This is a genomic window from Paenibacillus sp. FSL R5-0407, assembly GCF_038009185.1.
Classification (GTDB): domain Bacteria; phylum Bacillota; class Bacilli; order Paenibacillales; family Paenibacillaceae; genus Fontibacillus; species Fontibacillus vini.
Map to the genome: position 1 here is coordinate 749731 of NZ_JBBPAX010000002.1, position 55270 is coordinate 805000.

Below are 55270 nucleotides of genomic sequence, written 5' to 3' on the forward strand. Positions count from 1 at the left end.
TGAAACCGCCAAACAACGGCAGGAATCCGAGGATAAAATCCGGTTCATTACGGAGGAAGTGTTGTTCCCTCTCCGCCAGCGTGTCATGGACCTGCAGCAAATGCTGGTCGTGAACCAGCAAGGCATTATGGCGATCGAGGTCGTCATCCGCAATAACAAGGAGCTGATTCGTGGCGTTGACCGGGCCAAGAACGTGACCGTCTCCGCGTTGAAGATTTCCGTCACGGTCGCCAGCGCTCTATACAATCAACGAATCGTTCTGAAGAAAATCGAGCTGCTGAACCAAACGACGGACCAACTGATCAGCAGCACATCAAGAATGCTGAAAGATCAAGGCGCTGCCATCCAGAAGCAATCGCTTGAAACGAGCATTTCCGTGGATACGCTGAAGCAGGCCTTTGCCGATGTGCTGTCGGCCTTCGATTCGATCAGTACCTATAAGCAGGAAGCCCTGCCTAAGATGCGCGATACGATCATCCAGTTCCGCGAAATGGCGGACAGCGGTGAGCAGCAGATCCAACGGCTCGAGAAGGGGCAGCGATTGGGGCTATAAAAATAGCACTTATTTCAACAAAAAACAGGCATCCCGCTTGCGGGAATGCCTGTTTTTTTCTATGCGCTCGGCGAATAACCTATGCCGACCAGTGGCCCGGCCGTTCAAGTCCCGGAGGCAGCTTGGTCGCGGCGTCACCCTTAGCCGCATTTAACTGAACCTGGGTAACGAAGAGACTGCCGGTAAGATCGGCGCCCCGGATGTCCGCATCGCGGAAATCCGCTCCGATCAGGTCAGCCGCTCGTAAATCGGCTCCACGAAGATCCGCCGCAATCAGATAAGCCCCGCGAAGGTTGGCGTATCTCATGTCGGCTCCCTTCAGGTTCGCCCCGATGAGATCCGCTCCCCGGCCCAGCTTCTTTTTGGGCGGATTCAGCGGGCCTTTGTGCCGGCGGCGGGCTTCGCCCCGGACCAGCTCGCTCGTTTGCAGCAGCAGTGAGTTGACCTCCGCCCGGTGCAGCCCTACCTCTACCCGCAACAGCTCGTCCGGGCTCAAATCGGTAAGTCGCAGCGTCTCCTCGAGCGCGGCCTGAAGCTCCCCGTAAATGGACTGCGCAGCTGGCATCATCAGGGCTTCCGTCAGGTACCAAAGCAGCTCATGCAGCTGCCACATCACCGGAAACACTTCGTACATTTGCTTGGCCGATTCCGGAGCTTGGCGCCAATGTTGCCCGCCGAAGGTATCCTGGGAAACTTTTTGCCCGGCGCCGAAGCAATCGTAAACCGTGCAGCCGCGGAAGCCCCCGTCCCGGAGGGTCGTATGAACACCGCAGCGGAAATCCGATTGCAGATTCGGGCATGGCGTACCCGCATCCTTATCGGCCGCAAAGTCTGACGATACCGCAAATGGCAGCGCCACACAGCATAAGCCGAAGCAGTTCTCGCAGTCGCCCTGCAGCTTGGAGTTGTTCATTTTATGTAAAGCCCCTTTATGTTCCCTATCAACAGTCATGTGGAATAATCTCCTTATGTTTCATTGCTTTCCCTAATTTATGCATACTCTAATCTTACGGCAAAACAATGGTAGATTAACAGGTAAATTAATTATATTCAATCTTTACTTTTCTCGAACTAGTCCGTACAAATCGAGATGAACTTCTCAGCCAAACCTTATTCAAAAAAAAAGCACGCACCGTTTGAAGGTACGTACTTTTTCTGAATAATTAAATTTCTACGGAGTACAAGTCAGATAGGTTCCTTTATTCCCAACGATGATATATTGTTTTCCGTCCCAGATAATTCCGGTCAAATATTCTGAAGTGCCCGAATGGACTTTGGTCCAAACCTTTCCGTCTTCGGATCTCAGTATCAATCCTCCCGCGCCTATTGTCATGAACTCATTGTTTCCATAGATTACTGCACTAAGTGTGTCTTCTTCCTTGGAGTTATTATCCAGATTTCTCAAATAGTATTTTTCGTATTCTGTCCAAGCCGGAAACTGAGCCTTTATCCATTTGCCATTCTCAAGATAATATAGCATGATCGTTGCGCTATCGTCCAAATACTGATACTTCACGGTATGATTGTTGCCTTTGACAATAATTGGTTCATCTTTAAGGCTTTGCGGATTGGGAGGACTAATGTCTTGCCAACCGCTTACGCCAGGTTCAATCTTATATTTATCCCCGTAATGCGTTCTGGCGATAAAAGCCTGTCCGTCCCATTTTACATCTACCGGATGATCCAATTCAGACATGATTTTGGTGGCCGGGACCCCTGTATCCTGAGCATTCTTATCATTATTATAGATAGACAAAAAATAATTGCTCATGATAGATGCCCATTTCCAGTCTTCCTCTTCAGCTGCCAAGGCAAAATCCTTGCCGTTGTAACTGGCGCTCTTCACGACGTACTGTTTTGGGATATAAAATGGATTCTTCCAGTTCAATGCATCCGGAGATGTCAGAAATAACCCATTCGAACCATAAATGTAATAGGTTCCTGATTCGTAGCCGATGCCTGAGAAGTCCAAGCTAATGGATGACGAGACACCCTCAACATATTGTTTTTTAAATTTTTTCAAATCCCCGGATGTATAAATCCCGCCAAAAGAACTTACGGAAATATATTGATGTCCATCCCAGATCGTTTTAAAAAATTGGATTCGGTCCGGGTTAATATCACTTATGGTAAGATCCTTAGGATCCTCAATGCTCTCTTCCCGATAACTTGCAGGTCCATCGAACATATTCACGGCATTCCACGTTGTAGCATCGGTCGAGGTTAGAAGATTTCCGCCATCAGCATTAATGACATATCGGCCGTTGACATAATCCAACGCATTCGCTCCCCAAGCATCCGACCAATCCAAAAGATCTTTGGATTTTTCGAGATCGACTCCCTGAAAAGATTTGGCTTTTATTGCAGCAACCCTGGAGCGCATTCCTTCTATACGTCCCCAAACGATTACCAGACCTTGCGGACCAAAGGTTGCATCCGTAAAGGTATGATCATAGTGATTCCAATTCACCAGATTTTTGCTGGTCAGCACTTCATATCTAGAAAAAAAACAATACATGCCATTTATGTATTTGAGCTTGCTTGCGTCATAGACATAGGGAGAAATCTGTGCCGTTTTCCAGTTCATTCCGTCCTTGGAAGTGGATACGAAAGCATATCCGGTGGGGGAATAGACCCGATAAGACGATTTAGGATAGATGGGATCTGGTTTAAAGGTATAGGTATCCATTTGGGTCAATAAAACGAATTGCTGACCGTCCCAGATCACGCTTGTATTCGATTGCACTTTACTTTTGGTGAAATCCCCTTTATTCGCCTCTGTCCAGGTTGGAACATTCTTCTTGGTAATGGTTAGCGTTTGTTTACTCCACTTGACTCCATCAGTAGAAGTCAGGAGTAAATTCTGGTCGCCGACAGCCACAAACATGCCATTACCAAACGTAACAGAAAGGATACGGTTCGTTACACCGGAGGAAACAATATACCACTTTTCCGAATCCTCAGATCGTACGATCGCTCCATCTCCTCCAACTGCAACATAAACACCGTTCCCATATGCGACATCAAATAAATCACTTCCGAAAAAACCTGTGTCCTTTTTGAACACATAATCCTGTTTTGCGAAAGATTGATCAGGTAAGGCCGAAATCATTAAAAACAGGCAAATCATGATTAATACGCTCTTCATCGCCTTCATGTCTAGAACTCTCCTTTAAATAACAAAAATTGATATAAACGCCATTATCAAATTCAAGTATAAACGAATAAAAATAAATAAACATGAAAATTATCCCAGCTATAGTAACCGGCTTACCGTTAGTTCATTTTGTGATAAAATAATTGTGTTTTGTATATAAAGCTTCAAGCGATATGAATACAGAGAGGAAGTCCCCATTGGCACAGTTGTTTTTTAAATATGGAGCGATGAACAGCGGGAAATCGATTGAAATTTTGAAGGTAGCCCACAATTACGAGGAGCAGAACAAGCCGGTTCTTATCTTCACGTCCGCCCTGGACAACCGGGATGAAGTCGGATATGTTTCCTCCCGGATCGGACTTCGCAGAGAAGCGATTCCGATTGCCGAAGATACCGATATTTTCGGAATCGTGCGGGATCATAGTCCCAAATTGTACTGCGTCCTTATCGACGAATGCCAGTTTTTAAACGAAGACAGCATTCTCCAGTTGGTCCGGATCGTCGATGAGTTGGATATCCCGGTCATGGCATTCGGTTTGAAAAACGATTTTCAGAACCATTTGTTTGAGGGCAGCCGTCAACTGCTCATTTATGCAGATAAAATCGAAGAAATGAAGACCATCTGCTGGTTCTGTGCGCGGAAGGCAACGATGAACCTGCGCGTCGAAGACGGCAAACCCGTATATACGGGTGAGCAAATCCAGATCGGCGGCAACGAGTCCTATTATCCGGTATGCCGCAAATGCCATACCAACCCGCCATTGTAACGAATACCTCTTATGACAAGAGCCCCGAACCAGGAAATTCTGGTGCGGGGCTCTTTTTGATGAGACTTATTTCTCCAGCCTTACAGTGAGCAGGCCGGATCCGAAGCCTTAATTCTGCTCGGCAATCGCTTTGTAGGCTTTCAAATCGGTATACACTTCCACTTTGAGCGGATTACGTTTATGCTTGGCGATTTTGTACACATGGTAAACGAATACCGCGATATTCGCAGCCAGCGACAAAGCGCTCACTACCCACAATGCCGTTTCGCTGTGAGAGGATTGAACCGCAAACTTGGATTCCCCGACAAACATCGGGAAGGACATTGTAAACATCATCCAAATTGCCAGAGTTTGAGCCCGATGCTGCAGCCATGCTCCCTTTTTAAAGAAGAAGGCCGGAATCGTACAGGAGATGAGCAGTGCGGCCCCTGCGTAGAACGAATGGTCGGATACACAGTTATACACATAGGCGAAATTCCAAATATCATAAGCGATGATCCAAAACCAGAGCTGATCCGGCCAGATCATATCCTTGGACCGGCCCTTGCTGACCACAATCCCCATCCAGCCGGAGATCGTAATAATGTTCAGCAGCCCGGCAATTCCGTTCATAATATTCCATGGTCCGCCGATCATCATAACGCCGTCGACGATACCGTTTAAACGATATACCTGAAAATCCCGGATTACGGCTTCAAGAATATTAACTGCCAGAATGATTGCCGGAAACATCAACACATATTTGTTCTTATCCCATCCTTTGACATACCTTAAAGCCATAAATCCGAGACAGCCCGCCAGTGCGGAATAGACCTTCACCCAATGAAACCAGGTGCCGACGCTGGAACCTTCTCCGGCCGTATTTGGCCAAACAGCAATGGTTAGAACAATCGGCAGAGCGAGAAAGAGTAATATCGAAACCCATTTACTCATTCGCGCCAGTTCATTCACAAGCATTAAGCCTCCGAGCACCACAAACCACATCAGGACGGAGTACCAAGGCATAGCTTCGAATAAAAACATGCATAACCCTCCCTAACTTCTTCATGAAATCGCTTCCTGCCTTGAATATAGCGGTTTGGCGATTTGTCTTCAAATCAGGGAAAGGCTTGCCACACAAGGGCTGGCGGACTTTGCTTTCAAGATAGGTTTACACATCCTATCAGGAGTTCTTTCTATCACAAACCCACATGGGACGCGGAATTTTTAAACTTAAAGTGTAAACAAATCATCAAAGTAAAATAATCGCGTATTTCGACACATTATGACAGATCAAAAATAGCGTTCCACCAATGCCTTGGCATAAATAATACAATTCTCCAGCGTCGGAAAATTCATGATCTCCCCGGCAAAATAGATGCCGTACTTCCCTTGCGCACGTTCAAGCTGGGTATAGAATCCTCTTTGCAGTGCCGCCGTATCCACGTGCGGGAAATGGTTCCAGCACTTCATCATGTAGAGCCGGATATTCTTCCCTCCCAGGCTGGCAAGCGTGGCTTCAATACTCTCCCGCATCTCCGACTCGCTCATCCCTTCATTCTCGGCCACGTAGATGGTAAGCAGATCGCTCTCCTCCAGATCCGCCCACCTGTAATACCAAGCCATCATTCGTCCTCTGTTGCCCGGTCCCATATTACCCGGAATGTAACCCGACAGCTTGGGGATATTGTCGACCCTGTAAGCATAAACCCGGAATCGTTCGTTGAATATTTTCTTGAACAGCTTGCGGTCTTCCTCCTCCAGATCAGTCTTGTCCGGCAGGTCCCGCAGTGAGGCCGTGTAAATCACTTTGTCAAAATAGAGATTCCCTTGATTCGTCTCCACCCTCACTTTACCCGGCGCCTCCCGCGCAATACGATTCACCTCGCAGGTGAGCCGCAGATCGGATGCCCTGTCGCCCATGCATTTTACCAAATCGGTTACTCCCTGAGGCCAGGTGATCATCGGTGTAATCTCAATGAAAGACATCAGATTATCGAAATTGAGCAGCTTCATGACATAAGCAGCGGGAACCTCATCAATGCTGCCATAACCAAAAGCGCTGAAATAGTGCATGAACACCTGTTTGAGCACGAACAGCCCATTTTCATCGCACCAGCAAGCGAAAGGCTTGCAGAGGTCCGAGGGAATATGCTCCAGACCGGGAGCTTTAAGCGACTCGTATCTGCCAAACAGTGCCGGCAGCCGCTTAAACTCTTTAGCAAAATCCGACATCTGCTCCTTTGGAATCTGCGAGATTTTATACCCTTCCCTGTTAAAAAAACCGCGCTCTAGTAAAGGGCCGCTCTCTTTCAAACCGAACTCCTTCATGAGCTCCATCGTCATCTTATACGACGGCAGTCCGATTAAAGCCCCCATTTCATAGGTTTTGCCCTTATATTCAATCGAGTGGCATTTGCCGCCCACCCGGTCTTCTTTCTCCATGATCGTCACATGAGAATAACCTTTCTTGGCTAGTTCATGGGCAAGCGTAACCCCGGAGATTCCCGCACCCACGATCCCGATTCTTTCGTCCCTGACCATAAATTGTCATCTCCTTGTATATAACCAGAGCGGCAAAGGCTCCTGGACGCCACTGTAGTCGAGCACCATATCGGATGGGGTCTTCCCGGAATGGGCTTCACCCCCAAGCGGGCGTTGATAGTTATAGTAGTTCATATATTCATTCAATCGCTGATCCAGCATTTCAAAAGATTGCAGCTCCCCGTCCCGCCAAGCGGGTTTGTAAAACTCCCGGTTCAGAATCCCGGTAAACTCGTGCAGCGGCCGGAATACTTCCGGATGATCGGCGCTGCAAGCGTTGAAATTAATACCTTGCTTATGTAAATATTCCGTATACTTATGATTTCCCCGCTCCCAGGCTGTCGAGAATTCCTGGCTCTTGTTAGTGACCAGATTGTCGATTCTCAAATGAAAGGTTCTCAGCAGCGGTATGATCTTCATGCGCATGAATTCGACAAGATGAATCGTTGATTTCCGATTGTACAGCTTTACTAGCGCCAGATGAGAATAGAAATCTATAAGCACGTATTGATACACGCTTCCGACCTTCGGGAACCTGCCTATGTACTGAATAGCTTGAAAACATATATAGCCGGGGTACGCATGATTCGGATCCTTCATCTGATAATCCAACTGCGGTTCCTTTCGCTGGGTTACCGTGGGGCTTGATTCCCTGCCAGACCCTGCTTTCTTCTTCGCTCTCGCCTCGCTTGCATACCGCTCACGATCCTTCCTCCGGCTCAGTCCATGTCTCCGCAGCACGTTATATATACCGGACTCCCCCGTCTTCACTCCTTCATCCTGCAATTCATAATAAATCCGTCTTGGCCCATCCTGTGGAAAACGAATAATATATTGCAAAATGATTCTTTCAGTTTTTCTGTCCACCTGGTTTGGCATCGCCGGCTTGCGTTCTTTCCTTTCCAGGCCGGCTATTCCTTGCTGCGTATAGGCGTTATACCAGCGGTAATACAGCGTTCTTGAAATCCCGAATTCCTTGCAGGTTTTAGCTATATTGCCCCCGGTCATTCCATGTTGGATCACCTGGTACTTCTGGTTCTCATTCAAAGGTGTGTCGCCCCCTTTTCTTTACCGCCCTATTACATATCATGTTAGTGATACTGCCGGTATCCATCAATGAGATGAGTTACATATCAATCGCTGATTCAAGAGTTAAAATCGAAGAAAAAAAGGTATGACAAGAGCCCCAACCTTGGTATAGGCTTGGGGCTCTCTGATGTGTCTCCACTAATCCATATCGTAAATCGTTCCGACTTTCAGTCCGTACAGCTCGTTGTAGATTTTTTCGGCATAGGCGTCCGTCATTCCCGCAATATAATCGATAATCATATGTTCCCAAGTCCAGATCGGATGAGCCTGCTGCTGATCCCGGTCGAACCGGCGCAGCCAGTCTCCCGGAATGATCGACTTCGAGGTGACCGGATCGACAAAAGCGTCCCACAGCCGTTTGATGACCCAGGCGCTCCGCTTCTGCAAACGCTGAACCCGGAGATCCCGGATCATCGTCACCCAGGCAAAGCTCTTGAGCACGCTGACCGTACGCAGCATATCTTCGTCTTCCCTGCCTTCCCTCACGAAGGTGACCTTCTGCCAATCGCCATCGGCCACCACGCCCAAGCTCCCTACGAATAAGCTGACCCAATACGCCTTTACCTCCCGCCGGGTCCGGGAATTGTCATGGCCGCAGATCGGCATTTTCGTCTTCCAGACGTTCAGGAACGAGGTAAGCACTTCCTCCACCTTGAGCTGGATGCGGTCCGGCGTCCAATTGTCCCAGAACACATCCTCCAGGGTCATGATCTTCTCAACGATCAGCCGCTGGATATGCGAATCGAACAAAAAATGCTCGTGAACTTCGATTTTGCCCGCTTTGATTCCGTCTTCGAGATCATGGGCGGAATAGGCGATATCGTCGCACAGATCCATGAGCTGGGCTTCAAACGTCTTCTTCCCCCGGGGAAGCCCCCATAGGTCCCTTATATAGGAAATATACTCCCATTCATGCCGGTAAAGGCCCTTTTTGTTCTCCGTTCCGGGATAGGGGTACTTGTTGGTCCCCAAGAGGACCGCATCGGAAAGGTTCAACCCGTCGATGTTTTCCCGTTTCTCCAAGAACATCATGAGCCGGAAGTTATGGGCATTGCCTTCGAAATGCTCGTATTTCCGCCGGAACGCTTCGCGGGTACGCGCCTCTTCTTCCGGTGAAGCGTTTCTCCCTTTCAACTCCTGGTTGATCTTCTGCTCGATCAGATTCTCCAAAATATTCTCCAGCACCTCTTCCCCTTTATGTCCAAAAGGAGGGTGCCCGAAATCGTGGGAAATCGCCGCGCATTCCACCACTTCCGGGTCGATAATCAAGCCGGGGTGTTCCGCGGTCTCCGTCGCCACCTCCGGGTATGCCCGGATCAGGCTGCGCGCCGCCTCACGGGCGATTTGCGCCACCTCGAGCGAATGGGTCAGCCGGGTGCGGTAATAGTCCCCGGTTCCGGCGCCGAACACCTGTGATTTCCCCTGCAGCCGGCGAAAGGTCGGCGAATGGATCAACCGGGAATAATCGCGTTCGAACGTCGCGCGGTTCGTCTCATGCCCGATATTGTCCGGATATTGCCGGTGCTGTCTTAATTCCTGAATATTCATGATCTGCACTCCTTTTATCACTTCAGCCTATTATTGGCGGAATCTGGCTTTACGTTACATGGAATATGATCTGCTTATGTTATTGTAGCCGTCCAGAGGCCGAACTTAAAGCCTGTTTATAAGAACGGTTGTATAAAATTGACATATTATCCGCTCTGTAGTACGATCCACTTAGTTAAATATTTAACTAAATTACGGAGGATTTAAACCATTGACTATTCAAAAGTATGTGACGAAACAGCCTCTGGAGGTCCAGACCTTTTTCGCCATGGTGGATACGACCGCTCATCTGGTAGCGGCTTCCGAGAAGTATTGGGTATCCAAAAATCTAAACGGAGCTCGAATCCGAATCCTGGTTGAAATCGCCAAAGCGGGCGGAAATATTCTTCCTTCTGTGCTCGCCGGCCGGATCGGCGTCACCAAGGCAAATATCAGTGCCATGTTGATACCGCTGGAACAGCTTGGCTATATTCATACTGCAAGCCATCCCGAAGACGGCCGTAAACGCCGAATTATCCTTTCGGCGGAAGGCGAGCGGCTGCTGCACGATGTGATGCCGGGAAACCGCGAGACAATTGCGGAAAATATGAAGAGCCTGGACGAGGAAGAGCTGCAGCAGTTGCTAAGCCTGCTTCATAAATTGCACAAGAAACTTGATTGAAAGTTTCTTGCGCCTATTTAGTTAAGCGTTTAACTTATTTTAGCCAAAATGGAAGGATGGAAACCGTATGAAACTCATCATTACCGGAGCTACAGGCAATTTGGGGAAACATATTCTAAAGCTGTTGCTGAAAGTCGAGTCTGCTCAAAATATCGTGGCCAGCCTGCGCCGTCCGGAAGCCGGCAAAGCATGGAGCGATCTCGGGGTGGAAGTGAGATACGGGGACTACGATGATCCCGCTTCCCTTGAATCTTCTTTTTACGGAGCTTCGAAGCTGCTCTTGATCTCTTCCTCCCACCAGAACGATGAAGTTCGTTTACAGCAGCATCTTCGTGCCGTAGAAGCGGCTCAAGGAGCAGGCGTGGAACACCTCCTCTATACAAGCATCGCCCGGCCGGAACAAGGAAAACTGCCGCTGCACCAGCTGCATTTGCAAACGGAACAAGCAATTAAAGCGTCCAACATCCCCTACACTTTCCTGCGGAACGCCTACTATATGGATATCCTCAAATTTCTGGGTGTCCGGGAGGCGGCCGAAAGCGGAGAGCTCATCACCCCGCCGGGAGAATGGGTCTTCAATACCGCGGCCCGGGAAGACTTGGCTGCGGCGGCCGTAACGATTCTTACCGGGAAAGGCCATGAGAACGCAACCTACGAACTTACCGCGCCTCACACTTGGAACATGGAAGATCTGGCGAATGCCCTATCGGAGGTGACCGGACGCTCCGTCGTTTGCCGGACCTCCCCCGACTCGTCCAATCCTGTCTTTCAAATGCTCAAGCTCGCCGACATGTCTTACGTGTCGCCCGATTTGGCGAGGCTGGCAGGCTCCCCGCTCCGCTCGATCAAGGATGAGCTTAGGACGATGTTTGGGACCGCCCAACGAATATAGACGTAATGGAACTATATTGAAATAGCATACACAGCGAAGGAACCCCTGCTTCGCGCGCGTAGCTCCCGAACGCGTCCGCGAAGCCGCGTTTGGCGCATTCATGCCCAGGCGTTGCCTCAGGGCTCCTTTGCTGTTTTTTGCATACAAATGTATACCTGTTATTATTTTGTATAAAATTATAATAGACCATTTACAATAGTGTGTGTCATACAGTATGATTACATCAGGAGTTGATAATATGGCTGACGTAGCAGAAACAATACAAGGATTACTAAGCGAACTGAGACGCGGAACGATCATTATCGGGGTTCTCAGCCAGTTGTCAGATCCCCAGTACGGTTATTCGCTTGTCTCGGTTCTCGAAGAAAAGGGAATGAGCATTGATCCCGGAACCCTCTATCCCCTGCTTAGAAGGCTGGAGAAGCAGCAATTGCTGGAGAGCAGCTGGGATACGAACGAAGCCCGCCCCCGCAAATATTACGTGCTGACGGAGTTCGGTCGTGCTGTATATTCGGGATTATGCCGGGAATGGCGAGAGCTCACCGCAAGTATGGAGAAAATTGTAGACCTTGAAGGAGGTTAATCGATGGAACTAATCGACCGTTATGTTTATGCAGTAGTACAGAAGCTGCCTGAGCAGCAAAGAAATGATATTCGCAAGGAGCTCTATGGGCTGATTGAAGATATGCTTGAGGAACGGTCCCCCCTTACCGCGCCTTCCCGCGAGGATGTGGAACAGGTGCTTCAACAGCTCGGCCATCCGAGCGTCATGGCGGCCAAATATCGGGGACACGAAAGATATTTGATCAGCCCGGCTCTATTTGACTCTTACCTGTCCGTCATCAAAATCGTCTTGATGGCCATCCTTCTTTCAATGAGCGTCGTTTTTGTCATTGATTGTATCGTTGAGCCCGCACCGATTCTCGACCACTTTATCGATTATCTTGTGTCCTTGATATCCGCTGGTTCCCAGGGTTTCGTATGGGTAACGGTTATCTATGCATTCATCGATTTCGGAGCCCATAAGAAATATGCAGGCCATGGCGATATGTCTAAAAAGTGGTCTCCCGCCGACCTCCCCCCTATTCCCGATCCTAAATCGCAGATTAAGCTTTCGGAGCCGGTGGCAGGCATTATTTTTACAGTGCTGTTTACAGTGATCTTCATGTTCGGATCCGAGCTCATTGGGGCATATCGGTTTCACGACGGTCTCGTGACCTCAATTCCGCTTATGAACTCCGACGTCATAGGCAAATACCTGCCTTTCATCGGCGTTTTGGGAGCGTTAGGCGTCATGCGGGAAGTTCTGAAGATAATTGTTCGCCGCCGAACGTTGACGATCCTCATCTTCCATATTTGTCTAAGCCTGCTGGGACTGGTCTTTGCCGCTATTTTGTTGAACACGCCGGGTTTCTGGAACGACGATTTCCTGAGTCAGCTTCAGGCCGTCGGATGGGCTCCGCAAGGCGGCGAGGACTACGAGAACCTCAAGTCGATATGGTTTGCGGTCACCCATAACCTTATCTATTTTATCGGGCTCTTCACGATCATTGACCTTGTTTCCGAAGTGTATAAATGGTTCCGTATCAGAATGCCGGAGGAATCGGGAGCTACGACCATAAGATAAAAAGAGCTTCTCACGCAGATTTTAGATAATTAATAAAGCGTATGGCAAATGGATGAGGCATCCGGGACCATACGCTTTTTTTCATACCAGAGTCATCAATAATGAAGGATCAGGACTTTCGCTTTCCAAGCGCTCGCCGATAGGCCATAACTTTCCGGTACATGGATTTATCCTTTAACTGGTTGAAAATATACGGATCCGGATTGGTGTTGACCTCAATGATCCAAGGGGTCAGCGTACGGTCGAGTCCCACGTCTACGCCCAACTGCTTGAAGCCGAGATTTTTCTTATGATAAAACCGGCCGATATCTTCCCCCAGCTTTTTCAAGCGCCGGATTAATTCAGCCTGACGGGCCGAATTCATATGCGGAGATAGAAGCTTCTCTATAGAAGTCGGTTTGCCCCCGTTGTGATAATTAGTAACGATCTTGCCGGACTGGGCCACCCTTCCGATCATGCCTGTAGTCTCCCATGTCCCCTTTGGACTGAGCTGAACCATGACCCGAAGGTCAAATCGCCGGTCTTGATGCTTCAGCAGCACAATCCCTTTTTGGATCAGATAGCTTCGGCTTCCGATATGCTTTTTCAATGACAGGTAAAAGGCCTCGATGCCCGACTTTTTTGTTTTCTTCGTATCTCTTTGGTATTGGTATAGCGTTCTTCCCGATTCCGTGACAACTTCGGCTCGCATTACCCCGTTGCCATAGGTCCCGCGCTCAGGCTTGATATAGACCATTTTGTATTTTTGAAGCATCTTTTTCAGGTTCTCCCTGCTGAACCGAACTGTTTCCGGAATCAGCGGCGAGATCGCGGTGCTCCGCATCAATACTTTGGTTTTAATCCATTTGCTTGTGAGCGTGGATCCTCCTGATCTCCCCATTCTATTTCCTCCAGTTTTATTTGAATTTGAATTTGTATTTGCATATTGCCGTGACTCACTATTTCCGGCCATCCTTCTTATCAGGGATATTCCAACCCAACACCGGAGGCATTCTCACGATATCCTCTTTTACCGGCGTTGCCCCGCTTTCGACTTGAATGAATTCCAGCAAAGTGAGCGCTTTTATGCCGTGCGGAATCCCCGGAGGGATGATTATGCTGTCGCCTTCGGACAAAGAATGTATCTTCCCGTCCAGCGCATACTCTCCCGAACCGGAGATAATCGTCCATGCCTCGATCACGCTGCGGTGCCGGTGGTAGCTGGTATGCTTGCCTGGCAGCATTCTGATCTTCGAGATCACCGTTTCCCTGTCCCCGTCCGAACGGGAAATGTCCAGGATGGAGATGCTTCCCCACCTCTTCTCCTCATACATGGGAAAAGAAGCCCCAGCCTCCAGTTCGCTCTTGATCCGGCTGGCCGCACTCTTTCCCGCCACGAGAATACCGTCTAAACTTGCCGCGACGATTAACCCGGGAGCCCCGACGACGTGGATCGGAATGGCCAGCTCATTGACCAAATGGGTACCTGCGGAGTCCTCGGATATTTTCCCTTTGCCTAAGCTGCGGCTTAACAGATAGCGGGTGAGCTCATTCCAGTTGCCAAGGTCGTTCCACATTCCGTCATACGGCAGAACAACAGCCCGCTGTGTTTGTTCCGCCACCTCGCGGTCGAAGCTTTCCTGTGGCATGCTGTCATAGCGATTTAGCAGCCCCTTGTATAACGGCTGAATTCCTCTGTCCGCCATACAGGACAGGAGATAGCGCAGACTGCAGGCAAAGACGCCGCAATTCCACAACGCGCCTTGTGAGATCAAAATCTCCGCATTTGCCTTGTCCGGTTTCTCAACAAATGAACCGACTTCCGCATAACTCCCCGCCGGATATCCGGATTTTGGAACGATATAGCCGAAGGCATCCGAGGGGAATCGCGGAACGGTGCCAAGCAGTGCCATGTCTGCCCCGGAATCCGCCAGGGCGGCAGGCATTCGTTGAAGCAGCTCAAAGAACGAGGGCTCGACGAAGGAATCGACCGGCATCACGATCACCGTCTCGTCAAGTTCCGCCCCTGCTACGGAATGCAAGTAGGCCGCCGCCAGGGCGATCGCGGTAAAGGTACCCCGCTTCTGAGGTTCGCCGAGGACTGGAATGTCTCCGCCTATATGGTGCCTTGTTATTTCCACCTGGGAATGATGCGTGACGATGCAACAGCGCCCCAGCAGTCCCGCCTGCTCCAGCCCGCGACATATTCGCTGAATCATCGATTCCATCCCGCCGTCCGGAGACCTCAGCAGCTTTAGGAACGCTTTGGATCTTACTTCGTTCGACAGCGGCCACAGCCGCTTGCCGGAACCGCCCGACAGGAGAACAATCCGCAAGTTCTATCTCCTCCCCGTCATCCTTTGAATTTTCCGCCAGGCTTTTATTTGCGGCGGGCGCGACTCACGCCAGGCGTTCTCACATACCCTTTCCGTTTATGAAAAGACAGCGAACGATACGTTTTGGCCAATCCGGCGAGCCGCTGCTTGCCGATTTCGCCGGGGCTGCCGTGCAGGCTTTTGTTGCGCGCTTTGCGGAGAAGGGTCCGTGCCCGGTCCGTGGAGTAGACGTAATTGCCGTACGTTTCATATTCCGAGAAGGCAAACTGTTTGCTTCTATTCATGCTGGAAATAATAGCCTTGTACCATGGCATTCCGTGTCTGGCTTCGATCTCTTTTTTCATACGGTACAGCTTTGCCTTATCAAACAGCATATAGTGGGTTACGAAAGAAGAAGACGAGGATACCTTCCGGCCCATGAGTCTCCTGTACGTCTTAAAATACTCCGGCTGGCTCCAGTTCCGGCAATAAAAAACACTCTTTCCCCCGGAACGGAAGCTGTGCGGCGTAATCAGCACGGTGTCGGCATCGATGACGAGAAAATAATCCGAACCGCATAACCGGTCCCCGCTTAATTTCAGCAGTTGCTGAAACAGCCAGCCCGACCGCTCCCACTTGGCCGAGCCATAAGAAATGTCCCGCTTGGTCAGCGGCAGAACCTTATTCTCGTCTACAAATCTGCAGCCTTTGGCACGGCAGAAATCCATCATTCTTTTCCTTTTGGGAGCGATGATAATAATTTGGCCGATAGGATGCTGCACTTGTGCTCTTACGGCATCAATCACATAGGGAAGCGAACCGAGATCTTTTTCTATTGCCGGAATCAGCACATCAATCTTGACGGCAGCATGAATGCGGCCGGTCCTGCTAAGAGGCATAGCTTCATCTCCATATCCTAAAAGATGCTAATAGCATATGTATCCCGGGTGCCTTGCGAATGGTCTTATGCCGGAGAGGGCTTCAATTTTTAAACTAAATTTAAACCCGGGCTTATACTCCGTATGTTAAGATGATAAGCAGCGTTGAAACGAAGCTTTTTTCCGAAGGTTTTCAGAAACTATTTCAAAGCTATTTCATTTAGTAATTTGATCATATACGAAAGGTGTCCATTCCCATGTTTGAGTCCTACCTGTTTCCTATCGCTTATGCCTTTATGGCATTTCCTGTGGCCGCGTTATTTTTTACGCTTCCTTTTCTCGTAGTGCAGTACCGCAGACACGGTTACATTAACAAGGTCCGGGCTTTTGTACTCTACCTGTTTCTGCTCTATCTGATGAACGCCGTATTCCTGGTGATGCTGCCCTTGCCCGCCACCCGTCACAATCTGCCGCTGAGCGCGGGTACGATGCAACTGGTGCCATTTAACTTTATCCAGGACATACTCAGAGAAACCTCTGTCGTTAAAGGAGTTCCCTCAACCTATCTACATTTGCTAAAAGAGCGCGCTGTTCTCCAGGTATTGTTCAACGTGCTTCTAACCGTTCCGTTTGGAATGCTGGTCCGTTACTATTTCCGGATCGGTCCTTTGCGGTGCCTGCTGCTCTCCTTCCTGTTGTCCCTCTTCTTCGAGGTGACGCAACTGACCGGAATATACGGCCTGTACGATCATGCCTACCGGGTGTTCGACGTGGATGATCTGATGACCAACACCCTTGGCGGAATGATTGGATTCCTGGCCGCCGTGTGGCTGTCCGGACTGCTGCCGCGCATTGAACATTTGGATAAGGGAGTGGATCTGTCCACCAAAAGAGTCTCCTACACCCGGCGTGGTCTGGCATTCATGTTCGATTTCGCCAACTGCATCATTCTCATGACAATATGCTACACACTCCGAATTCCGGGTGCCTACTTTGTATCGACGGGATTGTATTTCATCCTGCTTCCCTACCTGACCGGCGGCTGTACGTTCGGTAAATGGCTGGTGCGGATCAGGCTGATCAGGAGCGCCGGAGCAAGCACTAATTCCAAAGCGGAGCGCTGGAGTGGAATGGATCGTGCCATGGGCGGGGCCGGTGCGAACAGTGTGCTGGGTGCTGGAGGCGGTCTTGGGGCGGATAGAGCGTCGAGAGTGGATGGGGTGCTTGGTGCTGACAGAGCGCTCAGAGCGCTCAGAGCGAATAGTGCGGATAGTGCGCTGAGAGCGGATGGTGCTCTTGGTGCAAATAAAGTGCTGAGAGCGGATGGTGCTCTTGGTGCAGATAAAGCGCTGAAAGCGGAAGGTGCTCTTGGTGCAGATAAAGTGCTGAGAGCGGATGGTGCTCTTGGTGCAGATAAAGCGCTGAAAGCGGATGGGGTGCTTGGTGCTGACGGGGTGCTGAGTGAGAATAGTGCAGACGGTGCGGAAGGAGCCTTTCGTGCAGACAGTTCTATTGGTGCGGACAGAGCGCTTAGTACACAAAAGGCCCTTCGTGCAGACAGTTCTCGTGGTGCGATCGGTACGCCTAATGCGAGTAGTGCGGCGGGGAGCGTATCGGGTACCAAACAAATCAGCAACGTTCGTGAAGCGGGCGATCCAACCCGGATCACGCTGTTTGCCCTTATTCTGCGCAACGGTATGCTTTATTGGGTACTGTTCGGTTTAAACCGTATGATGGCGTTCTCGTCCAGCGAATTCCCGGGAATATCCCGATTTCTGCTCGGAATGCTCGTACTGGCGATAGACTTATGGTTCTTCATTCATTTGGTCAAGCACTTGTTTCAAAAGGATCCCCAGCTGTTCTATGAAAAAATCAGCAAAACGCAGCACAAAATTATGTTTAAACCGTCTGCCGATATCCAAGGAGAAAAGGCTTAATCTGAAGGCTTCACTTTAACCCTAAATCTGAGTTCTTCGTATTACAGTAAATGGGCAAAACGTTCCTCCGAATAGAGCCAACCTCGCCATAAACACAAATATAACTGTAATACCTACAGCTATTTTTGTGTTTTTTTCGTCTTTCTGACTTTTAACTGTAAAACCTGCAGCTATATCAACTCAAAACGCAAAAAGCGGGGCCAACCTTCTAACTTTAGATGTAGGTTTTACAACTAAATTCACAAATGACATCAGCCAACCAAAATTAGCTGTAGAAATTCCATCTAATTTCCCAAAGTTGCAGGTTCATAGTTAGTGGATCAGCGATCGACAGTCGAGGGTTTCACCAGTTTTTAAGTAATCAGAGGGTTGTGAGGGTTGTGAGCGGTGCGAGGGGTGTGAGTGGTTAGGGGTATATAGTGTGATCAAGCATTTGTTCCAAAAAAGCTCTCAGCTGTTCTATGAAAAATCAGCAAAACGCAGCACAAAATTATGTGGAAACCGTCTACCGATATCCACGGAGAAAAAGCTTAATCTGAGTTCTTCGTATTCCAGTAAGTGGGCAAAACGTTCCTCCGAATAGACCCAATCTCGCCATAATCACAAAAATAACTGTAAAACCTACAGCTATTTTTGTGTTTTTTTCGTCTTTCTGTCTTTTAACTGTAAAACCTGCAGCTAATTCAACTCAAAACCCGAAAAACGGGGCCAACCTTCTAAATTAAATGTAGGTTATGCATCTAATTTCACAGATGACATCAGCCAACCAGAATTAGCTGTAGAAATTCCATCTAATTTCCCAAAGTTGCAGGTTCGTAGTTAGTGGATCTGCAATCTACAGTCGAGGGTTTCACCAGTTTTTAAGTAATCAGAGGGTTGTGAGGGTTGTGAGGGTTGTGACGGTTGTGAGGGTTGTGACGGTTGTGAGCGGTGCGAGGGGTGTGAAGGTGTAGTTACTGGCTATATGATCATCAGTCGAAGGTTTTTCAGTGACTTTCTAATAATCAGATAGGTGCGCGGACATAGTTGGTGGAACTGCAAACCGTTAAACGTTAGTGGCTTAATCGAGCGTGCTATCTCATCCAACTCTCCTCTGACATTCCTCACCATCCTCCGCTCCAACAATAATAATAAAGCCGCCCAAAGGGCGGCCTTCCATCTTTTATTTGTTGTTCTTCGGGTCAAGCGCATCCCGGAGCGCGTCGCCGACGAAATTGATCGACAGCACGATCAATATGATCATGAGGCCGGGCGGGACCCACAGCCAGGGCTGCGAGGTCAGCACTGTCAGCGACTGGGCGCTGGCAAGCATGTTGCCCCAGCTCGGCGTCGGCGGCTGAACGCCGAGTCCGAGGAAGCTGAGCGCGGCCTCGTCCAGGATCGCGCCCGCCACGCCAGACGTGGCGTAAACGAGAATCGGCGCGACCACATTCGGCAGAATGTGCGAGAAGATGATGCGCACCGAGCTGAAGCCGAGCACGCGGCCGGCCTTAACGTAGTCGTTCTCTTTGGCCGGTAGCACATTCCCCCGCACCAGCCGGGCCACGCCCGGCCAGCCGAGTACCCCGAGGATCAGGATGATGTTGGTTAGGCCCGGTCCGACAATGCTGGCGACGACCAGAATCAGCATGATATAAGGGAACGACATGAAGATGTCGGTCAGCCGCATAATGATGCTGTCGATCCATCCGCCGAAATAGCCGGAAATCAGGCCGAGCACCGTGCCGATGACCGCAGAGATGACGATCGAGCCCAGGCCGACGGCCAGCGACACCCGAGCGGCATAGATCAGGCGGGACAATTGGTCGCGGCCGACCTGATCCGTACCGAGCCAGTGCTGCAGCGAAGGCGCCGCGCCAAAGCTGTCCGTAACGGTGGTCGGCTTATATGCCGTTATAAAAGGAGCAAAGATCGCGCATAACGTCAGGATGCCAATGACCACAAGCCCCGCCACGGCGAGCTTATGCCGCTTGAACCGGCGCCAGAACAGGGTCCGGGAATTCTCGTCCCCCTCCGGCCAGCCGAGCATCTCCTCCTGCGCTTCCGAGCGCCCTGCAAAATATCTTTTAAATAAATTCATTTAACCGCCGCTCCCTATTTGCTGTATTTGATTCTCGGATCGACCAAGGCATATGCGATATCCGTCAGCAAATTCGCCAGAATGACGATGACGGCCGCCAGCAAATTCAGCCCCATGATCGTGGAGTAATCCCGGCTCATAATGGAAGACATCGTCAGTTGGCCGATGCCCGGCCACGAAAAGATCTGCTCGATTACAACCGCACCGCCGAACAGGATCGGAATCTCCATGCCGAGTACAGTAACAATTGGGATGAGGGCGTTACGGACAGCGTGTCTGTTGATGACCAGCGTTTCCTTCAACCCTTTGGCTCGCGCCGTGCGCAAGTAATCCTGCTCAAGAATTTCCAGCATGCTTGAGCGGACGTAACGGATGTTCCGCCCCGCTACATTGGCCGTGAGCACGATCACCGGCATAATCAAATGCAGCAGAATGTCAACAAACCCGCCGCCGCCGCCCAGGGTACTCATTCCGCTCGAAGGCAATATTTTCAACCATAAAGAGAATACGTATATCAGTCCGAGTCCGAGAAAAAAGTTCGGGATCGAGATCCCCAGGAAAGACCCCGTTACCGCCGCATAATCCAGCTTGGAATACTGTCGTCTGGCACTCAGGATACCGAGCGGAATCGCGATGGCAACGCCGATGATCAGGGAGGTCCCCATCAGCAGCAGGGTTGGTCCAAGCCGGTCAAAAATCATTCGTCCGACAGGTTCATACGTCACCATGGAATAACCGAGATCCCCGCGCAGCAAATGGGTGAACCAGCTCCAATACTGAACGTAGGCCGGAGCGTCCAGGCCGAGCTCAATCCGCTTCGCCTCCAGCGCAGCCGCAGGAGTCTGCGGACTGATCAGCATGTCCACGGGATTGCCCGGAGCCATTTTCATAATGATAAAATTGATGACGGTCACCCCGAGCAGCACCGGGATTGCAATCAGCAGCCGCCTAATCACATACTTGAACAAACGTAACACCTCGGATCTTCATCAATGGGAGTGGAATGCCCGGCGCTTGTTTCTCTGGCGCGGATCGGCAATCGGACTGGCGTCCAGCAGCGTTCTAGTATACTCATGCTTCGGTTCCCGGAAAATCTCGTCCACTTTCCCGGTTTCAACGATTTTCCCAGAATACATAACGGCAATTCGGTCGCTCACATATTTGACCGCTCCCAGTCCATGCGCGATAAACAAATAAGTAAGACCGAGCTCACGCTGTAATTCTTTGAGCAGGTTCAAAATCTGAGCTTGTATCGAAACGTCCAGCGCGGAAACAGGCTCATCACATACGACCAAACGGGGCTTAAGAGAGAGCGCACGCGCAATGCCGATACGTTGGCGCTGGCCGCCGGAAAATTCATGCGGATAGCGGCCCCGGCTATTCTTCGGTAGTCCGACAAGCTCAAGCAGCCGGTCCACTTCCCGGGAAATATCCTTGGCCGGCATGATCCGATGCACCTTTAACGGCTCGGCGAGCAGATCGCCCACCCGTTTACGCGGATTCAGCGAAGAATACGGATCCTGAAACACGATTTGCAGTTCCGATCTCAGACCGATCATTTCGCGCGGCGATAGCCGGGAAATGTCCTGCCCGTCGAACAGAATCCGCCCTTCCGTCGGCGTCTCGAGCCCGACGATGAGCTTGGCGATCGTGGACTTGCCGCTGCCGGATTCTCCGACCAGTCCCAGCGTTTCCCCCGGATAAATGGTCAAATCGACTCCGTCCACAGCTTTAACATGATCGACGGTATGGTTAATGATCCCTTTGCGGACCGGGTAATATTTTTTCAGGTTTTCCAACGCGAGCAGCGGTTGCAAGGGCACAGCAGGATCCTTCGGATTATGCATGGCTATCCTCTTCCTCCCGTAGTCCGTTCTCCGCCCGCCGGACTTCCCAGCAGCGCGTGAAGTGGTCTTCCCCTGTTGCCGACAGCAGCGGCATTTCCTTTGCGCACCGATCGGTGGCGTATGGACAGCGATTCGTGAAGCGGCAGCCCGGAATCGACTCGTATCTAGCCGGTACTGCGCCCGGAATCGACTCCAACTGTTCGTCATTCGCCGCATCGATCCGCGGGATCGACTTCAATAACCCCTGTGTGTACGGATGCTTCGGCTGTTCAAACAGCTCGAACACGTCCGCTTCCTCGACGACTTGTCCGGCATACATGACCACGACCCGGTCGGCCATTTCGGCAACGACGCCAAGATCATGCGTAATGAGCAGAATAGCCGCGCCGGCTTCCCGGCACAGCTCTTGCATCAGCGTCATGATTTGGGCCTGGACAGTTACGTCCAGCGCCGTGGTCGGCTCGTCCGCGATAAGCAGCTTTGGCTTGCAGGACAGGGCCATCGCGATCATAACGCGCTGGCGCATGCCGCCCGACAATGCGAACGGATATTCATTCATCATCTTCTCGGGCCGTGGCAGCCCGACCTTCTCCAGCATGCGAATAGCCGTGGCATGGGCTTCTTTTTTGCTTTGCCCCATATGAAGCATAATCGCTTCGCGCATCTGGAAGCCGATACTCAGAACCGGGTTCAATGAAGTCATCGGCTCCTGAAAGATCATCGAGATCTGATTGCCGCGAATGCTGCGCATCCCCGGATCATCCAGCTCGAGAAGATCCCGGCCGTCGAACATGATACGGCCTTCTTCAACCCGGCTGTTGCCGCCGAGCAGCCGCATGATGGACAGGGCAGTGACGCTTTTGCCACTGCCCGACTCCCCCACGATAGCCAGCGTTTCGCCCGGCATGACGCGAAAGCTTACATCATCTACCCCCACGGTTCTACCCCGATCGCTGTCAAACGCGACCCGCAGATGATCCACTTTGAGCAGTTCGTTCATCTCACTCACTTGACATCCCATTCATTTACATTGATAAACATGCCGAAGTCTTTAGGCTTCGCTCCCGTAACCCGGTCATTGATGGCGCCGAGTGCTTTGGTCGCGTAAATCGAAGGCATCGGTACATCTTCAGCAACGATTTGTTGAATTTCATTATAGTATTGCTTGATTTTAGCTTCATCGGTTTCAGCTGACAGCGATGCCAGCAATTCGTCGATTTTCGTGTTGCTGTATCCGTTCGGATTGCCTGTTTGCAGGAAGTAAGCTACGTCCGGCAGCGGGTTCACCGGTGTCATGGATACGGTCAAAATGCCGAGATCATACTCCATTTTCACGATTTTATCGACCAGGGTAGCCAAGTCCGCCATTTGAATTTTCACGTTGACGCCGGCAGCTTTAAGGTTCTCGGCCATAATGTTAGCCGCCTGCTCCAGCGTGCTGTCCCCGGACAACACGGTTAAGGTAAGGGTTTTGCCCGAATCCCAGCCCGATTCCTGCAAGAGGCTCTTGGCTTTCTCTGGATCATACGCATCCGGCTTCACGCTGGCATCCAGATAAGGGCTGTAGCTGGTGAAAAATCCGCTCACGGCTTCCCCCGAACCCTTCAGCAAGTTATTCACGATCATTTCGCGGTTAATCGCGTAAGAAATCGCCTTTCTCTGTTTGGCATCCGGCACCGACTTTTCATTAATATACATGAATTGAGTTGCAATCGCCGGACCTTCTACGGTTGTAAGACCTTTAAGACCCTTGATTTTATCGTAATCCCCGATCGGAATGACGCCGGCCGAAGGAATGTTCATATCGATCTCTCCGCTTTGCAATTGAGCGGAAATCGCGGTAGGCTGCATCACTTTGAAATTAAGCTGCTCGATCTTCGGTGCCCCTTTGAAATAATCCTTGTTGGCTTCGAGCTGCACAAAATGATCGCGGCTATATTCAACCAGCTTGAACGGACCGTTGGTTACAGTCGGTTTTTGCATGAACTCGCTCTTATTGATATTTTCCGGAGCGACGTCTTTCAGTGCCGACTGAGGAACGGTGAGCAAATAGCGGCCGATCGTATCTTGAAAAATAGTCAGCGTAGTCGGTGCTTTCGTCGTCATTGTCAGCGTGTGGTCGTCAACCTTTTTCACGCCCGAAATCTCTTCACTGCCCTCCGGCAAATATCCTGTGTCGTCCAGGCCTTCCAGAATGGCAAACATATACGCATAGGTGGATGCCACCTTGGCGTTACTCATCAGCTTCAGCGTGAAAATAACGTCATCCGCCGTTACCGGCGTGCCGTCCGTCCATTTCGCATTTTCATTCAACTTGATGGTAAAAGTCTTATTATCGGCCGTTTCGATCGAATCGGCGAGCATCGGCTTGAATGTCAGATCCTCATCGATATCCACCAGCGGCTGGAACAAAAGTCCGGTCACATAAGTGGAAACCAGGCCCACCGGATAAAGCGGGTTTAAGGTGTTAGGAGAATAGGTAACCCCGATGTTTACCGTTTTCTTCCCGCTCTCGGAGGCGGCTCCGTTCCCGCCCGTATTGCCTGTATTGCTTTTTCCGCAGGCGAATAGCACTCCAAGTGCCAATATTAAAGTCACTGCCAGAAATTTTTTTGTCGAAAAAAATCTTGATTTCACGCTGTGCACCCCTTTGCTGTTTTAATTTCAATTTCAATTCATATTAAACTACTATGTTTTATAAGTATTGAGCCGTTTAAATAGTTTGTCAATGAATTTGTCGTATTTTGTCGCTATAAGCGTACATTTGTGTTATTCCCGTGTCAATACCTTCTGTTCCCCGGCATTTATGTCAAAGGGCAGCCGGTTCTGCTGCGGCGGAAACGGACAATTGAAATGAGGAGAAAACGCACATGGAGGCAAAAAGCTCCGGTTAAAATCAAGGATCGCCTTCCCGCTTTCATCCGGCTGGACCACCAGCATCCGGCCCAGTCCATAAGTTGTCAATCCGTTCGTCGTATCCGCAAATACCAGAATCAGCACATCTCCCGACTTAAACGGAGTCATCGTATAGGTGTTTCCTTCATAGGAAAAAGCAATGTCTCCGGGAGATTGATGGTGACGCACATTCCCTTGCGCATCATCTACATGGGCAAATGCCATCGTCCGCTCCCCATCCTGACCGATAAACCGGCCTTCCAATACCCAACGGGGATCATATGGAAAATTGGCAATACCCTCGAACCGCCGGATCGCTTCAGCTTCCGAATCGTAAATGGCAAGCAAATGATCGGACCCCGGCTGCGTTGTGGCTACCGCTGTCAGCGACTCTGAAAAGCGCACCACTGTATGATCCGCCTCCATCGAAATGGTTCCCTCAACGAGTGCTCCGTTCAGGGTGATCCCGTCAGATGCCTGAGCCGTAAGTGTCAGCCCCTGTTCCCCTGCCGCTTTGGGAGCCCAAAGTCCAGGGATCCCTTCCACGTGCATAGGTTCATAAATGGTGTGCAGTCCGATCAGCGCCAAGTCGCCATGAAACTCAATGACCGAACGCCGGCGTTCCTCTCTCCATATCTCGATCTCTGTCATTTTGCAGTCCTCATTTGCTGTAAAGTTTCCATCTTACTCCGTTACAAAGCCGGTTAATAATGAAATAAATGCATCATGCTCTTCAATGAACGGCATGTGTCCGCTGTGTTCAAACACCGTAAGCCGGGAGTTAGGCAACAGCTTATGCATCTCCTCCGATTGCGAGACAGGTGTCACCCAATCATGGCGCGCGCCGATGATCAAGGTCTTAACCTTCAGATCAGGCAGCTGCGGACGCACATCATACAATGGAATAAAGTGTTTGAACGTGTAGTTCGCCACTTCCATCGAGCCGATCGGACGGTTACCAGTTTCCCGCATAATCTCTTCATCCCGGACATGAAAATAGAGATCGTAGCAGACATCCCACCAACGGATCAGATGGGCTTCGTCTTCGATCCGACCTTCAAACAACTCCGGAATTACGTTAAGCTGCTCCGGCGTGGCAATCTTCCGGGCGAAATCCATAGCTGCCGGATAGAACTCGCGGCTCGGCGCCGTGCATAGCAGAACCAGCTTGTCCAGCGAGTCGGGGTAACGCGTAGCGAACACTTGCGCCACCATTCCGCCGAAGGAATGACCCATCAGTTGGATTCGCCCAAAGCCGAGATAGTTGCGGAGCGCTTCAATATCGTCAGCAAGCTGCTCCAGCGTACAAGTAGCGGGATCAACCCGTTCCGATTGCCCGTTGCAGCGAAGATCCATATAGACGATTTGAACCGTCTCGGCAAGCGGCGTCAGCCACGGCTTGAAATCGGCATGATCGCTGCCCGGTCCTCCATGAATCGCGAACAGAACGGGCTTATGGCGCATCCGTTCCCCTTCGGGCACATAGCCCGACCCTTCAACGTCAAAATAAATACGGGTACCATTTATGTTTGCAAACATATACACACTCAACTTTCGCTTCATATTTTAACTCATACTTCGTATCCCGCCTGTCCCGGGAATTGTTAATCGCATTAATCAAATCAGGTTAATAGAGTAAATGATATGCCCAGTCCTATCCTTTGTCAATTAGCCGGGATTCATCCATTTTCTGCCGTATTGGCACACATTCAAGTGCATTTCACTTTTTGACTACAACCTTCTTATTATAAAAGGATTTTGAGGAATAGAAAACTATTATAAAACGATTTCCTTATTGTCCCGTCTATAGCAAAAACGTCCTCCTCCGTTTCTCCAACGGCAGAAGGACGTACCTATTAAACAGGAATCTATTCCCTAATATTATGGTTGAGCCTGAAATTCGACCTCCAGGATGACCGGACAATGATCGCTACCCATCACATGGCAATCAATTTGGGCGTCTACCAATTGTGGTGCCAGCCGGGAAGAAGCCAGAAAATAATCGATGCGCCAGCCTACGTTCCGCTCCCGTACCTTAGGCATATAAGACCACCAGCTGTACACATTTTCCCGGTCAGGATAAAAGTGCCGGAACGTATCCACAAAACCGGCGTCCAGCAATTTGGTCATCTTATCCCGCTCTTCCGGTGTAAAACCGGCATTTCCAAGGTTGGACTTGGGATTCTTTAAATCGATTTCACGATGGGCGACATTGAGGTCTCCGCATACGATCACCGGTTTACGGCTGTCCAGCTCTTGCAAGTAGCCGCGGAAGCGATCCTCCCATTCCATTCTGTAATCGAGGCGGGCCAGGTCGCGCTTTGCGTTCGGCGTATAAACATTGACAAGGTAGAAGTCTTCGAACTCCAGGGTCAGCGTTCTGCCCTCCGGCTCACTATCTTCCTCTATGCCATAGCGGACGGATAACGGTTTAACCCGGGTAAACACGGCCGTTCCCGAATATCCCTTCTTCTCGGCGTAATTCCAATACTGTCCATACTCTTCGCCTAACTCCAATTCGATTTGCCCTTCCTGGAGCTTGGTTTCCTGCAAGCAAAAAATATCCGCATCCACTGCCTTGAAATAATCGTAAAACCCTTTAGTCACGCAGGCCCTTAAGCCGTTGACATTCCAGGATACCAGTTTCATATCATCTATCTCCTTACCTGTAATTTGCTCATTATAAGCTATCATTCTAGCTTTACTCCTAAACGATCTTACCCTCTATTAAAATTGCCTGTCAAATCCTTCGCCAGATGTCCTGTATATACCAAAAAGCCGCCCGTAAGAGCGGCTGATCGTAATTTAAATTTTGGTATTACGGATTCTGATTCACCCTTGCTGCGGTATTAGCGGTAAGCTTTGCCCCGCTTGACGACTTCGCCTTCATATAATTTAACCTCTGTGCTGAGGACATAAGCCGGCGGCTGTTTCCCGCGATTTTCTTTATGGCCCTGGATATGAGCGTCGCTCTTCTCCCAGTTCTTCCAAGCCTCTTGGGACTCCCAGCGGATGACGACCACGACTTCTTCCTGTTCTTTACTCTTGGTGTTCACCATCACGTTGATGTCAACGAGCCCGTCCATATTGTCCATTGGACCCTCTCCGCTAAATCTCGCGACCACTTTGTCGCTGTTGCCCTTTTCGACCAAGATCGTTCTTGTCATGATAAACAAGGGACCACGCCTCCTCCAAAATAAATACACCGACCAAGCATAAATTCAATATAATCTATCTCTATTCTAGTTGATAATAATTATCATTGTCAATTAAAACCGGACTCTCTATCTGGTACAGGATGCCTTATGATGTATGTCATTCAATATATTCAAAGCTTTGAATATAATAAAATACAATCCGTTTAACGTGAAAGGAGCTTAATGCCATGGACATAAGCTTGCAGCAATTTAAAGCCGAGTTTTTCAAAGCGCTGGCTCATCCGATGCGCATCCGTATCCTGGAGGTTCTTTGCGAAGGCGAGCGGAATGTCAATGAGCTGCAAAGCATCGTGGGTTCCGAAGGCTCCGCAGTATCGCAGCAGCTCTCCGTACTTCGGGCCAAGAATCTGGTCAACACGGTAAAAGAAGGCACGACCGTCGTCTATTCGCTCCGTGATCCTCTGATCAAGGACCTGCTGGCGGTGGCCCGGCAAATTTTTGATAATCATCTGGTCGAGTCGATTTCGTTATTGGAGGGAATCCGCAAAGAGAAATAAGATCAACATATTTATAGAAAAGAAGGGTTAAGGATGAAGTGGAGTGGGCGGTACAGTGGTTATAACGCAGGGACTTTACGAAAAGATTTGATTTCCGGATGCATCGTCGGCATCGTCGCGATACCTCTGGGCATGGCGTTTGCCATCGCTTCGGGCGTCAAGCCTGAATACGGGCTTTACACGACCATCGTCGCGGGGATTCTGATTTCGCTGCTTGGCGGATCGAAATTTCAGATCGGAGGTCCCACCGGCGCGTTCATACCGATCCTGTTGGCCATCGTTATGCAGTACGGGTACGAGAATCTTCTGATCGCCGGTTTTCTCGCCGGGATTATTCTTCTTCTCATGGGGCTCCTCAGGCTGGGTTCTTTGATAAAGTTTATACCTCGTCCGGTGACCATCGGGTTTACAGCCGGTATAGCAGTAACAATTTTCAGCGGTCAGATCGCAGGCTTCCTCGGACTTCAGAATATGGAGCGGCATGAATATTTTTTTGAAAATATGAGAGAAATCGTCCTGCGTCTCCCTTCCCTGAACGTCTTCAGCATTCTGACGGCTTGCATTTGTCTGGCCGCCCTTTTGCTGACGCCAAAGATTCTTCCCAAGGTACCCGGGTCCCTCGTCGGCATCCTCGTCTCCACCTTGGTTGCGCTCTGGCTATTCCCCGGCAAAGTGGCGACGATCGGCTCCGCCTACGGCGACATTCCAGGCGGATTCCCGGGGCTGCACCCGATCTCCCTTACCTGGGATCGCATCGGCACGATGCTTCAACCGGCGCTGATCATCGCCCTGCTGGGGAGCATCGAGTCGCTGCTCTCGGCCGTGGTCGCCGACGGGATGACGGGAACTCGCCATAACAGCAACCGGGAGCTGGTCGGCCAAGGGATCGCCAACATGGTTACGCCGTTTTTCGGCGGCATCCCTGCTACGGGCGCGATTGCCCGGACGGCAACCAACATCAAGAACGGGGCGGTATCGCCCTTTTCCGGAATCATCCACGGCGTTGTCGTGCTGCTCGTTGTCATTTTATTCGCGCCTTATGCATCAAATATCCCGCTGGCGAGCATGGCGCCAATCCTGATGATGGTCGCCTGGAACATGAGCGAACGCAAAGCGTTTGCCAAGCTGCTCAAAACCCGGACCAGCGATACCGTTATATTGCTCGTAACGTTTCTGCTAACGGTCTTTACCACCTTAACGACGGCGGTGGAAGTCGGGCTCGTGATGGCCGTGCTGCTGTTTATCAAACGCATGGGCGACCTGCTTAGCGTAGACAAAGTGCTGCCTGACCGGGAAAATCTTCGAGAGAAAGTGGCGACCCACGTAGTCGCCAAAGACCATGACTGCCCTCAGGTATCGATCTTTACCGTAGACGGTCCGCTGTTTTTCGGCGCTTCGCAAACGTTTGCCGATCTTGCTTCTATTATGGAGAGCGGCCCGGATTTAAGAGCGGTCATTCTTCGAATGGGCAAAGTCCCGTTCATGGACACGACGGGTGAGGCCCATTTTCTGGCCTTGATCAAACGCCTGCAAGGAATCGGTGCCAGCGTTATTATCAGCGGAATCCGGCCGCAGCCCCAAAGGCTGCTCATCAAGACGGGCGGGCTGAATGTCATCGGAGAACAACACTTTTTCGAACATACGGGTGAAGCCTTGAATTACGCCTTGAATACCTTGAACGGTGAAAAATGCCGGGGGTGCCGCCACTTCGCCTTCCGCGAATGCAGCGGTTTCAGCGGAAGTGAATATGTGGCTGCGCCTGGTTCCCAACCTTCGCCGCGCGTACGCTCCGGACAACAGCCGGTTTAGGCCTCCACTCCGTCCTAAAGACTAAAGCTCTTCCCATGTCAAGGCCGGTAACGGACTGAGACAACGGGAAGGGCTTTACTTTATTTAAAAAGACAATTATATTATAACTAACTAATTAGTTATAAAAAGGATGGGTGCTTCATATGCTAACTCCCAAAGGGGAAGCAAGCAAAAGCAAACTGCTGACTTCCGCCGAAGAACTTTTCGCCCAAAAAGGCTTTCATGCAACAACAGTCAGTCAAATCGTCAAAAATGCCGGGCTTACCCAAGCCGCTTTCTACCTTTATTTTAAAAGCAAAGATGAAATACTTCAGGAAATGCTGGCGAAATTCGAGGAACGGCTGCTTCCGTTTACCGATGCTGGCCGTCAGGCTGCGGGGAAAAGCCCAGAGGAGCTAGAGGCTTACGTCATTCAAGCCTTCACGGGTCTGTTTGCGCTGCTCGGCCAGAACGCCAATTTAACTCGAATCGTTTTGCTTGATACCGAGAAAGGCATATCGATCCGCGATAGGATCGTGCAGCAGATTTGCTCCAACATGATCCGTAACCAGCAAGCCGGGATCGTTCGCCCGGATGTGGAACCCGAGCTGGCAGCGGAATCGGTCGTCGCTTCTGTAGAACGCCTGATTTACCGTTACAGCGCGACCGGAGAGAAGGATGCGGCGGAATTGGGCCGCCAAACCGCCAAGCTGTTTTTGCAAGGCATTTTGAATCTCAGGAATTAAAAAAAAGGAGATGTTCTTATGCAGCTGCTAAACGTTTTGAACGAGCATGTCGAACTCTTAAGCCTGCTTTGGCTTTTTCCCGTAACATTCCTGTTCCACGATTTCGAAGAGATCTTGACGGTCGAAAAATGGGCCGCAAAGCACGGAGATCGCGTCAGCCAAACGCTGCCGGGCTTCGCCAAGCGAGCCTTTCAGTCGTCCCTTCGAATGAACACCTTCCATTTCGCCAAGGACGTATTGTGGGTGTACTCACTAATCGCTCTCGTTACGATGCTGGCCGTTTTCTTCGATTTCTACCTGCTGTTTTTGGCGGCTTTGCACTTGTATTTTCTGCATGTGTTCACCCATATCGGCCAAACACTGTTCCTGAAACAATACACCCCTGGCGTTGCTACCGCGATTTTCCCGGTTCTCCCTTACTCACTTTACGCCTACTATCGCCTGCTCTCCGACCAGATCGTAAGCAGCACAGACCTTCTTTGGGGCTTGGGCGCCATGCTGATTCTGGTTCCACTCGGAGTGATCCTGCTCTTGAAAGGGAGAGATCAAAATGTGAACATCTGAGATGGAATCAATGCCGTAATACAAACTCATCCAGCTTGTTCCCGTCCACATCATAAGCTTGATACGTCAGTATATTTCCGTCGATCGTAATCCCTGCAAACATTTGCTTTCCGTTTTGAAAATGGACCGCATGATAAAATTTGTCCTTTTTCTTGTCATTGAATTTCGATCCGGACGCATTCGTCACCACATAGACGGTCCCATCACCCTGCTCAGTGATTTCTCCATTTTTCAAAGGATACGATCTCGAGTACTCGTGATTATGACCCTGCAGCACCAAATCGACGCCTAACTCATCAAATACCGACACCCAGTCGCTGATTTTATCGTACCTGTTCCCTCCATAAGCCGGGCGATGGATGGCAACGATTTTCCAAGCCCGATCGCTGTTCTGTAAATCCTGCCGGAGCCACTCCGTCTGTCCTTTGATGTTGGATTCCGTGTTCAACACGGCGATATGAGCATTCCCGTAATCGAAGGAATACGTTGTTCCGGCGGCAGAATCTTCCGCCCCGTTTGCCGGCAGGTTGAAATGCGAGGTAAACCGTTTGGACTCTCCCTTCACCTCGTCGTGGTTGCCGGTAACCGGCATTAGCGGAATCCGGGGCAGCCAAGCCGCAGCTTTTCCGAAAAAATAGTCCCACCCCTCCTCATCCTCCGGCTCTTCCGTCAAATCCCCGTTATGAAGGATCCACTTGGCATCTCCGAACATCTCGAAGGCCTTTTCCAACGTACGCCCCCATTGCTCAAAATCCGCTTCCGTTGCGCCCTGAGAATCCGTGACATTTAGAAACGTAAAGGTGGTCTCATTCATACCCTCTGTCTCGAAAATGGCAGGCTCACTCCATCCTTGCTTCGTGCCGTCCCCGACTCTAAAAATATAGGACGTACCCGGACTGAGTCCGGTCACCTCTACCTTGTGAACCGCATTCTCCTGTCCTTCTCCTACATCGATCACTGTGGATTCGGCTTCTAAAGTCAGCGCATTACTCTTTTTCAACTCTTCCGCATCAGTCCCGGCAGCCAGCTGAAAAATCCCTTTTGCCTCCGCATTCTCTGAATACCAGGTAAAAGCCCGCGATGTTTTCGGATCTCCCTTAAAAGTAGTGAATATGGATTTAGCCGCTCCGTCATATCCCGATTGCTGATCCGGTCCGCGATCTCTCCACGCTTCGAGCACGATCACGCCGGTCAATAGAACGACGCCCAGCAGCACCGTCCCGCCTATGCTTATCGTTCTTTTTCCTAAGCTCATCTCGTTCTCCTCCCCTGGTAATCTCATCTCTTACGATCTTTTACCTTTTGCATCCAATTGTCAACGCAGTGTAAAAACTTTCAGTTTATATTCAGTTTCCGTTAAGTGAGTAATCAGCAAACCTTGTTAGGATAAATGCATTCGGTAAAAGAGAGAGAAGCGAGGTGTTAAGCATTGAATACCGTCTACAAGGATCTTAAATTCCGCCACGAGCTTAAATTTATGATTAACCGGCATCAGTATTACGTCCTTTGCCAAAGGCTTAAAAATCTGATCCAGCATGACAAGCATGCGGGACGGAACGGCGAGTATCATATCCGCAGTCTGTATTTTGACGACGTGGACAGCTCGGCTCTTTCCGAGAAGCTCGGCGGGTTCCGCGACCGGCGCAAATATCGGATCCGTATTTATAACGGGGACGATCAAATCATCCATTTTGAGAAAAAAATCAAGGTGGGCGATCACATCGCCAAGCTGAAGGAACCGTTGACCCGGGAAATGTATGACTCCATTATACGAGGAGATTATGAAGTGCTCCATCAGCCGGACAAGCCGTTCATGATGGAATTGTACCGGGAGATGAAGCACAATCTCCTCCGACCCAAGGTCATCGTCGACTATGTGCGTGAGCCTTACGTCTGCAAGAACGGCAATGTCAGGATTACGTTTGACAAAGAGCTGCGGACCGGGCTGCATGCAACGGATATTTTTGACCGGTCGCTCCAGCCGGTTCCGGCCCTTGACGACCATCTCATTATTCTCGAGGTCAAGTATGACGAGTACCTTCCGGAATATATCCGGACCGCCCTGCAAATGGACGGGCTACGCCATCAATCGGCTTCAAAATACGTAATCTGCTGCAAATACCTAAAAATGAATTCCTGGGAGGATCAATAAGTTCATGAATACAACCAATCAATCGACCAATTTCAGCGATATCATTAAAAATTCAATTATGGATAATTTCACTTCCGATATCAGCATCTCCAAAATACTCATCACCTTGGGCATTTCATTCATTATCGGGCTATTCATTTTTCTTTTATACAAACGTGTCTTCAGCGGGGTGCTTTATTCCAAAAGCTTCAATGTGTCCCTGATTGGTATGACTATGGTCACCGCTATGATCATCATTGCCGTGAATTCCAACCTGGTGCTGTCGCTCGGGATGGTCGGCGCCCTGTCGATCGTTCGTTTCAGAACCCCGATTAAAGACCCTACCGATCTGATCTTCCTGTTTTGGGCAGCTGCCGCAGGTATTGTGACCGGTGCCGGCTTCTACACCCTTGCAGCTATCGGCTCCGTGGTCGTCGGACTCGTGATGTTCCTGTTTATCAAAAATACTTCAGCGGAAACGCCTTACCTGCTTGTCGTCAACTGCGAAACCGATGAGAGCGAAGGGCTGATCCATAGCCAAATGCGCAGTATTGTAAAACGCTACAACGTTAAACAAAAAACGGTATCTCCCGGCAACATCGAAATGACGCTGGAGGTGCGACTCCGCGACGGGGAAGGCAAGCTCGTCAATCAGATTTCCGAGCTCGGCGGAGTGAAGAATGCGGTCCTGATCAGCTATAACGGTGATTACGTATCTTAAAACGCGGAGGTGAGGAAATGAAAGGAAAGCTTGCAAAGCCGTTCCTATCCCTTTGTTCACTGCTGCTGATCTTCGGACTTGCCGCCTGCGGCGGAACCAGTCAAAGCGCGAGCACAAACAACGGTGATGCCGTTACTAAATCGGTATCCGCGGAAGAACGCAAGCTGGATGAAGAGGTTTTTCCAAAGGATACGGTCGTTGACGTGAAAATCACGATCGATGAAGATGATTTTCAGGACATGCTGGACAATGCCAGCGCAGAAGAATACAAGAAGGCTTCAGTCGATTATAACGGGCAGCATTTTGACAACATCGGCATTCGGACCAAGGGCAATCTAAGCCTGCGCAGCGTCGTGCAAATGCCGGATTCGGACCGGTACAGCTTCAAGCTGTCTTTTGACGAGTATCTCAACCAGACTTTGGATGGCATCAGTAAAATCAACTTGAACAACAACTACAGCGACGCCACCTCCATGCGGGAGTTTCTGACCTACGAGTTGGCGGAAGAGATGGGGCTGCCTACGCCTAAATATTCTTTCGTAAATGTCTATGTAAATGATGAGCTTTGGGGTTTTTATCTCGCCGTTGAGCAGATTGGCGATGCCTACTTGAACAGGCATTTCGGAAACGCCTACGGTGCGCTGTACAAAGGCCAAATGACCGGAAGTGGAAGCGACCTGGCTTGGCTCGGCGATGACCCGGATGCATATACCGGCTTAGCTCTAAAGTCGAAAACGACGAACGGCGATGTATTGATCGATATGCTTGATGAGCTCAACAACGGCTCGGATTACGAAAAGGTTCTGGATGTGGAAGAATCGCTCGGCTACATCGCTCTAAATGTACTCACCAACAACACCGACAGTTATATCGGCGGCAACAAACAGAATTACTATTTGTATGAGGACGACGGTGTCTTCTCCGTGCTGCCATGGGATTACAACATGGCGTTCGGCGGTTTAGGCGGCGGAGGCATGGGCGGCGGCTTCGGCGGGGCCGGTCGGGCCAAGGCGGGCGCCGACACGGGGGGCAATGCCCCGGCGGACGGAGCGGGCGCGGCGGGTGATGCCGCGGTCGGCGGAGCAGGCGCGAGCCCAGCCGGGGGCGAGCAAGCGGCCGGGCCGACCGGTGCAGCAGCGGGCAGAACCGCCGGGGGCGCAGCGACGGGCGGCCAAGAGGCTCCGGCGCAGGCCGACACGGCGGGCGGCGACCAGGCCGCCGGAGCTGCAGCCGGCCAGGGCGAGGCCGGTGCCGGGAAGACCGGCGGCGGAGCGGGCATAGGCCCCGGAGGCGGCAGCAGCCTGCTGATCGACGAGCCGACCCAAGGCGCGGTTGCCGAGCGTCCTTTGGTAGCCAAACTGCTGGCCGTCGATGAGTATAAGGAGTTGTACCACTCCATCCTTCAAGAAGCGGTTGATGGCTACCTTGAAAATGACACCTTCACGGCACGCGTCAACGAGGTTTCCGCGATGATCTCGTCCTACGTGAAGGCCGATCCAAGGCCATTCTATTCCTACGAACAATTCGAAGAAGCTGTGCCCAAACTCATTTCCACCAACGCTTCGCAGGTGGAGAATATCTCACAGCAGCTTGACGGCACGCTTCCTTCGTCCGGCGACGGCTCCGGCAGCGGCGGCGGTATGGGAGGTATGCGTGGTATGGGCGGCAGAGGTGGCGGCGACCGCCCTGCGTTCGGTGCCACCGGACCACAGACCGGGCAAACGACGAACGACGCAGCCGCACCAAACAATGCCGGCCAAGCGGGCGCCGTTGACGGACAGTCGCAGCAAATAAGCGGCGCTGCTCAACAGGGCGCAGCCGGCGATGGGGCCGGAGCAGCCGGCCTGCCCGGCGGTGCTCCCCCTGATGTAAACGGCGGGATGCCGCAGCTTCCACCGGATGGCCAGATGCCGCAAATGCCGCCGGATGGCATGGCTGATGGTCAGATGCCCGGCGCACAGTCGCAGCAACCGGCAGACGATGCCGCGGACGCGGACAACGGTGCAGGCATCCCGGGCCAGCAAGGCGCGAATGGCGGCCAATGGGGACCAGGCGGTGACTTCGGCGGCGGGTTCGGCGGCGACCAAATGGGCCGCGAAGGCTGGCCCGACGGTTTTGGGGGATTCGGTCAGGGAGATGCACGTAAGGTACAGACGAATCCAAATGAGGCCCTCACCGCAGGGATCTCCCTCTTAATCCTTCTACTAGCCTGCGTTTTCGTCGTCTTTTTCAGAAGAAAACGTCTCTAATTGCTATACAGAAACTGGACCGTCAGTGGAGCTTAAGAGCTCCCTGGCGGTTTTTGTTTGCAACTAATCTCATTGGATATATCCAATGGATTTACCTTTCATTCGCATATTCAATGATATTCATTGGAAATACGGCTAGGCCCCTTAAATCCGGAGTCTTACCCACCAAAAATGGCTCGTTCGCATAATAGCTCACTATTTCAAACAATTACATCGCTTTATGAAATTCAGACGTATCCTCCTGCGTTTTAACCCAAACAGAAAATACCGCAGGAGGCATTCTTTTTAAACTGCCATGCATTTTTCTGTTGTTGTAAAAGTCCATGTAACCATCTAAAGCCTCGTAAGCTTCCTCAAAAGTCATGAAGTCTCTTAGACTGAATAAATGTCGCTCAAGTACACTGTGGAAGGATTCAATGTAAGCATTCATGTTTGGTGTGCGTGGCGGTATTCTTTCATGAATGAGTTCCAGACTCTCGCACATATCCCCAAATAATTTACTTACAAATTGCGGCCCGTTATCTGTGCGAATTACAGGCATGGGTTCTCCTGGCTGTATGCGCTTCTGCAATGCATGACAAAGCGTCTGCACGGCATGTTTTGCCTCACACACAGGACCTCTATATTGACCAACCACGACACGATCAAATACATCAATAATGCTAAGTACAAAAAAGAACCGTTCGCGTCCGATTACATAACCATACTTAATATCCATTTGCCACAATTGATTCGATCCTGTGACCACCCGATTTTTCGGTAATCTCCGTGGATGGGCCGGCTTACGTTGGCGTGCTTTTTGTAGGATCCCTAGTTCCTTGCATAAGCGATGGGATTTCTTTTTATTCAGCCTTACGTTATATCGGTCACGGATGCAATGTCCAAGAAATTTGTAGCCATAAACATGCTCTTCACCCTCAATAAGCTCAAGAAGCCAACTGTTAATTTGGTCGTCACTTACTTGTTCTCCGTTAAAAGTATATGAGTATCCGGGCGCTGGACGTCCACTATGTCTTGCTCTGGAACGTCTTTCCGGGTCACTCATCCGCTTTTTACGATCGTAATAGGTGGATTCCGAGAGTCCCATGATCCGCAGAACGACTGCTGCTGCTTCTCCCCGCTTAATAAATTGCTCTGCTATTTCGAATTTTTCGGATAAGCGGGGTTCTGCTTTTTTAATAATTCACGAAGTATCTCTATTTCGAGTTCCTTCTCCCCGAGCACTTTAACCGCCTTTTCATAGCGTTGCTCAACATCTTGCAGTCGCCGTAGTTCTTGCAAATGCTCATCTGTTGCAGGGATTTCTTCTGTTGGAATTGAATCACGATACTCTTTAACCCACAAACGAATGGTTTCAGGATGCAAATCATACATGCGGGCCAACACCCCCACCTTAATTCCAGACAATGCTTCTTTAACGATTTGAATTTTGATTTCTTCTTTCCGCTTTTTCCCCATACTGGATCCTCTCCCTTACTTCTAGTATAAATTTTTTGGGTAGGAGGACTCCAGTTTTATTAGGGGGCCTAAGAGAATATCCAATGAATATCGACCAAATCCCCTCTTTACGGGCAATTCAGCACTATTTCATTGGAAATTTCCAATAGAACTGCCCCTTTACACCAAACCCAGGGTTTTTCATTGGAAAAATCCAATCGGAAGAGTTAGAACAGAAGAATGAAGTAGTCAGTAGTCAGAACAGGAGAAACCAACCCTAGCAAAAATAAAGAACCCATAATAGGGTTCTTTATTCTTATTTCTATGCAATTAAACGCTTCTGCCAACCGTTATAGTGCATCACTTTAGCCTTAGATGCTGAAATTCCAGGTGCCACCTTCACCATCAATCCACTTTCCGTTTCTGGATCCGGTTGCGGTTCCGGTTGAGGTTCCAGTGGCGGTTGCGATTCTCCCCCCGCTTCCCCTGGTGAGGTCGGCTCCACCGGAGCATTAGGATATGCCGAAATAGCGGGATCCATTATATTATCAAGCTCTGCCGGAGTTTCCGATGCCGGGGCATTAGATACGGGGGCGCCAGGCTGGATGTTGCCAGAACCCGCGTACGTCCATGTCCCCGTATTGAAGAAGTAATTTTTTCCGGTATTGCTGTCCCACTGCCCTTTTCCGTCATTGAAGCATGCTTCCAACCGGGAAGCTGTTCCAATGTCGATCGTTAGCTTACTATAACCCGCTACTTCGGAGGCTTCCATCGCTACGCCCGGCACCGCAGTCCATGTTCCGCCTTCCGGACGATAATGGATATACGGCTTAGCATAGCCATGTTTATAGTATACGGTCACCTTATTAGTGGCACTTTGATCCGGGGCTCCCTCAACAATTTGCCCACTGCCTTTATAAGTCCAGGTTCCTGTATTAAAGAAATAATTTTTGCCATTATTGCTGTCCCAGCTATTCTTCCCGTCACTAAAACAAGCCTCTATGCGTTTAGCGGTCCCCATATCTATGGTCAGTTTGCTATAGCCAGGTACTTCGGAGACCTCCATCGCTACTCCCGGTACGGCAGTCCATGTCCCGCCCTCCGGACGATAATGGATGTACGGATTAGCATAGCCGTGCTTATAGTATACGGTCACCTTATTTCCGCCCGTCCCTGCAGGCCCGGTTGTAACTTCTAATACCGCACTAGCCGGAGACTCGTTATTAGCCGCATCCCGGGCTTTGACTGTATACAAATATTTTGTTTCCGGGGTAAGCCCGGTATCTGTATAAGTAGTGGATGAGGTAGTGCTGCCAACCTTGGATCCATTGCGGTAGATATCATATCCCGTAACCGCGATGTTATCGGTTGATGCGTCCCAAGCCAAAGCTACAGTCTTATCGGAAACCGCGGTTGATCTCAAGTTACCCGGTGCAGTTGGAGCCTTCGTATCCCCTTCTCCATCGGGATTTGAATCATGCCATGTGCCGTCAAACCACCCATCCGCGCTTCTTGTAAATCCAGGCTTATTTTGACCCGGATTCTGCTTGCCGCTGCTATCCCGGAAGATCAGAGTGGCACTGTCAACCCCTTCAATCTTATAGGAATACCATTCCCCGTTCTCCTTGATCATAGCCGGCGCGGTAGCCCAGGTCGGTTCAGTAACTTTAGGAGAAGTTTCGTAGTAGTACAAGTACGGCGTACTCCAGTCGGCCGGTTTCTTGAAGCGAATCGTCAACCCGGCGTCCGGATCCTTCTTGGTATATTTGTATTCCTGAGATGATACGCCTTCTTCATTTTCAGCATACAATCTCAAAGTGGTAGATTCATCAAATTCCAAGCCTTCGCCAATCGTAAGTTCAGTTCCGTCCGTAAAACTGATTCCCTGCTTCGGATCGGATCCATCCAGTGTGTACTTGCCGCTATCCGCCTTTTTCAAATGCAGCGTAATTTTCACTGTGTTCGTTTTGTAATTTCCGCCGCCAGGAGATGCGGATACGATTGGAAGATTGGTCTCCGCTCCTTGTTCAATTAAAATCAGGCCGGTTGCTCCCGGTGTAAAAGTGGCAAAACCGCCGCTTACAATAACCTCATTACCGGTGTATGCGTCACGAGCCAGTGTGCCATCAGGGAACACGGATGCCACATTCACCTTGGTCGGGCCCGAAGCCCCTACCACAACGACAACCTTATCTTCTATTCCGTTCTTGCTGTAGGTCCGTTTAAAGGTATATGGACTGTCGCTGATTTTTGCATGGCTGCCCGCTCCCACCGAGATATGGTTGTTGCGGAACTGACCTACCTTCTGCCAGTGCGACAATACGTCCTGATTCAGATTATTCCAGTTCATCGACGAACGGGTGCCTTGCTGCGGATCCGAACCGGTCTCCCCGAAGGCTCTTCCCGCTTCGTCTCCATAGAACGTTTGAACTCCGCCTGGCAGTAGTAACAGTGCCGTACCAGCTTGAATCAATCGGCCTCTGTCATACAAGCGGGTATCATGCGAAGAAATATAGCTCAATACGTTAAAGTTGGGATCGCTGTTAATCTTGGAAGCATAATCGGAATAAATGCCTTCCAGGGAATTGATATTTGCATCCTGGAACGAGAAATTAATAATGGAATCGAAACCGTTACTGAAGTATTCGCTCTTTCCTACGCCATGTCCCCATACTTCACCGGTCATCCAGAAATTGTCGGTCCAGTCCGCTCCCGGCTTATCCGGATTGTTCTGTCTCCATCTTTCCAACGCGGCACTGCTTTCATTCTTGAGCTGTTTCCAACGGTTCATGTCCACGTGCTTCGCCGTGTCCGCCCTGAATCCGTCGATTCCGAATTCTTCAACCCATGCCGCCAGCCATTTGCTGATATAATCGGCCGGTGCTACGCCTAAGTCTTTACGCAAATTCTGCGCCGCTGGAACAATCCATGGATTGTATCCGTTCGTCTCTTTCCCCCATTTCGTTTGCAGCAGAGGAGCAAGACCTATATTGTTGGTTACATTAGTGCGGAAGTCCGGCAAATCCCCCACACACTGGGTTAAATCACTGCCTCCGCAATTCTCATACCCCGCAATGCCGGCGCGGACCCAGCTCCCCCACCATTTGGACCAGGCAGAGGAATCTTTATAGTTGATCATGTCATGGAAGCTATGCCAGGTTTGCCCGTTCCCTGGCGCCCAGCTTGAGCCAATGCCGTTTCTTGCCCCGTACCCGTATTCCTCCATATCTTTGATAGTCGCATATCCGGGGTGGTTCATAATGACGTCAAGTACGACCCGAATGCCCTTTTCATGGGCCGTATCGACAAACTCGCGCATATCTTCCACCGTACCCATGTTTTTATCAACCATCGTGTAATCCTGGGCATAATACCCATGGTAACCGTAATGGGCAAAATCGCCGCCGGTTCCGCCGCCTACCCAGCCGTGCATTTGCTCATATGGCGCCGTAATCCAGATTGCGTTCGTGCCAAGCTCTGTGAAATAGCCTTCGTTCAATTTTTGTGTAAGCCCTTTCAAATCACCCCCATGAAAGGTCCCGATATTTTTTCCGGTTGCATCGACGCTTGGTCTTCCGTAAGAATTGTTGTTACTCGGATCTCCATCCTTAAAGCGGTCGGTCAGCACAAAGTAAACGTTTGCATTATCCCAGCTAAATGTACCGGATGGAACAGGTTCTTCTTGCCCGTTATCCTCCTCTATTTTTATGGAAAAAGCGCTGCTCGCATCAGACTTTTGTCCGGCCGTATCAACAGCAATTACAGTGTAAGAATACGTAGCGCCCTTCGTTACAGCATTATCGGTATAAGAGTTTGTTGCGGAAGTGCCAATCCGCGTACCGTCTCGAAGGATTTCATATTCCTTAATCCCTTTGTCATCCGTAGAGGCGCTCCAGGTCAGGCGGAGAGATGTTGATGAGGCAGTTCCTTTCAAATTTTCCGGAACAGAAGGCGGATTATCCGTCTGGGAACCGTCGGGATTCGTATTATGCCAGGCGGTACCGTCATACCAACCTTCTGCGTTCCTTAACAATCCTGACTGGTTCTGTCCGGGAGCCTGATTGCCGTTCGCGTCCTTAAAAATAATCCTGGCGCTATTCGTTTTCTCAATGGTATAGGTATACCATTCCCCAGTTTCTTGCGTCATTGCCGGTGCCGAGGCCCAAGCCGGTTCCCCCGATACTTTGGGCGATGTTTCGTAGTAATACAATTGAGGCGTTCTCCAATTCGCCGGCTTCTTGAAATGAATCTTCAGTCCCTTTCCCTGTTCAGGGGTAGGGCCGTCGGATTTTTTGACCCATACGGACACAGACCCGCCATTGACTTTAAAGTCTCCATTTCCGGACGAATTGATAGTTACGGTGTCGGAACGATTTCCGGTAATATCGACCCAAGTCTCTCCGGCATGCTGTGTTCCCACATACATCGTCTTGGAACCGCCGGCACCGTCGGTGATCAGGGTAGCTAATCCGGAATTCGGCTTTGTTGCAAGGCCTTCACGCGTCCAACCGATAATATCATTATGGTTGAGGTAATCGTGCTGATTGCCGTAAGCGTAATCTTTTCTCGCTTTGAGGAGCGGATCTAATTTATCCTTCAATCCTTTGATGTTATTATTCGGAATGCCGTAATAATCTCCGTAAAATACGGACGGATACCCCTGTTCTCTTGTCAAAATATAAGCATACGCCTGTGGCTTAAACCAGTCAGATACCCAAGAAGTCAGCGACTGTCCGGGCTGTGTATCGTGATTGTCCACAAAGGTTACTGCATGTAAAGGATCTGCATTGACCAGTGTTCCTTGCCCTAAATTCCGCATATCAAAGTTGCCGTTGCTGTTTGAAGCCGATTGGAATCGATAGTGCAGCGGAACATCAAACAAAGAAACGCTGCTTCCGACTTTATTTAAATAATATTGCAGCTTGCCGAGATCCCCGCTCCAAAATTCGCCGACGGAAAACAATTCTTTGCCTGTTTTAGATCTGGCATTGGCCACAAAATCCTTCATGAAGCTATATTTAATATGCTTCACACCATCCAGCCGATACCCGTCGAGATTCAACGTATTGGCATACCAGACACCCCAATTTTTGATTTCGTTCACCACGTCCGGATGATCATAATCAATATCTTCGCCCATGAGGTAGTCATAGTTCCCGTTCTCCGTATCTACTTCCCAGTCCCAGTTTTTTTCGGAAAATTTATAAACTCCTTCTTTCTTGTTATCCTCATTCCAGCTTACCCCGTCAAAATGCTGCCATCTCCATTTAAAGCCAGAATACTTATCGCCCCGGCCCGGAAAGTCATATTTTGTCCAAGCCTTGATATTATAAGATCCTGAGGTTTCGCGGTTCCGGTCATTCCCCGCTACTTCGACGGCATTGCCGCTTTCCGTACCGTCCCCGCCCATTTTATGATTGACTACAACATCCCCATAAACACTAATATTATTGTTATGCAGAGATGTGATTGCCTGCTGAAGCTGATCCTTTGTTCCATATTTCGTTCGAACCGTACCTTTTTGATGAAACTCGCCCAGATCGTAAAGATCATAAACGCCATATCCGACGTCGTTGATACCGGCTTGCCCTTTGTAGGCTGGGGGTATCCACACTGCGGTAATGCCGATGTCGCTTAAATGCGAAGCATCTGCCTGCAGATTGTTCCAAAGGTTCCCGTTATTCGGTAAATACCATTCAAAATATTGCATCATCGTGCCATTCACAGGCTCCGTTGCCGTACTCTGGTTATCTGCCGCTGCAGCTGTTTGAGTTGGAATTGCCGGTGTGACGTAGATGGAAGTAACCAGGAATATAAAACTAAGGAAAAAAGATGCTCGCCTTGTCAATCTTTTTATCACTTGATTTACTCCTCTCACAATTTTAATTTTTGTGCAAACGTTTGAATGGATTTCAAAAAAAAACTACACACACTTAAACTCCCTTTCACAGTGCAAACGTTTGAATTTTTTGGGTTCGCAACCACCTCCTGATCTATAAAACTCACATCTCTCCAAAAAAACTGCGTTGTAAACACTTACATAAATACATATGTTTAATTTTGGGAGTTGATAAGTGGATTGTAGCAGAAGCTGTCACCCATTGTACATTGCATTTTACGAATTCAGGACCTGCCATGTAAAAAACAGGAAGTAAGTCGGATTGTTTAAAACGTCCCTCTTTGGTTAATAGTAAACGACAAGCAAAATTAATAAATTTGAGGTGATACGAATGGGTTTCTTATGGTCTTTAATTATTGGTGGAGTAATCGGTTGGTTGGCAGGTTTGATTATGGGCAGAGATATCCCCGGAGGTATCATTGGGAATATCATCGCAGGTTTCATCGGTGCTTGGCTTGGCAGCATGATCTTGGGGAATTGGGGTCCGGTCATCGGTGACTTCTACTTCATTCCTGCATTGATTGGTGCGGTTGTCCTAGTATTTATCGTGAGCCTGATTATGGGCTCAATGAGACGTAATCGTTCTTAAGATTCACTTTGAATAAGCATTGAAAATAGGAGAACCGCCCTATAAGGGCGGTTCTTTTATGGTTATACCCGGTCAAGCGGACTCATCCCGATATTCCGTAGGCGTCATCCCCGTGACCTTTTTAAATACCTGAGTAAAATAACGCGGATCTTGGTACCCTACCAGAGGGGCGATTTGATACACCTTGACCTGACTGTTCTTCAATATATACTTAGCCTTTTCAATCCGGCACTGGGTTAAATACTCCAGGAAGGTAAATCCGGATACCTGCTTAAACAGCATGCAAAAATGGCTGATACTCAAATCCGCGACTTCGGCAACCTCTTCGATGCTCAAATCCTTGTGGTAGTTGTTGGAGATATACTCTTGCGTTTTGGAAATGACCTTATGAATATTTTCTTTGGGCTGGGCTTCTTTGCTCTCGCGAATCCATTTCCCCAAACTGGCTTTGAGAACACCGATCATTTCGTTCAGAGTCCCAAGTGAGTGAATCTCCTGCAGCAAGCCTTCAAGCGACCACTCCGGCAGCAGCTTCATATGTTCGAATTCGCGGTAGAGAACAACAGTCAGTTCCACAATCATGCGTTCCGCCGTTTCTTTGCCAAAAGCCTGCGTTTCGATATAAGTTTTCGTCTCATCCAACAGGACGATTAACCGTTCATCTTCAAGCGTGCGGATACATTCGAGCATACGGGCTTCAAGGAACTTAGGATATTTGATTTCCCGGGTAGCTCCCAATTCCGGAATTGGGTCCACGAACACACCTTCCTGATCACGGTAAAAACGCTGGTATAACGCCTTTGCAGCACTCTGGTAGGCCTCACTCAGCTGCTCTATGCCTTCTGCCGACTGGCTGAATCCGATCGAACAGGACAGTTTCGCATTGACTTTGATCTGGTGTATGATATCGTTCCCCAAACTCTCTCTCTTGTCTCTTAATGAACCCGGGAACAGAATAACCCACTCTCCGCTGTGAAATGGAAACACGGTAAGCGCTCCATGCGATAAGGACCATTCGCTCAAAATGTTGCGGATCGCAAACAACCACAGCCTTCGCTCTTCCATGGACCAGCTCTCATTCAATTTCATGTAATGATCCAATTGGAGAACCGCCACGAAATAATCGTCCTGCAGCTCGCTGCTCTCCAGCCACTGCATATGCCGCAGGTGGTTATCGCTGGGATTGCCCTCCAAAAACTCCGCAAACATCCGCTCCCTTGCCAACATGGACAATACCTGCACCGAGTGCAGCAGCTTCTCGTTCTCCTGTTGCTTTTCCAGCGTCTTCTTCGCTCGCATGATCATTTCAATCAGTTCCTCATGATCGATCGGTTTGAGCAAATAATCAAATGCTCCTTCCCGCAGCGCTTCCCTGGCATATTCAAATTCTCCGTAACCACTGATAAAAATAAACAGGCGCTTGGCGTTCTCCGCCATGACTTCCTTCATCAGGCTAATTCCGTCCAAGCCCGGCATGCGGATATCGCTGATGATCATATGCGGGGACAGCTCGCGAACCAGCTTAAGGGCATCCTCTCCGTTTCTTGCATCACCCACGATTTCCAGATCCAGCTCATTCCACGGAATGGCCACCTTCAAGCTGCGCAAAATGATCGGCTCGTCATCCACGAGAATAACCCGGTATTTTGCTTCCTTGGCTTCCATACGACTCCTCACCTCCTGGCCATCACTCGGGCAGTGAACTTTTTCGTTGCTTCCAGTATTGCTCCGAGGTCGCTTGAATTTCATCCAAAGCCTCATTCGGCGAAACGCCGCCGGATATAATATCCTCGATTACTTTCAGGAATGTCTTGGTCACTTCCGGTGACAGCACATTGTCATACGCCAGAAAAATGCTGTCGCTCTGTTCCATGAGACTTACCACTTGGGCAAACACAGGACCGGTTTTCTCCGCATCGAAGGATATTTTCATCGATGGAATCCGAAGTCCCTCATAAACAACCCGCCTTTGAATATCCTCGGTGTAAAAAGCCTGCATCAAATCCAGCGCGGCCTCCCGCTTGGCTTCTTCCAAGTTCGAGGAAAGAGCGATCCCGATCGTATATCCTCCCGCCAGCGAGCTTGGCTGATCCGGAAGCAGGGTAGGGAACGTAATCACGCCGACCCGGTTCGGGAAATCATCCGGCTCTTCTCCGTTATGAAAGAGATTGATATCCCAGCTCCCATTCACATACATGGCCGCTTTGCCGGAAGTAAACAGCGCGATCGCCTCTTCCGTCGACAGATCATTGGCCGGATTGCTGAAGGCTCCTTCAGAGACCCAATCTTTAAAATGCATAAACGCCTGTAAATAAGCGCTATTGTTAAAATCCACGGCCTCATTGCCTTTGGTGAGCTCATTAATCAAATCCGGCCCCGCATAACGGTCCATCAAATAGTGAGCAAAAATCGCGGCCGGCCAGCGCTCCTCATTGCCTAGAGCAAAAGGAATGTACCCTTTATCTCTCAACAGCTTGACGACGGCGTCCAGTTCATCCAGCGTTTTCGGCGGGGTAATCCCCAGCCGTTCGAAGATTTCTTTATTATAATAAAGCGGCTCCGCATGTCCTTCCAAGGGTAATCCGTAAATTCGGTCATCGTAGGTCCATAGATGAAGGTCTTGGAACTTTTCCTTCAGCCCGTTATCACGGACGAAACCCGTCAAATCCATTAAGCGATTGGACCGGACATAAGGCTCTATTTCCGCCCCCGCAAATAACACGAACATGTCGGGCGGCGTCCCTGTCACCATCTCACTTTTCAGTTTCCGCTCCCGGTGATCGGTTTGGTCCATCCCCTCGAAATTCACCTTCACGTTGGGATGCGATTTTTGAAAAGAATCCACGACTTCCTCGAAAATGTGCAGCATTTGCCGGTCATGTTCCTTGATCCAGAAATGGCGGAAGGTCAACGTGATCTTCTCGGTCTGCTTCTCCTCGATCGGTTCGCTGCCGTTCATCGCAATGATCATTACCGAGATACCAAGCACAAGTGCATACATGACAATCCAGCCCCAGTTTACAAACCATTTCACGCCTCTCTTCCCCCTTTAGAGGTTGTTCAAAAAGTCATCTTTCCATGACGAAGCGGATCATGATGCGGATTCGACGTCGAATCTTGAATTCAGCCGGGCCTTCCGTTGCTCACGTACCTCATGTACGCTCCGCTACTCAGTCCCTAGCTTCATCCAACCTTCTTGGTCCTGAAAACCTGTCTTTTTGAACTCCACATTTTACGTATTGATCTTCGGTATTCGGATTCGGATGATAGACCCGAAGCCGGGGGAAGAACATATCATGATGCCGTAGTATCCGCCGAATCGTATGCTTAATCGCTCATGTACATTTTTCAAACCGACGCCGTTTTCCCGGTATTTCTTCAAATTGCCCCGGTCTTTGCTCCAAAGATGCATCAGCGTTTCCTGATCGAACCCCGGGCCATTGTCCATAACATCGATCAGAATATCCCGTTCCCCGTCCCGCGCGGTAATTGAAATAAAGCCTCTTCCTTCCATCGGCTCGATTGCATGATAGAGCGCATTCTCAACGATCGGCTGTACGATGAGCTTTTGCGTCTTGTAATATTTCAATGATTCCGGAATTTCAATTTGATAGGAAAACTTGTCCTCAAAACGGTATTTCTGAATATCCAGGTAATGCCGGACATGATCCATTTCCATGGACAACGGAATCAGTTGCTGATTTTCACTGATACTGATCCGCAGCAGTCTGCCCAGCGACACCACCATTTTGCTGATGTCCTTATTGCCTTGCAGTACGGCCATCGAGTTAATCGATTCCAGCGAGTTATAAATAAAATGAGGATTGATCTGTGCAACCAGCGCCTGGAGCTCAACCTCTTTTTTTCGCGCCTGCTCTACTTGAACTTGTTCGATCAGTTCAGAAATTTGCTTGCTCATCCGATTAAAGCCGTCCATCAGCAAATCCGTCTCGTCCTCGGATCGGACCATCGGCGGGATCGGCACGAATATACCCTGCTGAACCCTCTTCATCCCGTTTACAGCGCTGATAATGCTTCGAACCAGCCTGCGCACGAAATAACGGTCGAACAAAAAAGCCGATATCAACGAGACCAGGACAAGAATCACAGCGATATTCCGGATATTGATCGATTCCGAAGCAATAAGCTTGCTCGGGGTAATCGCTACCAGATACCATTCCTTGTTATGGGAAGGCAAGAAAGTAATCAGCGACTTCTCACCCAAATATTTATCAACATAATATCCCTTTTCGTTTGTTTCGACATCCGTCAGAAAAGGAAAGTCCGTACGTTCCCCAATATGTTCGCCCGATTTATCAAATACGATATTCCCCTGTTTATTGACCAGTAAAATATCCCCTTGTTTCAGGGTGGCGGTATCCCAAAATACTTGATCCAAAATATCCGGTTTGACATAAATTACAACCGCACCGATATCTTCCAGCGAATAATAATCTTTGATTACGCGAGCCTGGATCAAAACCGGCTTCCCCGTGGAGGCGCTGCCATTTTCGCCCGGACCGATCCAAATCGGCCGGCCTTCCGCGGCTATCATCGCCTCATACCAGTCCTGATGGCTTAACGAATCGAATGTCATCGCGTCATTGTATTGGTACAGCAGCTTATCTTTCGAATAAAGTCCGAATGAACTGATCATCGGATGATTGATTGAATTGTTGATCTCTTGCCTTTGTTCGTAGGTGACGACAAATGTAGGCTCCTTCAAGGTCTCTTGGATGACCTGTTGCGTTATCGCCGAGTTGGAGATGTTCGTTATTTCGTTTAACGCATAATTCAGCTTCCGGTCTGTCTCCAGCAACGATACCCAATAAAAGTTGGTGGATTTCTTTTCCATGGTGTTTGAGAAGCTGAAATACGAAATCGAGCCCATCAAGATAACCGGGATAAACACAAGAAGAATAATAGCCAGCAAGATTTTCCGACGGAGCTTCATCTGCGCCCTCCCTCCACAATCTCCTATCTCTATTATTCTTCATTATGCTTTATATTTCCTTGCTCTACTATAATAAAGCTCGCCTAACTTTTAATTGCGCCTGAAGTCAAGCCTGCAATTACCCACCGGCTGAACAACAGGAATACGATGAGGAGCGGCAGCGTCGCCGTAAAGGTGGCCGACATGATCATGCCGAAGTCCAGACCGTCCTTATTGGTGAACAACTGCTGCAATGCGATCTGAATCGTGTAATTCTCTTTGTTTTTTAACACGACCAGAGGCCAGAAGAAATCATTCCACACGTTCATAAAGTTAAGAATACCCAGGGTTGCCATTGCCGGGGTGACGACCGGAATAGCGATTTTCCAGAAAATCCGGAAATGTCCGCCGCCGTCGATCCGCCCCGCTTCCAACAGTTCGGAGTGAACGGCTGAAGCGATATACTGCCTCATCCAGAAGATCCCGAACGCATTGACCATTGCAGGAACGATAAGTGCTTTGTAGCTGTCGATCCAGTGCAATTTAGCCATAATGACATACTGAGGAAGCACACCCAATTGTGCCGGTACAAGCATTGTTCCGATAACGCAAACGAACAGAACATTTTTCAGAGGAAACTCATATTTAGCAAAAGCGTACCCTGCCAGGGTACAAAGGAATACTACAGACACCGTAACCGCCGAAGATACGACAACCGAATTCAGCAGCGCCCGGAAAAAGTCGGTCCGTTCCAGAACACGCGAGAAATTGTCAAAGAAGTGTGTCCCTGGAGTCAGCAAAGGCGGCATTTGAAAGGCCGCATCCTTGTCATTGGTCGCAACCACAAACATCCAGAAAAACGGGAAGACGGAAACCAGTGCCCCAATGATCATAAAGAGATAAAAGAACGTTTTCCCTAAGACTCCGGGTTCATCCGGCTTTTTTCTTACTGCGATACTACTCATGCTCTCTTACCTCCCGTATCTCCGCCCATACGGCTTGATAGCAACATGTTAAGCACGGAGAAAAGAATTGTGGCGACAAACAGAAGGACCGCCGTGGCCGCTGCCGTACCGAAGAATCCGTTTCTGAAGGCTTCACTGTACAAATAAGTAACCATCGTAACCCCTTCTTGGCGTGTAGAACCCGTACCGCCTTGACCGAGGAACACATATGGTTCGGTAAAGAGCTGCAGTGCGCCGATGGTCGATGTCAGGGTAACAAACAGAATAAATGGCCGCAGCAGCGGAAGTGTAATATACAGCAGCTGCTGTCCGCGCGTGGCACCGTCAATTCTGGCCGCTTCATAAATATCCGTCGGGATACTTTGCAAACCGGAGAGGAAAATAATGGCGTTATACCCCATCCACCGCCATAGAACCATGGTGGAAATGGCTATTTTTACGCCCCACCAACCCGAGTTAAATGGAACGCTGTCCAAGCCTAGGTTGTTCAAAAGCCAGTTGATCATCCCGTTGTTTCCGAACATGGTGCTGAACACCAGGGTAACGGCAACAATCGAAGTGATATTCGGCATGAAGTACAAAATACGGAATGTATTCTTGAATTTATTCAAAGCCGAGTTGAGCATGACGGCCACGAATAGCGCCAAAATGAGCTGTGGCACTGTACCCATCAAGGCCATGATGATCGTATTGCTAAAGGAAATCCAGAAGGTTGGATCACTAATAATTAAATCGTAGTTTTTGATCCCTACATATTTCATAGGTCCTATTGCGTCCCATTTGAAGAAGGACAAATAGATCGTAAAGATGATCGGATACAGTCCGAATATAGCGAACAAAATGAAAAATGGCGAAATAAACGTATACGCCGTGAGCTGGCTGCGTCGTTTCTCGGTCCAGAAATGCCTTTTCGGCGGTATCGACTGGGCCGGACTCGCTGTAGCTGTGTCAGCCATGAACGCACCTCCATGAAGTAGTTGATAAACCCGAATTCGCAGGGGCAATAGTCGCCCTGCGAATTCGGATAAAGAAATCGTGATATTAGATCTTCTTACTAGCTGCGATCAACCAGAGTCTTGATTTGTTTCATCGCGCTATCCCATTCTTTTTGCGGATCCGCTTTTTTCTCAAGAACGTTCTTGAGCGCGTTTTTGATAATGGTATCGGCTTGGTCATGAAGCGGACCATAGTAAATCGGTTTTACGGTTTGAGCCGCTTTTGCGTAAGCTGCGGATGTAACTTGACCTGCGAAGAAATCGTCGCCTTTTTCCGTGAATGCAGGATCTTCATAAACAGCTGGGATTGTTGGGAACAAACCGCTGTCCGTAAACGATTTCATTTGGTTTTCTTTGTTCAGAACCCAAGAGATAAATTCATAAGCTTCTTTCGGATGTTTACCTTCTTTAGGCAGCGTCAGGAAGGAACCGCCCCAGTTTCCTGCGCCTTCAGGCATTTGAGCGATTTGCCATTTGCCTGCGGAATCTTTAGCATTTTTGATTGTACCTGCGATCCAAGCTGGGCCGAGCATTACGCCGAAGTCGCCTTTGTTGATCGCATTTTGCCATTCGGGAGACCAGAGAACCCAGTTGCCGATCCAGCCTTCTTGAATGCCTTTTACGGTAAAGTCATATGCTTTCTTAACTTGCGGATTGTCTGCCCCGATAAAGGAGCCGTCTTCTTTACTGAAATAAATTTCGCCTTCGGATTGGTCACGAACGCCGTTGTAGACGAGGTCCGTCAAGTCAGCAAACGGTTTGCCGGTTTTATCTTTGAAAGCTTTGGCAACGGTTGCAAACTTATCCCAAGAGTCGATTGCTGCACTGAAACCGTCCGGATCCGTAGGTAAGCCCGCTTGTTCAGCCACATCCGTACGGTAGTAAACTACAGTAGGCCCGATGTCTGTTGGAAGACCCAATTGTACTTTCCCGTCCAACGACGTAACTTGCTTCCATTTCCAGTCGAGGTAGTTAGCTTCGATATCCTTAGCACCGAGGTCATACAAGTTATAGAACTTGTCGGTGTTGTTCATGAACCGTTCTACGAACGCAATTTCAAGTTGGAAAATGTCAGGAGCGCCTGATCCCGCGGACAACGCTGTCGTCAGGTTGTTGTGATGGGCCGTTTGGTCGGCAGTGTTTTGGAATTTGAAAGTAACGTTAGGATGTTCTTTAGTATATTCCTTCGCCAAATCCTCATAGTTCGTTACGCCCAGCGACCAGAATGTGAGCTCAACTTTTTCCGCCGGCTCTGTTTTTGCATCATTCGTTTTTTCGCCCTCATTACTATTTGTTGCTGCTGGCGTGTTTCCGCCATTGTTTGCCGTTTTGTTGTTGTTTCCTCCGCAAGCGGCCAAGGAAGCAATCATCAGAACAGCTACCAGCAGAATTGCCCAAGGTTTGGTTCTCTTCATCGACTTAATAACCCCTTTCTAAAACTCTTATTTTCATTATTAGTGTAATGGAACCGCTTCGAACTTTTGAGGAGGCAATATTGCGATTTATGGTTGGAATTTTTCTGATGCAAATCAAATAGCCGATCTTCACACCTTTTGCAGGCGGAAAGATCGGCTGTTTTAGAATGCAGCTATTAAATTTATATTAGGCTGACGAGCGGTTTACTACTACTATTCGGAATCGGCAGTTCGGCGATTGTTGACCGACCGCACGGTTTATCCCTTACAACAATCCGGCTACGTCTCCCTGTTCATTGAGATGAATGCGCTCCGCCGCAGGATGTTCAGGCAATCCGGGCATGGTAACGATGTTTCCGGTATGCACGACGACAAACCCGGCTCCAGCCGATAAGGTCACGTCCCGAACTTGCACGGTAAAGTGATTCGGAGCTCCCAGCAAATTACCTTGATCGGAAAAAGAATACGGCGTCTTCGCCATGCACACCGGCAGATGTCCAAAGCCCTGGCGCTCCAGGTCACGGATTTTTATCTCCGCTTTAGGCGTGAGCTTTATGCCTTCACCCCGGTATATTTCTTTTACGATCGTTTCAATTTTCGCTGTAATACTTAAATCATCGGGATAAAGAGGGGCGAACCGGGAAGGCTCATCTTGTAGCATGTCCCGTAATGTTTTCGCCATTTGTATTCCGCCTTGGCTGCCTTTCGCCCATACCTCGGAAATCTCAGCTTTAATACCTAAATGCCGGCACTCCTCAATAATGAATGAGATTTCTTCCTCCGCATCGTTAGCAAAGTGATTAATCGCCACCATTACCGGAACGCCGAATTTCTGAATATTCTCAAGATGCCTTACTACGTTGGCCATACCTATTCGCAGTGCTTCCATATTGGATCCGTCAAGTTCGGACTTAGCGACGCCTCCATTGTATTTCAATGCCTTCACCGTAACTACCAATACTGCCGCATCCGGCTTTAGTTTGGCTTGCCGACATTTGATATCGAAAAATTTCTCCGCGCCAAGATCAGCCCCGAAACCCGCTTCCGTCACGACAACTTTAGCCAGCTTCAGCGCGGTTCTAGTGCCGATGACGCTGCTGCATCCATGAGCGATATTCGCAAAAGGCCCACCGTGAACAATCGCCGGCGTACCTTCCGAAGTTTGCACCAAATTCGGCTTAATCGCATCCTTCAGCAGCACGGTCATCGCATCGATCGCTCCTATTTGCGATGCCGTAATCATTTCACCTGCCATATTGTAAGCCACTACCATGCGGCTAAGACGCTCCTTAAGATCCTGCGGATCCTCACTAAGGCATAGCACAGCCATCACCTCGGAGGCCGTCGTAATCATAAAGCCGGATTCATGCACGCTTCCGTTTCCCTCGCCAAGCCCGACTACGATTTGCCGCAGACTCCGGTCATTCATGTCCATCGCACGCTTCCAAACAATCCGCCCAGTGTCTATTTGAAGGTTATTCCCCTGGAAGATATGATTATCAATCATCGCAGCCAGTAAATTATGCGCGGAAGTAATCGCATGCAAATCACCGGTAAAATGCAAGTTTATATCCTCAGACGGCATCAATTTTGCCTTGTTATCGCCCGTGGCGCCACCCTTCATCCCTAAACACGGACCCAGCGACGGTTCCCTTAAGGCGGCAATCGTTGGCTCGCCAATCGCGTTGAGCGCCTGTGCCAGCCCGATCGTTGTCAGCGTCTTCCCTTCCCCTGCCGGCGTAGGGTTCATCGCGGTTACAAGTACTAATTTGCCATCCGGACGATCATCGAAGTCCCTCGCTAAGCTTAAATCAAGTTTGCTTTTATACCTTCCGTATAGCTCCATATATTTCTCCGGGATCCCAAACGACCCGGCTACTTCTAGTATCGGCTTCATCCCCGTAAATTACCTCCACAATTGTCAGTCTACCTTATGTAAATGACACAACTCTTATTGTACATGAGTTACCATCTGCATGTCCGTGACGAAAATGACGGAAATAAGGAGTTAGTTACTTAAAGATATTCGCTGACTCCATCAAATGATTGAAGTTAGACCTCTTCGTAATATTCGTTGGAGCGTTCACCGGAGTATTCACCGGAAATTCCTCTATATCGGCATTTTGTCTCTGTGGCACTTCGCATCGGCAACCTCACGCCAACTGGCCTCATTATATTGAATTTGTTGGGGGCCACGCATGATACCCGTTTCTATGCCTGATACCTGGCTAATTAAATGTATTTCCTACAGCTAATTTTGTCTTGAAAGGCTGCTGATGTGATTTAGATGTATAACCTACAGCTAATTCCGCCCTTTTCCTCATTATCGGCTTAAACCCTCCGAATTAGCTGTAGGTTTTACAGTTATTTGTCTC

General features: G+C 49.6%; 43 protein-coding genes and 2 pseudogenes (1 of these 45 cut by a window edge). 15 read left to right on the top strand and 30 right to left on the bottom strand.

All coding sequences use genetic code 11. The features are described 5' to 3' along the window. A protein-coding gene (locus NYE70_RS22475; RefSeq protein ID WP_341048952.1) for a toxic anion resistance protein crosses the window boundary here: on the top strand, positions 1 to 553 show its final stretch. It extends 575 nt beyond the left edge of the window; the window shows 553 of its 1128 coding nt (coding positions 576–1128); its start codon lies off the left edge, out of view; its stop codon occupies positions 551 to 553. 79 nt (positions 554 to 632) lie between these two features. On the opposite strand, the gene NYE70_RS22480 is transcribed toward NYE70_RS22475, so the two are convergent. Then, complete coding sequence (locus NYE70_RS22480) at positions 633 to 1505, bottom strand: pentapeptide repeat-containing protein (RefSeq protein ID WP_341048319.1); 873 nt, start codon at positions 1503 to 1505, stop codon at positions 633 to 635. A 219-nt stretch (positions 1506 to 1724) separates the two neighbouring features. Next, a complete protein-coding gene (locus tag NYE70_RS22485) occupies positions 1725 to 3710 on the bottom strand; it encodes a hypothetical protein (protein ID WP_341048322.1) in 1986 nt (661 codons plus the stop codon). Between the two features lie 197 nt (positions 3711 to 3907). Between NYE70_RS22485 and NYE70_RS22490 the strand changes: the two genes are divergently transcribed. Then, positions 3908 to 4477, top strand: a complete 570-nt coding sequence (locus NYE70_RS22490; protein ID WP_211026213.1) for a thymidine kinase — start codon at positions 3908 to 3910, stop codon at positions 4475 to 4477. A 108-nt stretch (positions 4478 to 4585) separates the two neighbouring features. Here NYE70_RS22490 and NYE70_RS22495 read toward each other — a convergent pair whose 3' ends face one another. The 4 genes from NYE70_RS22495 to NYE70_RS22510 all read right to left on the bottom strand — a co-directional run bounded on the left by NYE70_RS22495 (position 4586) and on the right by NYE70_RS22510 (position 9637). Then, on the bottom strand, positions 4586 to 5500 hold the full coding sequence (locus tag NYE70_RS22495) for a DUF5692 family protein (RefSeq protein ID WP_290408656.1): 915 nt from the start codon (positions 5498 to 5500) through the stop codon (positions 4586 to 4588). A gap of 249 nt (positions 5501 to 5749) precedes the next feature. Then, on the bottom strand, positions 5750 to 7000 hold the full coding sequence (locus tag NYE70_RS22500; protein ID WP_341048324.1) for an FAD-dependent oxidoreductase: 1251 nt from the start codon (positions 6998 to 7000) through the stop codon (positions 5750 to 5752). A gap of 6 nt (positions 7001 to 7006) precedes the next feature. Further along, positions 7007 to 8047 carry a helix-turn-helix domain-containing protein gene (locus NYE70_RS22505; RefSeq protein ID WP_341048325.1) on the bottom strand — a complete coding sequence of 347 codons (1041 nt, stop codon included), beginning with the start codon at positions 8045 to 8047 and terminating at the stop codon, positions 7007 to 7009. Positions 8048 to 8227: 180 nt separating this feature from the next. Continuing rightward, positions 8228 to 9637, bottom strand: a complete 1410-nt coding sequence (locus NYE70_RS22510; protein ID WP_213654557.1) for a deoxyguanosinetriphosphate triphosphohydrolase family protein — start codon at positions 9635 to 9637, stop codon at positions 8228 to 8230. Between the two features lie 211 nt (positions 9638 to 9848). Here NYE70_RS22510 and NYE70_RS22515 point away from each other — a divergent pair, with 211 nt between their 5' ends. The 4 genes from NYE70_RS22515 to NYE70_RS22530 all read left to right on the top strand — a co-directional run bounded on the left by NYE70_RS22515 (position 9849) and on the right by NYE70_RS22530 (position 12817). Further along, the gene (locus NYE70_RS22515) at positions 9849 to 10298 is read left to right on the top strand and encodes a MarR family winged helix-turn-helix transcriptional regulator (RefSeq protein WP_244861464.1); all 450 of its coding nucleotides are present in this window, start codon (positions 9849 to 9851) and stop codon (positions 10296 to 10298) included. 67 nt (positions 10299 to 10365) lie between these two features. Further along, positions 10366 to 11190 carry an NmrA family NAD(P)-binding protein gene (locus tag NYE70_RS22520; RefSeq protein ID WP_341048329.1) on the top strand — a complete coding sequence of 275 codons (825 nt, stop codon included), beginning with the start codon at positions 10366 to 10368 and terminating at the stop codon, positions 11188 to 11190. Positions 11191 to 11428: 238 nt separating this feature from the next. Continuing rightward, positions 11429 to 11773 (top strand): PadR family transcriptional regulator, encoded by a 345-nt coding sequence (locus tag NYE70_RS22525; RefSeq protein WP_211026200.1) that lies wholly within the window; start codon positions 11429 to 11431, stop codon positions 11771 to 11773. Between the two features lie 3 nt (positions 11774 to 11776). Then, positions 11777 to 12817 (top strand): hypothetical protein, encoded by a 1041-nt coding sequence (locus NYE70_RS22530; RefSeq protein ID WP_213654555.1) that lies wholly within the window; start codon positions 11777 to 11779, stop codon positions 12815 to 12817. A 109-nt stretch (positions 12818 to 12926) separates the two neighbouring features. Here the strand turns inward: NYE70_RS22530 and NYE70_RS22535 are convergent, their stop codons facing one another. From NYE70_RS22535 to NYE70_RS22545, 3 genes are read right to left on the bottom strand one after another with little or no spacing between them, the layout of a single operon-like run. Further along, on the bottom strand, positions 12927 to 13697 hold the full coding sequence (locus tag NYE70_RS22535) for a YheC/YheD family protein (protein WP_341048330.1): 771 nt from the start codon (positions 13695 to 13697) through the stop codon (positions 12927 to 12929). 58 nt (positions 13698 to 13755) lie between these two features. Continuing rightward, a complete protein-coding gene (locus NYE70_RS22540) occupies positions 13756 to 15132 on the bottom strand; it encodes a sugar phosphate nucleotidyltransferase (RefSeq protein WP_341048331.1) in 1377 nt (458 codons plus the stop codon). A gap of 44 nt (positions 15133 to 15176) precedes the next feature. Beyond that, a complete protein-coding gene (locus NYE70_RS22545; protein WP_290408661.1) occupies positions 15177 to 16010 on the bottom strand; it encodes a DUF6492 family protein in 834 nt (277 codons plus the stop codon). 236 nt (positions 16011 to 16246) lie between these two features. On the opposite strand from NYE70_RS22545, the pseudogene NYE70_RS22550 reads away from it, so the two are divergent. Then, positions 16247 to 17068, top strand: a pseudogene (locus tag NYE70_RS22550) (VanZ family protein); the annotation flags it as partial. Between the two features lie 2020 nt (positions 17069 to 19088). On the opposite strand, the gene opp4C reads toward NYE70_RS22550, so the two are convergent. The 9 genes from opp4C to NYE70_RS22595 all read right to left on the bottom strand — a co-directional run bounded on the left by opp4C (position 19089) and on the right by NYE70_RS22595 (position 27924). Next, the gene (gene opp4C, locus NYE70_RS22555; RefSeq protein ID WP_341048954.1) at positions 19089 to 19955 is read right to left on the bottom strand and encodes an oligopeptide ABC transporter permease; all 867 of its coding nucleotides are present in this window, start codon (positions 19953 to 19955) and stop codon (positions 19089 to 19091) included. A gap of 65 nt (positions 19956 to 20020) precedes the next feature. Further along, positions 20021 to 20974: an ABC transporter permease gene (locus NYE70_RS22560; RefSeq protein WP_341048333.1), complete on the bottom strand. Its 954-nt coding sequence runs from the start codon at positions 20972 to 20974 to the stop codon at positions 20021 to 20023. 21 nt (positions 20975 to 20995) lie between these two features. After that, positions 20996 to 21853 carry an ABC transporter ATP-binding protein gene (locus NYE70_RS22565; RefSeq protein ID WP_290408571.1) on the bottom strand — a complete coding sequence of 286 codons (858 nt, stop codon included), beginning with the start codon at positions 21851 to 21853 and terminating at the stop codon, positions 20996 to 20998. Then, on the bottom strand, positions 21846 to 22853 hold the full coding sequence (locus tag NYE70_RS22570; protein ID WP_341048956.1) for an ABC transporter ATP-binding protein: 1008 nt from the start codon (positions 22851 to 22853) through the stop codon (positions 21846 to 21848). Before NYE70_RS22570 ends, NYE70_RS22565 begins: the two co-directional genes overlap by 8 nt. Positions 22854 to 22858: 5 nt before the next feature. After that, the gene (locus NYE70_RS22575) at positions 22859 to 24490 is read right to left on the bottom strand and encodes an ABC transporter substrate-binding protein (RefSeq protein ID WP_341048336.1); all 1632 of its coding nucleotides are present in this window, start codon (positions 24488 to 24490) and stop codon (positions 22859 to 22861) included. Between the two features lie 132 nt (positions 24491 to 24622). Next, positions 24623 to 25399: a DUF1684 domain-containing protein gene (locus NYE70_RS22580; RefSeq protein WP_341048337.1), complete on the bottom strand. Its 777-nt coding sequence runs from the start codon at positions 25397 to 25399 to the stop codon at positions 24623 to 24625. 33 nt (positions 25400 to 25432) lie between these two features. Beyond that, on the bottom strand, positions 25433 to 26311 hold the full coding sequence (locus tag NYE70_RS22585; protein ID WP_341048339.1) for an alpha/beta fold hydrolase: 879 nt from the start codon (positions 26309 to 26311) through the stop codon (positions 25433 to 25435). Positions 26312 to 26629: 318 nt separating this feature from the next. After that, positions 26630 to 27397, bottom strand: a complete 768-nt coding sequence (locus NYE70_RS22590; RefSeq protein ID WP_341048958.1) for an exodeoxyribonuclease III — start codon at positions 27395 to 27397, stop codon at positions 26630 to 26632. Between the two features lie 200 nt (positions 27398 to 27597). Continuing rightward, positions 27598 to 27924 carry an antibiotic biosynthesis monooxygenase gene (locus NYE70_RS22595; protein WP_341048340.1) on the bottom strand — a complete coding sequence of 109 codons (327 nt, stop codon included), beginning with the start codon at positions 27922 to 27924 and terminating at the stop codon, positions 27598 to 27600. A gap of 209 nt (positions 27925 to 28133) precedes the next feature. Between NYE70_RS22595 and NYE70_RS22600 the strand changes: the two genes are divergently transcribed. The 4 genes from NYE70_RS22600 to NYE70_RS22615 all read left to right on the top strand — a co-directional run bounded on the left by NYE70_RS22600 (position 28134) and on the right by NYE70_RS22615 (position 31561). Further along, positions 28134 to 28463: an ArsR/SmtB family transcription factor gene (locus tag NYE70_RS22600; protein ID WP_211026148.1), complete on the top strand. Its 330-nt coding sequence runs from the start codon at positions 28134 to 28136 to the stop codon at positions 28461 to 28463. Positions 28464 to 28496: 33 nt separating this feature from the next. Beyond that, positions 28497 to 30272, top strand: a complete 1776-nt coding sequence (locus NYE70_RS22605) for a SulP family inorganic anion transporter (protein WP_341048341.1) — start codon at positions 28497 to 28499, stop codon at positions 30270 to 30272. A 143-nt stretch (positions 30273 to 30415) separates the two neighbouring features. After that, entirely contained in the window at positions 30416 to 30997 is a 582-nt protein-coding gene (locus tag NYE70_RS22610) for a TetR/AcrR family transcriptional regulator (RefSeq protein ID WP_211026153.1), read from the top strand. Between the two features lie 18 nt (positions 30998 to 31015). Next, positions 31016 to 31561, top strand: coding sequence for an HXXEE domain-containing protein (locus tag NYE70_RS22615; RefSeq protein ID WP_341048343.1), 546 nt, complete (start codon positions 31016 to 31018; stop codon positions 31559 to 31561). A 7-nt stretch (positions 31562 to 31568) separates the two neighbouring features. On the opposite strand, the gene NYE70_RS22620 is transcribed toward NYE70_RS22615, so the two are convergent. Beyond that, complete coding sequence (locus NYE70_RS22620) at positions 31569 to 32816, bottom strand: metallophosphoesterase family protein (protein WP_341048344.1); 1248 nt, start codon at positions 32814 to 32816, stop codon at positions 31569 to 31571. Positions 32817 to 32990: 174 nt separating this feature from the next. Here NYE70_RS22620 and NYE70_RS22625 point away from each other — a divergent pair, with 174 nt between their 5' ends. Genes NYE70_RS22625 through NYE70_RS22635 form a run of 3 tightly spaced genes read left to right on the top strand, consistent with a single transcriptional unit; the run spans position 32991 to position 36662 of the window. Continuing rightward, positions 32991 to 33713 carry a polyphosphate polymerase domain-containing protein gene (locus NYE70_RS22625; RefSeq protein WP_282103200.1) on the top strand — a complete coding sequence of 241 codons (723 nt, stop codon included), beginning with the start codon at positions 32991 to 32993 and terminating at the stop codon, positions 33711 to 33713. Positions 33714 to 33717: 4 nt separating this feature from the next. Then, a complete protein-coding gene (locus NYE70_RS22630) occupies positions 33718 to 34413 on the top strand; it encodes a DUF4956 domain-containing protein (RefSeq protein ID WP_211026159.1) in 696 nt (231 codons plus the stop codon). 17 nt (positions 34414 to 34430) lie between these two features. After that, complete coding sequence (locus NYE70_RS22635; protein ID WP_341048346.1) at positions 34431 to 36662, top strand: CotH kinase family protein; 2232 nt, start codon at positions 34431 to 34433, stop codon at positions 36660 to 36662. 208 nt (positions 36663 to 36870) lie between these two features. Here the strand turns inward: NYE70_RS22635 and NYE70_RS22640 are convergent, their stop codons facing one another. From NYE70_RS22640 to amyS, 4 genes and pseudogenes are all read right to left on the bottom strand, one after another. After that, positions 36871 to 37845: an IS3 family transposase gene (locus NYE70_RS22640; RefSeq protein ID WP_341047544.1), complete on the bottom strand. Its 975-nt coding sequence runs from the start codon at positions 37843 to 37845 to the stop codon at positions 36871 to 36873. Further along, positions 37800 to 38120: a transposase gene (locus tag NYE70_RS22645; protein WP_211020868.1), complete on the bottom strand. Its 321-nt coding sequence runs from the start codon at positions 38118 to 38120 to the stop codon at positions 37800 to 37802. Before NYE70_RS22645 ends, NYE70_RS22640 begins: the two co-directional genes overlap by 46 nt. Positions 38121 to 38421: 301 nt before the next feature. Further along, the gene (locus NYE70_RS22650; protein ID WP_341048959.1) at positions 38422 to 42408 is read right to left on the bottom strand and encodes a carbohydrate binding domain-containing protein; all 3987 of its coding nucleotides are present in this window, start codon (positions 42406 to 42408) and stop codon (positions 38422 to 38424) included. Continuing rightward, positions 42388 to 43908: pseudogene (amyS, locus tag NYE70_RS22655) on the bottom strand (alpha-amylase); the annotation flags it as partial. The pseudogene amyS and the gene NYE70_RS22650, both read right to left, overlap by 21 nt. 421 nt (positions 43909 to 44329) lie before the next feature. Here amyS and NYE70_RS22660 point away from each other — a divergent pair. Beyond that, positions 44330 to 44587 carry a GlsB/YeaQ/YmgE family stress response membrane protein gene (locus tag NYE70_RS22660; RefSeq protein WP_211026164.1) on the top strand — a complete coding sequence of 86 codons (258 nt, stop codon included), beginning with the start codon at positions 44330 to 44332 and terminating at the stop codon, positions 44585 to 44587. A gap of 72 nt (positions 44588 to 44659) precedes the next feature. Here NYE70_RS22660 and NYE70_RS22665 read toward each other — a convergent pair whose 3' ends face one another. The 7 genes from NYE70_RS22665 to NYE70_RS22695 all read right to left on the bottom strand — a co-directional run bounded on the left by NYE70_RS22665 (position 44660) and on the right by NYE70_RS22695 (position 54792). Continuing rightward, complete coding sequence (locus NYE70_RS22665; RefSeq protein WP_211026166.1) at positions 44660 to 46252, bottom strand: response regulator; 1593 nt, start codon at positions 46250 to 46252, stop codon at positions 44660 to 44662. Positions 46253 to 46274: 22 nt separating this feature from the next. After that, positions 46275 to 47621, bottom strand: coding sequence for an ABC transporter substrate-binding protein (locus tag NYE70_RS22670; RefSeq protein WP_213654539.1), 1347 nt, complete (start codon positions 47619 to 47621; stop codon positions 46275 to 46277). A gap of 198 nt (positions 47622 to 47819) precedes the next feature. Next, positions 47820 to 49541, bottom strand: a complete 1722-nt coding sequence (locus NYE70_RS22675) for a sensor histidine kinase (protein ID WP_211026170.1) — start codon at positions 49539 to 49541, stop codon at positions 47820 to 47822. An 83-nt stretch (positions 49542 to 49624) separates the two neighbouring features. After that, positions 49625 to 50485 (bottom strand): carbohydrate ABC transporter permease, encoded by an 861-nt coding sequence (locus NYE70_RS22680; protein ID WP_211026172.1) that lies wholly within the window; start codon positions 50483 to 50485, stop codon positions 49625 to 49627. Beyond that, on the bottom strand, positions 50482 to 51441 hold the full coding sequence (locus NYE70_RS22685) for a carbohydrate ABC transporter permease (RefSeq protein ID WP_211026174.1): 960 nt from the start codon (positions 51439 to 51441) through the stop codon (positions 50482 to 50484). Before NYE70_RS22685 ends, NYE70_RS22680 begins: the two co-directional genes overlap by 4 nt. Before the next feature lie 98 nt (positions 51442 to 51539). Continuing rightward, positions 51540 to 52895, bottom strand: a complete 1356-nt coding sequence (locus tag NYE70_RS22690; RefSeq protein ID WP_213654538.1) for an ABC transporter substrate-binding protein — start codon at positions 52893 to 52895, stop codon at positions 51540 to 51542. 265 nt (positions 52896 to 53160) lie between these two features. Beyond that, positions 53161 to 54792 (bottom strand): formate--tetrahydrofolate ligase, encoded by a 1632-nt coding sequence (locus NYE70_RS22695; protein ID WP_341048350.1) that lies wholly within the window; start codon positions 54790 to 54792, stop codon positions 53161 to 53163. Positions 54793 to 55270 lie beyond the last annotated feature (478 nt).

Bases quoted from the DNA above. Each gene is read 5' to 3' on its own strand.
- NYE70_RS22635 (WP_341048346.1), top strand. From the start codon at position 34,431: ATGAAAGGAAAGCTTGCAAAGCCGTTCCTATCCCTTTGTTCACTGCTG.
- NYE70_RS22485 (WP_341048322.1), bottom strand. From the start codon at position 3,710: ATGAAGGCGATGAAGAGCGTATTAATCATGATTTGCCTGTTTTTAATG.
- NYE70_RS22615 (WP_341048343.1), top strand. From the start codon at position 31,016: ATGCAGCTGCTAAACGTTTTGAACGAGCATGTCGAACTCTTAAGCCTG.
- NYE70_RS22510 (WP_213654557.1), bottom strand. From the start codon at position 9,637: ATGAATATTCAGGAATTAAGACAGCACCGGCAATATCCGGACAATATC.
- NYE70_RS22590 (WP_341048958.1), bottom strand. From the start codon at position 27,397: ATGAAACTGGTATCCTGGAATGTCAACGGCTTAAGGGCCTGCGTGACT.
- NYE70_RS22600 (WP_211026148.1), top strand. From the start codon at position 28,134: ATGGACATAAGCTTGCAGCAATTTAAAGCCGAGTTTTTCAAAGCGCTG.
- NYE70_RS22500 (WP_341048324.1), bottom strand. From the start codon at position 7,000: ATGGTCAGGGACGAAAGAATCGGGATCGTGGGTGCGGGAATCTCCGGG.
- NYE70_RS22495 (WP_290408656.1), bottom strand. From the start codon at position 5,500: ATGTTTTTATTCGAAGCTATGCCTTGGTACTCCGTCCTGATGTGGTTT.
- NYE70_RS22605 (WP_341048341.1), top strand. From the start codon at position 28,497: ATGAAGTGGAGTGGGCGGTACAGTGGTTATAACGCAGGGACTTTACGA.
- NYE70_RS22585 (WP_341048339.1), bottom strand. From the start codon at position 26,311: ATGAAGCGAAAGTTGAGTGTGTATATGTTTGCAAACATAAATGGTACC.
- NYE70_RS22480 (WP_341048319.1), bottom strand. From the start codon at position 1,505: ATGACTGTTGATAGGGAACATAAAGGGGCTTTACATAAAATGAACAAC.
- NYE70_RS22685 (WP_211026174.1), bottom strand. From the start codon at position 51,441: ATGGCTGACACAGCTACAGCGAGTCCGGCCCAGTCGATACCGCCGAAA.
- NYE70_RS22580 (WP_341048337.1), bottom strand. From the start codon at position 25,399: ATGACAGAGATCGAGATATGGAGAGAGGAACGCCGGCGTTCGGTCATT.
- NYE70_RS22535 (WP_341048330.1), bottom strand. From the start codon at position 13,697: ATGGGGAGATCAGGAGGATCCACGCTCACAAGCAAATGGATTAAAACC.
- NYE70_RS22530 (WP_213654555.1), top strand. From the start codon at position 11,777: ATGGAACTAATCGACCGTTATGTTTATGCAGTAGTACAGAAGCTGCCT.
- NYE70_RS22675 (WP_211026170.1), bottom strand. From the start codon at position 49,541: ATGAAGCTCCGTCGGAAAATCTTGCTGGCTATTATTCTTCTTGTGTTT.
- NYE70_RS22665 (WP_211026166.1), bottom strand. From the start codon at position 46,252: ATGGAAGCCAAGGAAGCAAAATACCGGGTTATTCTCGTGGATGACGAG.
- NYE70_RS22610 (WP_211026153.1), top strand. From the start codon at position 30,416: ATGCTAACTCCCAAAGGGGAAGCAAGCAAAAGCAAACTGCTGACTTCC.
- NYE70_RS22680 (WP_211026172.1), bottom strand. From the start codon at position 50,485: ATGAGTAGTATCGCAGTAAGAAAAAAGCCGGATGAACCCGGAGTCTTA.
- NYE70_RS22570 (WP_341048956.1), bottom strand. From the start codon at position 22,853: ATGAACGAACTGCTCAAAGTGGATCATCTGCGGGTCGCGTTTGACAGC.
- NYE70_RS22630 (WP_211026159.1), top strand. From the start codon at position 33,718: ATGAATACAACCAATCAATCGACCAATTTCAGCGATATCATTAAAAAT.
- NYE70_RS22690 (WP_213654538.1), bottom strand. From the start codon at position 52,895: ATGAAGAGAACCAAACCTTGGGCAATTCTGCTGGTAGCTGTTCTGATG.
- NYE70_RS22525 (WP_211026200.1), top strand. From the start codon at position 11,429: ATGGCTGACGTAGCAGAAACAATACAAGGATTACTAAGCGAACTGAGA.
- NYE70_RS22620 (WP_341048344.1), bottom strand. From the start codon at position 32,816: ATGAGCTTAGGAAAAAGAACGATAAGCATAGGCGGGACGGTGCTGCTG.
- NYE70_RS22565 (WP_290408571.1), bottom strand. From the start codon at position 21,853: ATGCATAATCCGAAGGATCCTGCTGTGCCCTTGCAACCGCTGCTCGCG.
- opp4C (WP_341048954.1), bottom strand. From the start codon at position 19,955: ATGCTCGGCTGGCCGGAGGGGGACGAGAATTCCCGGACCCTGTTCTGG.
- NYE70_RS22660 (WP_211026164.1), top strand. From the start codon at position 44,330: ATGGGTTTCTTATGGTCTTTAATTATTGGTGGAGTAATCGGTTGGTTG.
- NYE70_RS22695 (WP_341048350.1), bottom strand. From the start codon at position 54,792: ATGAAGCCGATACTAGAAGTAGCCGGGTCGTTTGGGATCCCGGAGAAA.
- NYE70_RS22545 (WP_290408661.1), bottom strand. From the start codon at position 16,010: ATGCCTCTTAGCAGGACCGGCCGCATTCATGCTGCCGTCAAGATTGAT.
- NYE70_RS22520 (WP_341048329.1), top strand. From the start codon at position 10,366: ATGAAACTCATCATTACCGGAGCTACAGGCAATTTGGGGAAACATATT.
- NYE70_RS22645 (WP_211020868.1), bottom strand. From the start codon at position 38,120: ATGGGGAAAAAGCGGAAAGAAGAAATCAAAATTCAAATCGTTAAAGAA.